Annotated in this window: 48 protein-coding genes and 2 pseudogenes (1 of these 50 only partly in view); 24 read left to right on the forward strand and 26 right to left on the reverse strand. The window is 70.6% G+C overall.

What is annotated here, in order from left to right; translation table 11 throughout:
* Positions 1–84: 84 nt before the first annotated feature.
* From LDL49_RS31715 to LDL49_RS31725, 3 genes are all read right to left on the reverse strand, one after another.
* Positions 85–1302, reverse strand: a complete 1218-nt coding sequence (locus LDL49_RS31715; protein ID WP_225296384.1) for an acetyl-CoA C-acetyltransferase — start codon at positions 1300–1302, stop codon at positions 85–87.
* Positions 1303–1458: 156 nt separating this feature from the next.
* Entirely contained in the window at positions 1459–2802 is a 1344-nt protein-coding gene (locus LDL49_RS31720) for a PQQ-binding-like beta-propeller repeat protein (RefSeq protein ID WP_225296385.1), read from the reverse strand.
* A 58-nt stretch (positions 2803–2860) separates the two neighbouring features.
* The gene (locus LDL49_RS31725) at positions 2861–3844 is read right to left on the reverse strand and encodes an SGNH/GDSL hydrolase family protein (RefSeq protein ID WP_225296387.1); all 984 of its coding nucleotides are present in this window, start codon (positions 3842–3844) and stop codon (positions 2861–2863) included.
* Between the two features lie 130 nt (positions 3845–3974).
* Here LDL49_RS31725 and LDL49_RS31730 point away from each other — a divergent pair, with 130 nt between their 5' ends.
* Complete coding sequence (locus LDL49_RS31730) at positions 3975–5345, forward strand: cystathionine beta-synthase (protein WP_225296389.1); 1371 nt, start codon at positions 3975–3977, stop codon at positions 5343–5345.
* Here LDL49_RS31730 and LDL49_RS31735 read toward each other — a convergent pair.
* Positions 5342–6199, reverse strand: a complete 858-nt coding sequence (locus LDL49_RS31735; protein WP_225296391.1) for an NAD(P)-dependent oxidoreductase — start codon at positions 6197–6199, stop codon at positions 5342–5344. The genes LDL49_RS31730 and LDL49_RS31735 overlap by 4 nt on opposite strands.
* Before the next feature lie 66 nt (positions 6200–6265).
* On the opposite strand from LDL49_RS31735, the gene LDL49_RS31740 reads away from it, so the two are divergent.
* Positions 6266–9940, forward strand: a complete 3675-nt coding sequence (locus LDL49_RS31740; protein ID WP_225296393.1) for an AfsR/SARP family transcriptional regulator — start codon at positions 6266–6268, stop codon at positions 9938–9940.
* A gap of 297 nt (positions 9941–10237) precedes the next feature.
* Here the strand turns inward: LDL49_RS31740 and LDL49_RS58555 are convergent.
* Positions 10238–11071 (reverse strand): annotated as a pseudogene (locus LDL49_RS58555) (sensor histidine kinase); the annotation flags it as partial.
* A gap of 21 nt (positions 11072–11092) precedes the next feature.
* Here LDL49_RS58555 and LDL49_RS31750 point away from each other — a divergent pair.
* Both LDL49_RS31750 and LDL49_RS31755 read left to right on the forward strand, forming a co-directional pair.
* Positions 11093–11302, forward strand: a complete 210-nt coding sequence (locus LDL49_RS31750) for a hypothetical protein (protein ID WP_225296395.1) — start codon at positions 11093–11095, stop codon at positions 11300–11302.
* Between the two features lie 118 nt (positions 11303–11420).
* Positions 11421–12560 (forward strand): cystathionine gamma-synthase, encoded by a 1140-nt coding sequence (locus tag LDL49_RS31755; protein WP_225296397.1) that lies wholly within the window; start codon positions 11421–11423, stop codon positions 12558–12560.
* A gap of 29 nt (positions 12561–12589) precedes the next feature.
* Here the strand turns inward: LDL49_RS31755 and LDL49_RS31760 are convergent, their stop codons facing one another.
* On the reverse strand, positions 12590–13024 hold the full coding sequence (locus LDL49_RS31760) for a hypothetical protein (protein WP_225296399.1): 435 nt from the start codon (positions 13022–13024) through the stop codon (positions 12590–12592).
* Positions 13025–13034: 10 nt separating this feature from the next.
* Positions 13035–13160 (reverse strand): hypothetical protein, encoded by a 126-nt coding sequence (locus LDL49_RS57300; protein WP_263655728.1) that lies wholly within the window; start codon positions 13158–13160, stop codon positions 13035–13037.
* 140 nt (positions 13161–13300) lie between these two features.
* Between LDL49_RS57300 and LDL49_RS31765 the strand changes: the two genes are divergently transcribed.
* Entirely contained in the window at positions 13301–13723 is a 423-nt protein-coding gene (locus LDL49_RS31765; RefSeq protein ID WP_225296401.1) for a DUF6292 family protein, read from the forward strand.
* A gap of 81 nt (positions 13724–13804) precedes the next feature.
* On the opposite strand, the gene LDL49_RS31770 is transcribed toward LDL49_RS31765, so the two are convergent.
* The 3 genes from LDL49_RS31770 to LDL49_RS31780 all read right to left on the reverse strand — a co-directional run bounded on the left by LDL49_RS31770 (position 13805) and on the right by LDL49_RS31780 (position 17979).
* Entirely contained in the window at positions 13805–15760 is a 1956-nt protein-coding gene (locus tag LDL49_RS31770; protein ID WP_225296560.1) for a vWA domain-containing protein, read from the reverse strand.
* Between the two features lie 30 nt (positions 15761–15790).
* On the reverse strand, positions 15791–16525 hold the full coding sequence (locus tag LDL49_RS31775) for a hypothetical protein (RefSeq protein ID WP_225296404.1): 735 nt from the start codon (positions 16523–16525) through the stop codon (positions 15791–15793).
* A 62-nt stretch (positions 16526–16587) separates the two neighbouring features.
* On the reverse strand, positions 16588–17979 hold the full coding sequence (locus LDL49_RS31780) for a sigma 54-interacting transcriptional regulator (protein ID WP_225296406.1): 1392 nt from the start codon (positions 17977–17979) through the stop codon (positions 16588–16590).
* Positions 17980–18150: 171 nt separating this feature from the next.
* Between LDL49_RS31780 and LDL49_RS31785 the strand changes: the two genes are divergently transcribed.
* Positions 18151–19335, forward strand: a complete 1185-nt coding sequence (locus tag LDL49_RS31785) for an FIST signal transduction protein (RefSeq protein WP_225296563.1) — start codon at positions 18151–18153, stop codon at positions 19333–19335.
* A gap of 24 nt (positions 19336–19359) precedes the next feature.
* Here LDL49_RS31785 and LDL49_RS31790 read toward each other — a convergent pair whose 3' ends face one another.
* Positions 19360–20772 carry a M1 family metallopeptidase gene (locus LDL49_RS31790; RefSeq protein ID WP_225296408.1) on the reverse strand — a complete coding sequence of 471 codons (1413 nt, stop codon included), beginning with the start codon at positions 20770–20772 and terminating at the stop codon, positions 19360–19362.
* Between the two features lie 196 nt (positions 20773–20968).
* Positions 20969–22078: a 4-hydroxyphenylpyruvate dioxygenase gene (hppD, locus tag LDL49_RS31795; protein WP_225296410.1), complete on the reverse strand. Its 1110-nt coding sequence runs from the start codon at positions 22076–22078 to the stop codon at positions 20969–20971.
* 103 nt (positions 22079–22181) lie between these two features.
* On the opposite strand from hppD, the gene LDL49_RS31800 reads away from it, so the two are divergent.
* Both LDL49_RS31800 and LDL49_RS31805 read left to right on the forward strand, forming a co-directional pair.
* Positions 22182–22661, forward strand: a complete 480-nt coding sequence (locus LDL49_RS31800) for an Lrp/AsnC family transcriptional regulator (RefSeq protein ID WP_225296412.1) — start codon at positions 22182–22184, stop codon at positions 22659–22661.
* Positions 22662–22786: 125 nt separating this feature from the next.
* Positions 22787–24907: a transglycosylase domain-containing protein gene (locus LDL49_RS31805; RefSeq protein WP_225296414.1), complete on the forward strand. Its 2121-nt coding sequence runs from the start codon at positions 22787–22789 to the stop codon at positions 24905–24907.
* Between the two features lie 65 nt (positions 24908–24972).
* On the opposite strand, the gene LDL49_RS31810 is transcribed toward LDL49_RS31805, so the two are convergent.
* Positions 24973–26955, reverse strand: coding sequence for a thioredoxin domain-containing protein (locus LDL49_RS31810; RefSeq protein WP_225296416.1), 1983 nt, complete (start codon positions 26953–26955; stop codon positions 24973–24975).
* A gap of 96 nt (positions 26956–27051) precedes the next feature.
* Here LDL49_RS31810 and LDL49_RS31815 point away from each other — a divergent pair, with 96 nt between their 5' ends.
* Positions 27052–28203: a hypothetical protein gene (locus tag LDL49_RS31815; RefSeq protein WP_225296418.1), complete on the forward strand. Its 1152-nt coding sequence runs from the start codon at positions 27052–27054 to the stop codon at positions 28201–28203.
* A 35-nt stretch (positions 28204–28238) separates the two neighbouring features.
* On the opposite strand, the gene LDL49_RS31820 is transcribed toward LDL49_RS31815, so the two are convergent.
* The 3 genes from LDL49_RS31820 to mca all read right to left on the reverse strand — a co-directional run bounded on the left by LDL49_RS31820 (position 28239) and on the right by mca (position 29657).
* Complete coding sequence (locus tag LDL49_RS31820; protein ID WP_225296420.1) at positions 28239–28532, reverse strand: GNAT family N-acetyltransferase; 294 nt, start codon at positions 28530–28532, stop codon at positions 28239–28241.
* Positions 28533–28697, reverse strand: coding sequence for a hypothetical protein (locus LDL49_RS31825; protein WP_225296422.1), 165 nt, complete (start codon positions 28695–28697; stop codon positions 28533–28535).
* A 75-nt stretch (positions 28698–28772) separates the two neighbouring features.
* A complete protein-coding gene (gene mca / locus LDL49_RS31830) occupies positions 28773–29657 on the reverse strand; it encodes a mycothiol conjugate amidase Mca (RefSeq protein WP_225296424.1) in 885 nt (294 codons plus the stop codon).
* A gap of 134 nt (positions 29658–29791) precedes the next feature.
* Here mca and LDL49_RS31835 point away from each other — a divergent pair, with 134 nt between their 5' ends.
* The 12 genes and pseudogenes from LDL49_RS31835 to phoH2 all read left to right on the forward strand — a co-directional run bounded on the left by LDL49_RS31835 (position 29792) and on the right by phoH2 (position 41460).
* Positions 29792–30214, forward strand: a complete 423-nt coding sequence (locus tag LDL49_RS31835; protein ID WP_225296426.1) for a DUF4307 domain-containing protein — start codon at positions 29792–29794, stop codon at positions 30212–30214.
* Positions 30215–30319: 105 nt separating this feature from the next.
* Positions 30320–30820 carry a transcription elongation factor GreA gene (gene greA / locus LDL49_RS31840; protein ID WP_225296428.1) on the forward strand — a complete coding sequence of 167 codons (501 nt, stop codon included), beginning with the start codon at positions 30320–30322 and terminating at the stop codon, positions 30818–30820.
* A gap of 137 nt (positions 30821–30957) precedes the next feature.
* Positions 30958–32103, forward strand: a complete 1146-nt coding sequence (locus LDL49_RS58560) for a C40 family peptidase (protein WP_225296430.1) — start codon at positions 30958–30960, stop codon at positions 32101–32103.
* 69 nt (positions 32104–32172) lie between these two features.
* A complete protein-coding gene (gene abmR / locus LDL49_RS31850; RefSeq protein ID WP_225296432.1) occupies positions 32173–32694 on the forward strand; it encodes an ATP-binding transcription factor AbmR in 522 nt (173 codons plus the stop codon).
* A 249-nt stretch (positions 32695–32943) separates the two neighbouring features.
* On the forward strand, positions 32944–34737 hold the full coding sequence (locus LDL49_RS31855; RefSeq protein WP_225296434.1) for a phosphoenolpyruvate carboxykinase (GTP): 1794 nt from the start codon (positions 32944–32946) through the stop codon (positions 34735–34737).
* Positions 34738–35084: 347 nt separating this feature from the next.
* A complete protein-coding gene (locus LDL49_RS31860; protein WP_225296436.1) occupies positions 35085–36038 on the forward strand; it encodes a TIGR04222 domain-containing membrane protein in 954 nt (317 codons plus the stop codon).
* Between the two features lie 102 nt (positions 36039–36140).
* Positions 36141–36932: pseudogene (locus LDL49_RS31865) on the forward strand (MbnB/TglH/ChrH family RiPP precursor modification enzyme); the annotation flags it as partial.
* A 106-nt stretch (positions 36933–37038) separates the two neighbouring features.
* Positions 37039–37503 carry an SCO6045 C-terminal-like domain-containing protein gene (locus LDL49_RS59875; protein WP_504854018.1) on the forward strand — a complete coding sequence of 155 codons (465 nt, stop codon included), beginning with the start codon at positions 37039–37041 and terminating at the stop codon, positions 37501–37503.
* Between the two features lie 217 nt (positions 37504–37720).
* A complete protein-coding gene (locus LDL49_RS31870) occupies positions 37721–38554 on the forward strand; it encodes an amidohydrolase family protein (protein WP_225296440.1) in 834 nt (277 codons plus the stop codon).
* Between the two features lie 19 nt (positions 38555–38573).
* Entirely contained in the window at positions 38574–39089 is a 516-nt protein-coding gene (locus LDL49_RS31875; protein WP_225296441.1) for a hypothetical protein, read from the forward strand.
* 82 nt (positions 39090–39171) lie between these two features.
* Positions 39172–39933, forward strand: a complete 762-nt coding sequence (locus LDL49_RS31880; RefSeq protein WP_214639665.1) for an isoprenyl transferase — start codon at positions 39172–39174, stop codon at positions 39931–39933.
* 207 nt (positions 39934–40140) lie between these two features.
* The gene (phoH2, locus tag LDL49_RS31885) at positions 40141–41460 is read left to right on the forward strand and encodes an RNA 5'-3' helicase PhoH2 (RefSeq protein ID WP_308016218.1); all 1320 of its coding nucleotides are present in this window, start codon (positions 40141–40143) and stop codon (positions 41458–41460) included.
* On the opposite strand, the gene LDL49_RS31890 is transcribed toward phoH2, so the two are convergent.
* Genes LDL49_RS31890 through LDL49_RS31900 form a run of 3 tightly spaced genes read right to left on the reverse strand, consistent with a single transcriptional unit; the run spans position 41461 to position 44049 of the window.
* Complete coding sequence (locus LDL49_RS31890; RefSeq protein ID WP_225296443.1) at positions 41461–41973, reverse strand: hypothetical protein; 513 nt, start codon at positions 41971–41973, stop codon at positions 41461–41463.
* Entirely contained in the window at positions 41966–43378 is a 1413-nt protein-coding gene (locus tag LDL49_RS31895; protein WP_225296445.1) for an ATP-binding protein, read from the reverse strand. Before LDL49_RS31895 ends, LDL49_RS31890 begins: the two co-directional genes overlap by 8 nt.
* Positions 43375–44049 carry a response regulator gene (locus LDL49_RS31900; RefSeq protein WP_225296447.1) on the reverse strand — a complete coding sequence of 225 codons (675 nt, stop codon included), beginning with the start codon at positions 44047–44049 and terminating at the stop codon, positions 43375–43377. Before LDL49_RS31900 ends, LDL49_RS31895 begins: the two co-directional genes overlap by 4 nt.
* 362 nt (positions 44050–44411) lie before the next feature.
* Here LDL49_RS31900 and LDL49_RS31905 point away from each other — a divergent pair, with 362 nt between their 5' ends.
* Both LDL49_RS31905 and LDL49_RS31910 read left to right on the forward strand, forming a co-directional pair.
* Positions 44412–45035: an aggregation-promoting factor C-terminal-like domain-containing protein gene (locus tag LDL49_RS31905; protein ID WP_225296449.1), complete on the forward strand. Its 624-nt coding sequence runs from the start codon at positions 44412–44414 to the stop codon at positions 45033–45035.
* Positions 45036–45136: 101 nt separating this feature from the next.
* Positions 45137–47134 carry a glycosyltransferase family 2 protein gene (locus tag LDL49_RS31910; RefSeq protein ID WP_225296451.1) on the forward strand — a complete coding sequence of 666 codons (1998 nt, stop codon included), beginning with the start codon at positions 45137–45139 and terminating at the stop codon, positions 47132–47134.
* Here LDL49_RS31910 and LDL49_RS31915 read toward each other — a convergent pair.
* The 5 genes from LDL49_RS31915 to LDL49_RS31935 form a co-directional block, all read right to left on the reverse strand.
* Positions 47124–48260 carry an alpha/beta hydrolase family protein gene (locus LDL49_RS31915; RefSeq protein ID WP_225296567.1) on the reverse strand — a complete coding sequence of 379 codons (1137 nt, stop codon included), beginning with the start codon at positions 48258–48260 and terminating at the stop codon, positions 47124–47126. The genes LDL49_RS31910 and LDL49_RS31915 overlap by 11 nt on opposite strands.
* A complete protein-coding gene (locus LDL49_RS31920) occupies positions 48257–49255 on the reverse strand; it encodes an alpha/beta fold hydrolase (protein WP_308016219.1) in 999 nt (332 codons plus the stop codon). Before LDL49_RS31920 ends, LDL49_RS31915 begins: the two co-directional genes overlap by 4 nt.
* Positions 49252–50523: an MFS transporter gene (locus LDL49_RS31925; protein WP_225296453.1), complete on the reverse strand. Its 1272-nt coding sequence runs from the start codon at positions 50521–50523 to the stop codon at positions 49252–49254. The genes LDL49_RS31920 and LDL49_RS31925 overlap by 4 nt, the downstream gene beginning before the upstream one ends.
* Before the next feature lie 30 nt (positions 50524–50553).
* Positions 50554–52413 (reverse strand): helix-turn-helix domain-containing protein, encoded by a 1860-nt coding sequence (locus LDL49_RS31930; protein ID WP_225296455.1) that lies wholly within the window; start codon positions 52411–52413, stop codon positions 50554–50556.
* 115 nt (positions 52414–52528) lie between these two features.
* Complete coding sequence (locus LDL49_RS31935; RefSeq protein WP_225296457.1) at positions 52529–53281, reverse strand: 3-hydroxybutyrate dehydrogenase; 753 nt, start codon at positions 53279–53281, stop codon at positions 52529–52531.
* A gap of 215 nt (positions 53282–53496) precedes the next feature.
* Between LDL49_RS31935 and trpD the strand changes: the two genes are divergently transcribed.
* Positions 53497–54579: an anthranilate phosphoribosyltransferase gene (trpD, locus tag LDL49_RS31940; protein WP_372470475.1), complete on the forward strand. Its 1083-nt coding sequence runs from the start codon at positions 53497–53499 to the stop codon at positions 54577–54579.
* Positions 54580–54631: 52 nt separating this feature from the next.
* Here the strand turns inward: trpD and LDL49_RS31945 are convergent, their stop codons facing one another.
* Both LDL49_RS31945 and LDL49_RS31950 read right to left on the reverse strand, forming a co-directional pair.
* Positions 54632–56023, reverse strand: a complete 1392-nt coding sequence (locus tag LDL49_RS31945; protein ID WP_225296461.1) for a class II fumarate hydratase — start codon at positions 56021–56023, stop codon at positions 54632–54634.
* 165 nt (positions 56024–56188) lie between these two features.
* On the reverse strand, positions 56189–57671 hold the 3' portion of the coding sequence (locus LDL49_RS31950) for a serine/threonine-protein kinase (protein WP_225296463.1). The gene runs 323 nt beyond the window's last position; the window shows 1483 of its 1806 coding nt (coding positions 324–1806); its start codon lies off the right edge, out of view; it ends in the stop codon at positions 56189–56191.

Here is a 57671-nt window from a genome sequence, read left to right on the forward strand (position 1 = left end):
CCCGGACCACCCCGGCTCACACTCGCGCCGGGGGTACCAGGCCCGGGCGGTGCACCGCCGGGCCGTGGAACGCCGGTCGTGAGACTAGGAGAGGCGTTCGAGGATCATCGCCATGCCCTGCCCGCCGCCCACGCACATGGTCTCCAAGCCGATCGACTTGTCGTGGTGGCGGAGGCTGTTGATCAGCGTGGAGGTGATGCGCGCGCCCGTCATGCCGAACGGGTGCCCGACGGCGATGGCGCCGCCGTTGACGTTGAGACGGTCGAGGTCGATGCCCAGATCCCGGTAGGACGGGATGACCTGCGCCGCGAACGCCTCGTTGATCTCCACCAGGTCCACGTCGTCGATCGCCATCCCCGCGCGCGACAGCGCCTGCTTCGACGCCTCGACCGGACCGAGGCCCATGATCTCGGGGGACAGGCCGGTGACGCCGGTGGAGACGATGCGCGCCAGCGGCGTGATGCCCAGCTCGGCCGCCCGTGTATCACTCATCACGATGACGGCGGCGGCGCCGTCGTTCAGCGGGCAGCAGTTGCCGGCCGTGACCGTGCCGTCGGGGCGGAAGACCGGCTTCAGCCCGGCCACCCCCTCGTACGTGGTCCCGGCCCGCGGGCCGTCGTCCTTGCTGACCACGGTGCCGTCGGGGAGCGTCGCCGGGGTGATGTCCTTCTGCCAGAAGCCGTCGGCCAGCGCCTTCTCGGCCAGGTTCTGGGAGCGGACGCCGAACTCGTCCTGGTCGCGCCGGGTGACGCCCTTGATCTGGGCGAGGTTCTCGGCGGTCTGGCCCATCGCGATGTAGACGTCGGGGATCGTGTCGTCCTCGCGCGGGTCGTGCCAGCTGTGCCCGCCCTCGGCGGACGCCTTGCTGCGCCCGATGGCGTCGTTGAAGACCGGGTTCTGGGTGTCGGGCAACGAGTCGGAGTTGCCCTTCACGAACCGCGACACCATCTCCACGCCCGCGGACACGAACACGTCGCCCTCACCCGCCTTGATCGCGTGGAACGCCATCCGGGTGGTCTGCAGCGACGACGAGCAGTAGCGGGTGACCGTGGTGCCCGGCACGTTGTCGAGGCCGAGCAGCACCGACACCACGCGGGCCATGTTGAAGCCCTGCTCGCCGCCGGGGAGGCCGCAGCCGAGCATGAGGTCGTCGATCGTCGTCGGGTCGAGCTGCGGCACCTTGGCGAGCGCGGCCTGGATCATCTGCACGGTGAGGTCGTCCGGACGTATGTCCTTCATCGACCCCTTGAAGGCCCGCCCTATGGGCGAGCGAGCGGTAGCGACGATCACAGCTTCAGCCATCTTCATCCTCCTGTGTCGGCCTTTAGAACTATATTCCAGTCCGGGGGGCGGAGCACGGGGGGTCCCGACCGCGGTACGCGGGCGGCGCCCGTCCAGAGGTCGGGCGCCGTGACCTGCGCGTTCTTGGCGACTTCGAGGCCGTAGGGGGATGGGCCGTCAGCCGTACATGCCGGGTGCCGTGGCCGTGCCGTCGTTGACGGCGTGGACGGCGCCCTTCTCGTCACGCCAGAGGCGCCAGCCGTCCTGGCTGCCGGTGAACCACGGGGGCGGGGCCGTCGCCGAGGCGAGCCGCTTGCCGGTCGCGAGGTCGTACTCGCAGACGGCGGCTATCGAGTAGAAGCCGGGGGACTGGCCGCGGAGCGGGAGCGGCTTGGGGTCCGTGACGCAGAAGGACCAGCCGCGCTGGTCCTCGACCGGGACCGGCCCGCCCGTCGTCAGGTCGAAGGCGGCGCCCTTGGCGTCGTGCTTGAGGAAGCCGAGCTTCTCCATGCGGTCGGGGAAGGCCAGCCACCAGCCGGAGCCGGGCACCTCGGAGACGGGGATCTGGCCGACGACCCGGCCGCTCTCGGAGTCGAGCCGGGCGAAGCCGCCATAGGTGCCCTGCCGGTCGACCGGGCGCACGACGGGGGCGTAGCCGGGGCTGCCGCTGGGGTAGACGCGGACGACCGAGGGACGCATCCAGTTGATCGTGCCGTCGCTGATCTTGACGGAGAACAGGCCGAAGGTGGAGGCCTTCTTCGTCCGCGGGTTGGTGTAGGGGGCGACGTAGCCGATCAGGTTGTCGCTGGTCGCGCCGAAGGCCCACCCGCCCGACATGTCGATGCCGGGGCCGAGCGCCTGCTGAATCGGCTGCTGCCACTGCAGCTTGCCGGTCTTGAGCTCGTACGACTCGATCATGGGGTTGGCGGCCAGGCGGAGCAGCAGCACCCGGTCGGGATCCGACCACTCGACCTCGGCGATGCCGGGCAGCTTCCACAACTGCTTGCCGCTGACCGGGTCGAGCACCACCACGCGGGCGGTGGAGAGCGCGGTGTGTTCCGACAGGCAGATGTAGGTCCCGCAGCGCTGGGGGCCGAACGTCGAATGCACCGGCCGCGTCCACTTCTGCGCGCCGGTGCGCGCGTCGCGGGCGACGATGCCGGCGTTCCAGCGGCCCTTCTTGACCGGGTCGACGGCCACGACGACGGCCTGGCCGGGAGCCGTCTCGACGATGGCGGGCGCGGAGACCCCCATGCCGGGCAGCCGGCCCGCCATGGTGGCCGGCTGGGCCCAGAGCTTGTTGCCGTGGGTGAGGTCGACGGCGACGGTCTCCAGCGTGCCGTCGGGCTTCATGGAGGTGGTCGTGACGACCCCGCCCGCGGCCGACATCCGGCTGACCGCGTCGATCTCGTCGTTGTGCCAGGTCGGGAAGTGGACCGTGGCCGCGCCGCTGTCGGAACAGCCGGCCAGGGCCAGGATCCCGGCGAGAGTGAGGGCGGCGTTCGCGAGGGGCCGAAGCACGAGCAATCCACTCCAAAGGGACGAGGAGTGACGGCTTCGGTTCGGAGGGTGACCGGGATCAGGCGTCGTTGGGCGACTCTCCCAGCCGGCGGCGGAACAACGTCGCCCACTTGCCGTGGAGACCCGTCGCCCGCCCGGCGACCGTGGTCGCGGAGACCTCGGTGCCGGGCTCCTCCGCGGCCGTAGCCGCCGCGAGGTAAATCGGTTGCAGTCCTTCGCCGCGCGCGGGTCGAGGCTCGGGCCACAATCCCAACGCAGCGCATACAGAAGGTAGCACTGCGTAAGCTGCCTGTGCGTAACCTCGGGCAGATGGGTGGAAACGATCGGGTCCGAACATCTCGCCCGGATTTGTCGCGAAATCCGGTCCCAGGACGTCGGCGAACGAGACCGTACGCCCGCCCGCGTCGACCACCGCGACCGTCTGGGCCGCGGCCAGCTGGCGGCTCCAGCGCCGCGTCACCCAGCGCAGCGGCTGCGCGATGGGCCGTACGGTGCCGAGGTCGGGACAGGTGCCCACGACCACCTCGGCGCCCGCCTCGCGCAGCCGGCGCACGGCATTGCTCAGGTGGCGTACGGCCACCGCGGGCGGGGTCTGGGTGGTGACGTCGTTCGCGCCGACGAAGATCACGGCCAATTGGGGCTCCGCCTTCAGCGCCCGGTCGACCTGGCCGGCGAGTTCGGCCGACGGGGCTCCCGACTTGCCGACCACACGGAGGCGTACGGGGCGCTCGGCGACGGAGGCCAGGCCGTGCGCGAGCAACACGCCCGGGGTCCCGGCCGGATCGGTCATCCCCAGGCCGACGGAGAGGGAATCGCCCAGCAAGACCATGGTGAGCGGGGTGCCGGGGAAGTCGCCGTAGACGCCGTCGGAGGGCGGCCCCTCCATGCCGTGGGGGCGGCCGATCACCTTCCTGGCCAACAGGCTTTCGGCCATCAGCAGGCCGTACGCGGTGGCTCCGAGAGCCGTCAGACCGCCTCCTCCGAGTGCCGCCGCCGTCGCGATCTTGCGCGCCGCTCGCGCCGTGCCCGCTGCCCAGACCATGTGCGTTGCTCCCCTCGACCGAACACGGCGGTAGCGTTTGCCTTGAAAACTAGCCGAGTGCCCGCCACCCCCACGGGAGCTCGGCCCTCGGCAAGCTGACCAAGCTTCGGCAAAGAAGGTGAACACCTCGGTGCGCGTTTACGATTCCCTGGTCGAGCTCATGGGCAACACACCGCTCGTCAGGATGCACAAGGTCTCCGCCGGCCTACCCGCCCAGGTGCTCGCCAAGGTCGAGTACTTCAACCCGGGCGGCTCGGTCAAGGACCGCATCGCGGTCCGCATGATCGACGCGGCGGAGGCGTCGGGGGAGCTCCGGCCCGGTGGCGTGATCGTCGAGCCGACGTCCGGCAACACGGGCGTGGGCCTGGCCATCGTGGCCCAGCAGCGGGGCTACAAGTGCCTGTTCGTGGTGCCCGACAAGGTGGCTCAGGACAAGATCGCCGTGCTGCGCGCCTATGGCGCCGACGTCGTGGTCTGCCCGACCGCCGTGTCGCCCGACCACCCCGACTCCTACTACTCGGTGTCCGACCGGCTGGCCCGCGAGGTGCCCAACGCCTGGAAGCCCGACCAATACTCCAACGTCAACAACCCCGACTCCCACTACCACTCGACCGGTCCCGAGGTGTGGGAGCAGACCGAGGGCCGGGTCACCCACTTCGTGGCGGGCATCGGCACCGGGGGCACGATCAGCGGCGCCGGCCGCTACCTCAAGGAGATCTCCGATGGTCGCGTGAAGATCATCGGGGCTGACCCCGAGGGCTCCGTCTACTCGGGCGGTTCGGGGCGCCCGTACCTGGTGGAGGGCGTCGGCGAGGACATCTGGCCGGCCACCTACGACACGAAGATCTGCGACGAGATCATCGCGGTGTCCGACAAGGACTCCTTCAACATGACCCGGCGGCTCGCCCGCGAGGAGGCCCTGCTGGTCGGCGGCTCGTGCGGGATGGCCGTGGTCGCGGCGCTGGAGGTGGCGGCCAAGGCGGGGCCCGAGGACGTGGTGGTCGTCCTCCTGCCCGACGGCGGGCGCGGCTACCTGTCCAAGATCTTCAACGACGACTGGATGGCCGACTACGGCTTCCTGACCACCTCGTCCGAGGAGGGCCTGGTCCGTGACGTACTGGCCCGTAAGGGGGCGGGCCTGCCGGAGTTCGTGCACGTGCACCCGCACGAGTCGGTCGGTACGGCCATCGCCATCATGCGCGAATACTCGGTGTCGCAGCTCCCGGTGATGAAGGAGGAGCCGCCGGTCATGGCGGCCGAGGTGGTCGGCTCCATCGTCGAGCGCGACCTGCTCGAAGCCCTCTACCGCGGCCGGCTCTCCTCCGAGGACACGATCGCCGAGCACATGTCGTCGCCGCTGCCGATGATCGGCAGCGGCGAGTCGGTGGCGCGCGCGGTGGAGGCGCTGGAGAAGGCGGACGCCGCCGTGGTGCTCGAAGAGGGCAAGCCGGCCGGGCTACTGACCCGCCAGGACCTGCTCGCCTTCCTCGCCAACCACTAGGGCTTTCTGATCGACTCGATCACGGTGCCGAGGCCCTCCGAGCCGCGTCCCTCGGCGTCCGCCCGTTCGAACAGCTCCTTGAGCGCGTTCGGCACCGTGGTCTCCAGCCCGGCGTCCTTCAGCGCGTGGACGACGTGGTCCATGCCGACCGCCTGCATGTGCAGGGAGTTGAGCTCGCCCGGGTACACCCCGGCCGCGGCCTCCTCGGCGAGGATCTTGGCGAACCCCATCGGCCCGTCGCCTCCGAGCTGCGTGAACGTCTCCCTGGCGAACGGCATGAAGTCCCTGGGCGGCACCCCCGCCGTGCCGAGCAGCGCGAGCGCGTGCATGTAGCTGGTCAGGCTGGACCAGAAGATCAGCAGCTGCGCCTGGTAGTACATCATCGCCAGGCCCTGGTCCTCGCCCACATAGGTGATCGTGGCCAGCGCCTTGAGGGTCTCGGCGTGCCGGTCGACGGCGTCCTTGGGGCCGCTGTAGAAGGTGTACGCCATGGGTAGCCCGATGGCGGGCGGCGGCACCATGATCCCTCCGGTGACGAGCGTGCCGCCCCGCCCGGCCACCCACTCCGCCGCCGCGCGCAGCTCCTCCGGGGTGCCCGAGCTGAGGTTGACCAGCACCTTCCCGTCCAGCCGCGCCTCGCCCAGACTGTCGTACATGGCCTGGTAGCTCACCTGGCTGATGACCAGCAGCTCGCCTTCGGCCGCCTCGTCCGCTAGCCGGGCGCCTCTGGCCACGAGCGGGTCTGTCTTACTCTTTGTACGGTTCCAGACGGTCACCTCGTGGCCCGCCGCGAGGAACGTCTCCGCCATCTTCGACCCCATCGGGCCCATGCCGATCACTGTCACTCGACTCATGAGGCCCACCATCGAACGTCCCCCTACGGAAATCCTTCCGCCTCGCTACGGGTTGTCCTTGACGTGGTGAGTTTCGGGGTGCTCGGGCCGCTGGCCGTCTGGACGGACGACGGCCGCCCGATCCAGGTGACGGAGCCCAGGATGCGGGCGTTGCTGGCCGACCTCCTGGCTCACGGGGGCGGGCCGGTCTCGATGGACCGGCTGATCCACGACCTGTGGGGGGAGCGGCCCTCGCGCAATCCCGTCGGCACCCTCCAGGCGCGCGTCTCCCAGCTCCGCCGCGCCCTCGGCGACCCCGGCTCGATCGTCCACACCCCGGCCGGCTACCGCCTGGCACACGCCGACCCCTCTCGGGCCGGAGACCGCCGAGAGGCGAGGCACTCCGGTGTCGCGCTGGACGCGGGCCGGTCTCGTGCGGCGCCGGGTGAGGGTCGCTCTCGTGTCGCGCTGGAGGAGGGCCGTTTTCGTGTCGCGCTGGACGCTGACCGGTTTCGCGAGCTCGTCGGCGAGCGTGCCGCGGATCCGCGTGAGCGGGCGGCTCAGCTCCACGAGGCGCTGAGCCTGTGGCGCGGTCCCGCGTACGCCGACCTCGCCGACGAGGAGTTCCTCCGTCCGGAGATCGCGCGTCTGGAGGAGCTGCGCCTGGCGGCCCTCGAAGAGCAGGCGGAGGTACGGCTTGCCCTGGGCGAGAACGTGGACTTGGCCGACCTGGTCTCCCGGCACCCGTTGCGCGAGCGCCTCCGTGCCCAGCACATGACGGCCCTGTACCGGGCCGGACGGCAGAGCGAGGCATTGGCCAGCTATGGCGAGCTGCGCGAGCGGCTGGCGGAGGAGCTGGGCCTGGACCCGACCCCTGAACTGGCGGCACTCCAGGAGGCGATCCTTCGGCAGGATCCTTCGCTCGTCCGGCAGGCCACTCCGCCCGCTGCCCAGCCGCCCCGCTCCAACCTGCCGTCGCCGCTCACGGAGCTGATCGGCAGGGACGCGGAGGTCGCCCAGGCCCGCGCCCTGCTGGACGCCGCCCGCCTGGTGACGCTCACTGGACCAGGCGGCGTGGGCAAGACCCGCCTTGCCCTGGAAACCGCCCGTTCCCTCCTCGACTGCAGCACCGCCGCTCCCGACGAAAGCACCGCCTTTTCTGACGGGGTGTGGCTCGTGGAGCTGGGCGGGCTCACGGACGTGGCCGAGGCGGTCGCGGGCGTGCTCGGCGTACGCGACGACGACGCCGCGCCACTTCCGCCGAGGCTGGCGACCGCCCTGGCCGCCAAGCGCGTGTTGCTCGTACTCGACAACTGCGAACACCTGGTGGAGGAAGCGGCGGAGCTGATCTCCGTACTGCTACGGGCCGCCCCAGGGCTGCGGATCCTGGCGACCAGCCGGGAACCGCTCCGGGTGACCGGCGAGCGCGTCCATGTCGTACCGCCGCTGACCGAGCCCGACGCCGTACGCCTCTTCACGGTCCGCGCCGGAATCGAGCCGAACACGGCCACCAGCGACGCGACCTCCGCGGGCGCGACCTCTTCCGGCGTGACCTCCAGGGCCGTCGCCTCCAGGGACGTGACCTCCGGGGCCGCGACCCCCAGCGACACGACCTCTACGGGCGCGACTACCTCGGGCGCCGCCACCTTGGGCGCGGCCACCACGGGCGGGACCAGCGGGCCGAGTAAATCGAACGAGGTGGGTGAGGTGGTCGCGACCATCTGCCGACGGCTCGACGGTCTCCCGCTGGCGCTGGAGCTGGCCGCGACGCGGGTGCGCGCCTTGGGTGTGCGGGAGGTGGCCGAACGGCTCGACGACCGGTTCCGGCTGCTCAGTTCCGGCATGCGTGACGCGCCCTCGCGCCAGCGCACGCTCCGGGCGGTGATCGACTGGAGCTGGGATCTGCTGTCCGATCACGAGCGGGTCGTGCTGCGGCGGCTGGCCGTCCACGCGGACGGGTGCGCGCTGGAGGCGGCCGAGGCGGTCTGCGCCGAGCCCGGGGTGGACGTAGTGGACGTGCTGGCCCGTCTGGTCGACCGCTCGCTGGTGGTGGTGTCCGCCGGGCCCAGGTACCGGCTGCTGGAGTCCGTCGCGGTCTACTGCGCCGAGCGTCTGGTGGAGGCGGGTGAGCACGGGCGGATCGCCGTACGTCACGCCCGTTACTACACGGCGCTGGCCGAACGGGCGGACCTGCGCGGCCCAGGGCAGAGGCAGTGGCTCGAACGCCTGGACACCGAGACCGCCAACCTGCGGCTCGCCCTGTCAGGCCCGGAGCCGCTCCGCCTGGTCAACGCGCTGGCCTGGTACTGGTTCCTACGCGGCCGCAGGGGTGAGGCCCGCCGCTCCCTGGCCACCGCCCTGTCCAGCGCCACCCCGGCGCCCGGAGCCGTCTCGGGGTTCGGAGCCGCCTCGGAGTCCAGTGTCGCCTGGGGACCCGGAGCCGCCTCAGGGTCCAGCGTCGCCTGGGGGTCCGGAGCCGTCTCGGGGTCCAGTGTCGCCTGGGGGGCCAGTGTTGCCTTGGGGTCCGGAGCCATCCCGAGATCCGGAGTCGCCCCGGCCGCGCCCGCCACCGATCTGACCGCGGGTCGGGCGGCTGTGGCGTCGGTGTGGTTGGCGGGGATGGCGTTGTCCGTCGGGGAGCCGGCGCCGCCGGTGCGGGTGGCCGGGCTTGATGTCGAAGGGCGGGCCCTGGCCGACTGGTTTCTGACCCACGTGCGCTGGGCGTACGGCGATCATGCGGCGCACGAGGCGGCGGCGAGCCGGGCGCTGGCCGCGTTCGAGGCGCTCGGCGACCGTTGGGGGATCGCCGCGGCGCTCAGCCTGCGCGCGAAGCTGGCCGTCGGCCGGGGGGACCTGGCCGCGATGGAGCGGGACGGGCGGCGGAGTCTGGAGCTGTTCGTCGCGCTGGGTGACGCGTGGGGGCGGTTGGAGGCCATGGACGCGCTCGACCGGCTGGCCGAGATCCGGGGTGACTACGCCGAGGCCGCCAGGTTGCGTGAGGAGCAGTTGCGGCTGGCCGAGGAGCTCGGCTTCGAGGTCGCGTTCAAACTGGCCGGGCTGGGCCGTGTGGCCCTCCTGGCGGGCCGGTTCGAGCGAGCCGACCACTATCACGAGCGGGCCAGGCTGCTGGCCGTGGAACAGTCCTACAAGGCCGCGGAGGAGCATGCCGTGCTCGGGCTGGCACTGAGCGCCAGGCGGCAGGGCGACTATGTGCGGGCGGAAGGGCTCCTGACGCCGTGGCTCGGCTGGCTGCGCGAGGTGCGGGGGACACCTGGCATCGCGTTCGTCCTGGCCGAGCTGGGGTTCGCCGCCGAGCAGCGCGGTGACGCCGGGACGGCGCTGGCCAGGCAGCGGCAGGGCTACGAGGCGGCCCGGGCCACCGGCGACCCGAGAGCGGTCGCGCTCGCCTTGGAAGGGCTGGCGGGCGCGCGATCACTGTCACTGTCACTCACGGCCGAGCAGACCGGGAACGGACGACCGGCCTACTGGGAGGCGGCCGAAATGCTTGGTGCGGCGGCCGCGCTCAGGGAGGCGGTGGGCGTACCCCTGCCCGCCCCGGAGCGGGCCGACGTGGACCGGATCACCGCCAGGCTGCGTGCGGCGATGGGTGCGGAGTTCGACGTGGCGCACGCCTCAGGACGTGGGAAACTCCGCGACCACTTCCCAGGCGCCGTCGGAACCGGGCCCGGCGTAGAGGCGGCCGCCCAGCGCCTCCACCCGCTCGGTCATCCCGACCAGCCCGAACCCGCCGCCCAGGCGTGAGAGCCGGGGATCCGCGGCTGAGCCGAAGTTGCGGATGCGCAGCAGCACGAGCTGGTCGAACCGGCGCAGCTCGGCCTCGACCCAGCTGGCCCCCGGCGCGTGCTTGCGGATGTTGGTGAGCGCCTCCCGCAGCACCCGGTGGACCGTCGTCATGACCTCCGGCGCCAGGGTGTGGTCGTCGATGCCGGATCCGATCTCGAACGCGACGCGCGGCCCGTTCTCCGAGAACCGTTCTGTCAGCAGCCGCAGATCGGCCAGCGACGTGCCGGGGGTCCTGGCGGCCTCGTCCTCGGCCCGCAGCACGGTGACCAGGCGCCGCATCGAGGTGAGCGCGTCCGTCCCGGCGCTGGCGATGGCGTCGAGGGCGGGCAGCACGGCGTCGGGCTTCATGCCGGCGACCGTGCGGGCGGCCTGCGCCTGTACGACGATGCCGGTGATGTGGTGGGCGACCAGGTCGTGCAGTTCCCTGGCCAGCTCCAGGCGCTCCGCACGCCGTACGGAATGGACGGCCTCCTTGCGGCGCTCCTGCTGGAAGCGGAGGTAGCCGCCGACGGCGGCGGTCATCGTCCACGCGGTGAAGAGGATGAACGAGAAGACCAGCTTGTTGTGGGGATCACGCGAGGCGCCCTCTGCCATGAGGACGACCAGCGCGGCGCCCCCGAACACCGCGGCCCGCTTGACCGGCTCGACGTGACGCAGCACGCCGATCGTCAGGATGATCAGCGCGCCGGTCTCCGCCGAGCCGGGCGCGCCCGCGAACTCGCTGACGGCGATCACCAGCGAGACGACGAGCGAGAGGGCCAGCATGGCGACGAACGTCTCGACCCGGAAACGGCGCCGCAGGACGGCGGCCGCGATGCCCGCGATCCCGCAGACCGGCACGAGCCACTGGACGCCGCCCCTGGTGCCGGCTATGGCGAGGTCCATGAGGAGCATCATGGCCAGCCAGCCGATCGCCGCGATGTCGCTCAGCCGGCGGATCCAATAGACGACACGCTTGCCTTCCCCCACCCCTGGGAGCCTAAGCCGCAAGTCGGATGGTGGGCATCGACCGTTCGGTTGAGGGGGCTCGCCGAGGACCAGTCCTTCAGCGGAGGCGGAGGCGGGGGGCCGTCGACGAAGCTGGTACATGTCCGGAAGGGGGACGGGAAAATGATTGTCATTGGGTTCGTACTACTGGGTGTCGGTCTGGTTGTGGGTCTGCTGCTGGCGCTGGCCGACCCGGTGCTGCTCTCCCGCATCAACGGGGAGCACGCGGAGGGTGGCAGCGGCCGCCACATCCAGGTGCCGGCACGCGACGCCGATGTCATACCGCTGGCGCCGCGGGCGGGCGGCGACAGGAAGAAGCCTCAAGCAGCCTGAGACCTGGCTCGCGCGGGGCATGACGCGAGAGCCGCGCGGGCGCGGTTGGGGACGGCGCCCGCCTCGGCCCGCGGTCCGTGGGGAACGGGCCGCGGGCCGCTTCCGTTACCGTGGGCCTATGACGAACGGTTTCGAAACCCTGGCGATCCACGCAGGTCAGGAGCCTGACCCGCTTACCGGCGCGGTCGTGCCGCCGATCTATGCGACGTCCACCTACAAGCAGGACGGCGTGGGTGGCCTGCGTTCCGGATATGAGTACAGCCGCTCGGCCAACCCGACCAGGACCGCGCTGGAAGAGGCGCTGGCCGCGGTCGAGGGGGGCGCGCGCGGGCTGGCGTTCGCGTCGGGCCTGGCGGCCGAGGACACCCTGCTGCGCGCTCTCTGTCAGCCGCAGGACCACGTCGTGATCCCCAACGACGCCTACGGCGGTACGTACCGGCTGTTCGCGAAGGTCGGTGAGCGCTGGGGCCTGCACTATGACCCGGTGCCGCTCGGCGACCTCGACGCCGTGGCCGCGGCGATGACCCAGAAGACGCGGATCGTCTGGGTGGAGACGCCGACGAACCCGCTGCTCGGCATCGCCGACATCGCCGCGCTCGCCCAGCTGGCCCATGACAACGGGGCGCTGCTGGTCGTCGACAACACCTTCGCCTCGCCCTACCTGCAGCAGCCGCTCGCGCTGGGCGCGGACGTGGTCGTGCACTCCACCACCAAGTACGTCGGCGGCCACTCCGACGTGGTCGGCGGCGCGCTGATCGCGGCCGACGAGTCGGTCGGCGCGGAGCTGGCCTTCCACCAGAACGCGATGGGCGCGGTGGCCGGGCCGTTCGACGCCTGGCTGACGCTGCGCGGGCTCAAGACCCTGGGTGTACGGATGGACCGCCACTGCGACAACGCCGAGCGGATCGTCGATCTGCTGCTCGCGCACCCGCGCGTGACGCAGGTGCTCTACCCGGGAATGGGTGACCACCCCGGGCACGAGGTGGCCGCCAAGCAGATGAAGCGGTTCGGCGGCATGGTGTCGTTCCGCGTCGCGGGCGGCGAGGCCGAGGCCGTCGAGGTGTGCAACCGGGCGAAGCTGTTCACGCTGGGCGAGTCGCTGGGCGGTGTCGAGTCGCTCATCGAGCACCCGGGCAGGATGACGCACGCCTCGGCGGCCGGCTCACCGCTGGAGGTGCCCGCCGACCTGGTGCGGCTGTCGGTCGGCATCGAGACGGTCGACGACCTGCTCGCCGACCTCACGCAGGCGCTCGGCTAGGAACCCGGTACGACCGTCAGGACGCTCGGTCAGGCACCTGGTACGACCATCAGGAACAGGATCACCAGCCAGATCAGGGACAGCAGCCCGCTGATGGCGGCGATCCTGCCGTTCTGCACCTTCGCGTCGTCTTCCGGGGTCTCGGTGCCGAGGACCCGGACGGCGGCGCGCAGGTCGCGGTCGATGATGACGAGCAGCACGGCGGCCACGATGAACAGCGTCATCGAGGCCGTCATGTACCACTTGCCGAGCACGCCGCCGCCGATCGACATGCCGACGGCCAGCCCGAAGATCAGCACACCCAGCGAACCGATGCTGTAGATCCGGGTGGTCCGCTGGATGTTCTGCAGGACGGGCACGTTCTTGCCGCGGATGGCCCGCGGCGCGGCCATGGTGGCCGCGGTGAGCGGGCCGATCGTGAAGATCGCGAAGCCGATGTGCAGCCAGAGAAGCAGGGACGACATGCGAAGGAGACTAGTCCCCGACGATCTCGCCCGTGGACTCGACACTCTGTTTACCCTCTGAGGAGCAGCGCATGATGAGCTCGGTGGCCGCGATCGCGACCACCATGAGCACGATCAGAAGAATCATGGCAATCATGGAGCCCCCCTCCTTCCCCGTGGCGGACGTGAATATCGTCCGTAATGACTAGACGCTCTGGCAACGGAATAAGTTCAGCGCGGGTATGGTTGACCACCGTCGCTTTTTCCTTACCGTCTGGGCACAAGGGGGTGCCGTCCGTGGCCATCAGGCATGTCGAGCCGTATACCGACGAGTGGCTGCAGCAGCCGACCGGCTATGTGCAGCGGGTCGTCGACCTGCTCGAAGCCGAGGTCGCCGACTGGTGGGAGGGCCCCTGCGAGCCGCGTGGCGCGACCGTCCGCCTGGTGGACGGCAGCGCGCTGGTGTGGGATGAGGAGAGCGGGTGGCGGCTCGGCTGCTTCGTCTCCGGCGGTCGCGGCGAGCACACCCAGCTCGACGGCGTCCGTTATCTGGGGGGCGGCCTGCTGCCCCGGCCCGAGCGTGTGCCGTCGGCGTTGAACGACGCCCGCACGGGCGTGGGCGCCAGCTCCGCCTGGCGCCCCTGCTACCGCTCGCACCGCAACTGCCGGGACGGCTTCGACGTCGCCCTCGACTTCTACGCGCCCCTCGTCGACGCCTGACCGCCTGAAGACGCGCCCTGGTCGTACGACTTCAAGGACGCGTTCAGGCAGCCAGGCGGCGTTCGGACAGCAAGCCCGCGGTCAGCGGGACCGGCGCACCCGCAGGAAGTCGCTCACCACGTACTCGCCCAGCCGATCCGCGCTGGGGGAGAACACGCGACCGCCGTTGCGCCGCGCCACCTCGTCCACGAACTCCTTGAGGCGGTCGTCTCCGGCCAGCATGAAGATGTTGAGCGTCGCCCGTCGCCGCGTCATCTTGTCCACCTCGGCCAGCGTGAGCTCCAGCGTCTCGGGCGACGGCGGCCACTCGAAGGCCGAATGCCCGTTGCGCATCAGGTGGGCCGTCGGCTCGCCGTCGGTGACCACGAGCACGACCGGCTCGAAGTCGGGATGGCGATCCAGGTGCCGGCCGGCGATGAGCAGGGCGTGGTGCAGGTTCGTTCCCTGGACCATGTCCCAGTCGAGCCCGGCCAGCTCGTCCGGCTGCAGCACCCGCGCGTAGTTGGAGAACCCGATGATCTGCACCGCGTCCTGCGGGAACTTGGACGCGACGAGCGCCTGAAGGGCGAGCGCGGTCTGCTTGGCCGCCGCCCAGGTACCCCGCAGGGCCATCGAGTAGGACAGGTCGACCAGCAGGCAGACGGCCGCCGCGCTGCGCCGCTCGGTCTCGGCCACCTCGAAGTCGTCGACCGAGAGGTGTACGGCGCCCGACTCGGACTGGACGCCGCCGTTGCGGACGCCGTTGACCAGCGTGCGGACCACGTCGATCGGCTGCTCGTCGCCGAACCGCCAGGGCCGCGACGAGCCGGTCAGCTCCCCGGCCGAGCCGGCGTCGCGCTGGTCGTGGTCGCCGCGCCGGCCCGCGTCGAGCGAGGCGAACACCCGGCGCAGCGCGGTCTCGCCGAGCCTCCTGACGGCCTTGGGGGTGAGCTCCAGCTTGCCCCGGCGGCGCAGGAGGTAGCCCTGCTCCTCCAGCTCGCGTTCGATCCGCTTGAGTGCCTCCAGGTCGTCGACCGCCGAGCGGCCGAGCGCGCGGCGGATCGCGGACTCGTCGACGTCGTCGAGCCTGGCGCCCGGGTAGTCCTGGCGGAGCGCGGTCTCCAGCTGTGAGAGGTCGGCCAGCTCCTCCAGGGCGGTGACGGCGTCGCCCATGCCCAGGGGCTCCTCGCCGGTCAGCCGTTCGGGGGCGTCCCAGGCCAGGTCGGGCCGGCGGGCCTGGAGGGACTCGCCGAGACGGCGCATCTCGTCGGACAGCCCCGCCTGGTCGAGCGTCTGGCTCATCAGGTTGGCCAGCTCCTCGCGCTGGGCCGGGGTCATCGAGGCGAGCATGCGCTGGGTCGCGGCGGCCCGCCGGGCCAGGACGTCGACCAGCTCGTCGAGGTCACGCGGCTTCTCCGGGAAGAGATCGCCGTATTCCTTCATGAACGCGTCGAAGTCCTGCTGGGTGTGCTGACCTCTGGCGTCCTTGTCGAGCATGTCGTTGAGGTCCGACATCATCTGCCGGACGCGCTCCATCGCGGCCGGGTCCGGCTGGGCCAGCGCGTCGCGCAGCCCTCTGAACTGGCTGTCGAGCACTTCGCGGCGCAGCAGGTCGCGCAGCTCCTCGAAGGTCTGCCTGGCGGCGGCGGAGCGCCACTCGTAGGGGGTCAGCTGCTGGATCGCGCTGGCCGTGTCGTCGGGCAGCGAGTCGAGCTCGCTCTCGCGCAGCCGCGCGTCGTCGGACGGGTCGGGGAACAGCTCGGCCCGCTCCTGGCCGATGGCCTTGTCGAGGAGCGCCCGCGCCCGCTCCAGCGTGCCGTCGAGCCGGCCGCTCTCGCGCAGGTCCCTGCGGCGCCGTCGTACCTCTCTGAGCATGTCGTCGAGACCCCGGCGGTCCTGGGCTCCGGGCAGCCCGCGCTTGAGCAGGTCGCGCAGGGCGTGCACGGGGGTGGAGCCGGACAGGATGGCGTCGCCCATCTCGTCGAGCGCGGCGCGCACGTCGTACGGCGGGGCGAGGGGGTCGGGGCCATCGTTGTACTCGCCATAGCGGTAGGCCATCACGAACACACGCTAACCCGAGAACGAGGGCTACGCGTCCCCGAAGACCTCACGCACACCGGAGAGTTCGTTGACGTCCGGCACGTAATCGACCTGTACGAGCACCGGGTGCCCGACCGACTTGAGGGCTTTGGTGAAGTCGCGGCTCCCGCACGCCTTCTTGCCGAGGCCGTGCCCGTCGGCGTTGACCGGCCTGCCGGCCAGCCAGCCGTCGCCGCAGCGCCTGGTGGTCCTGGCGAACGACATCAGGTTCGTGTAGCCGAGCTTGACCGTCCGGCCCGCCCGGGTGAACAGGACCGTCGTGTCGTCCACCCGCTTGACCGTGCCGCGGGCGGTGCGCGGCTCGGTCCACTTGGCGAGCACCTCATTGATCTTGACGGCCTCGGTGCCGCGATACTCGACGCGGACCGGCGCGGGCCCGGAGGCCAGCTTGTCGGTCAGGGCGTCGGGCTTGCAGACGGTGGTGCCCAGGCCCTTGCGGTCGATCGCCACCCGCCCCTCGGTCTCCTTGAGGTCGCAGGCGACGGTCACCCGCCGGAACGCCGCCTTGGCGTAGTCGAGCCGCAGCTCCTTGGCGCCGGGGACGGCCTTGAACGTGTGGAGCGGCTTGCGGTACGTGGCGGCCATGGGCGTGACGCGGATTTCGGTCGTGCCGGTCGCCCAGGCGTACCCGTACACGATCTTGGTGTCCGCGGCGTTGGCGGGCACGGCGAAAGCGCACAAGGCGGTGGCGCTCAGGGCGGTGGCACAGACAAGCAGACGCATGGGCGGTCTCCCCCGACGGCGTGATCAATCATCACGTTCGACGAGTGAGACCGCCCGAATGTTCACGTCCGGTAGACGGAGACCCCGTCCACGTCGTCCTTGGACAGGCGGCGCATGAGATACAGCCCCTCCAGGGCGAACTCCAGCGCGGCCGCCGCGTGCCCGGGCGACTCCTCGCCCTCGCCCATGCCCAGCCGCGACATGACCTTCGCCAGGCCGGTGACCGGGCCGATGCGGCGCAGCAGCTCGGCGGCCGGGATCAGCTCGCCGGACTCCACCTGGTTGCCCTCGGCGAACTTGTCCGTCAGCGGCGACAGGTCCATGCCGCCCAACCGGCTCCTGAACGTCTCGGCCGTGGCCCGGCGGAGCAGGTGGGCGAGGATCTCGGTCTCCCTGCCCTCCTCGCTGACCTCGAACTCCACCTTGCCGCGCAGGCTGTGGACGACGCTGGCCAGGTCGCAGACGCGGGCGACGGCCTGCTCCTCGCCGGCGATCGCCCCCCTGCGTACGGCGGAGGCCATGGCGGTCTCGGCGGCCGCGATCGAGAACCTCGCCGACACGCCGGAGCGGGCGTCGACCGCGGTGGACTCGCGGACCAGGCGGGTGAACCGGGCGATCACCTCGACCAGGTGCTCGGGGAGGTCCGCCCCGATGTCCGGCATGGACTCCTGGCGGATGAGCACCAGCTCGTCCTCGACCGTCAGCGGGTAGTGGGTGCGGATCTCGGCGCCGAAGCGGTCCTTCAGCGGGGTGATGATCCGGCCCCTGTTGGTGTAGTCCTCGGGGTTGGCGCTGGCGATGAGCAGGATGTCGAGCGGCAGGCGCAGGTTGTAGCCGCGCACCTGGATGTCGCGCTCCTCCAGCACGTTGAGCAGCGACACCTGGATGCGCTCGGCCAGGTCGGGCAGCTCGTTGACGGAGAACACGCCCCGGTTGGTGCGCGGCACCAGCCCGTAGTGGACGGTCTCCGGGTCGCCGAGCGTCCGGCCCTCAGCGATCTTGATCGGGTCGACGTCGCCGATCAGGTCGCCGACGGAGGTGTCGGGGGTCGCGAGCTTCTCGCCGTAGCGCTCGTCGCGATGCTTCCACGCCACGGGCAGCTCGTCGCCCAGCTCCCGCGCGAGCGCGAGGCAGCGCGTACAGGCCGGCGCGTACGGATGGTCGTTGATCTCGCACCCGTCGACCACCGGGGTCCACTCGTCCAGCAGCCCGGTCACGGTGCGGATGAGTCGGGTCTTGCCCTGGCCCCGCTCACCGAGCAGGACGAGGTCGTGCCCGGCGAGTAGCGCCCGCTCCAAGTGGGGCAGGACGGAGTCGTCGAAGCCCACGATGCCTGGAAAACGGGGCTCACCTGCCCGCAGCTTGGCCAGCAGGTTTTCGCGGACCTCTGCTTTCACGGTGCGATGAACGTGACCGCTCTCTCGCAGCTCGCGGATATTTAGCGGCTGATGCACGGGAACGAGACTACGTCCCCTGGGACCACTGCGGCAGACACTTTCGCATCTGGCGGAGATTTCGGATCTTGACTATTGCGTGACGGTTCGTGCGCGTGCTTGTTCCTTTAATGGGGAGAATCGGTTCCTAGGGAACTTCGACCCGCTGAGGAGGCGAGATCCGTGGCTGTGATGACGAGCCGCTTCGCCGACGGCCTCGCCGTGGGTTCCGACCTGGTGGAGGCCGCGGAGCGTGCTGTCGGTCAAGCCCTGTCGAGACTCAGCGGCGAGGCGGACCTGGTGTGCTTCTTCATCTGCGGCGCCGATCCTGACGAGGTCGCCAGGGCGGGGGAGTCCGCGATGAGGCTGGCCCCCGAGGCCCACGTGATCGGCTGCAGCGCCACCGGCGTGATCGCCGACGGGCAGGGGGTCGAGCTGACGTCCGCCGTGAGCGCGTGGGCGGCCACGCTGGACGGGGCCGAGCTGACCACGTTCGCGCTGGAGACGCTGACCGCCGAGGACCGCTTCGTGGTGGTGGGGCTGCCGGAGCGGACCGCGGCGGATCACGTGGCGATCCTGCTGGCCGACCCGTACACCTTCCCCACGGACGCGTTCGTGGAGCGTTCTGTGGACGTGCTGGGTGATCTGCCGCTGATCGGCGGGCTGGCCAACGGGATGGGAGGCCGGGGGTCCGTACGGCTCTTCGCCGACGGCGAGGTCTACACCGAGGGCGCCATCGGCGTACTGCTCAGCGGCTCCGTACGGGTCAGCACAGTGGTCAGCCAGGGCTGCCGGCCGATCGGCCCGACCATGGTCGTCACCCGAGCCGAGGAGAACCTGCTGCTGGAGCTGGCCGGCCAGCCGGCCCTGGCCCGGCTGGAGGACATCGTCAGCGAACTCGACGAGGACGACCGCGAACTGGTCGCCGCCGGCCTGCAGATCGGCGTGGCCATGGACGAGTACGCCGAACGGCACGAACGCGGCGACTTCCTCATCAGAGGCGTGATCGGCATCGACCCGGAACGCGAGGCCGTGGCCATCGGCGACGTCGTGGACGTCGGCAGGACCGTACGCTTCCACGTGCGCGACGCGGCCACGGCGGACGAGGACCTCTACGACCTGCTCGACGCGCACCGGGAGGAGCTCGGCCGGATCGACGGCGCGCTGCTGTTCTCCTGCAACGGCCGGGGGTCGGCGATGTTCGGCACCGCCGACCACGATCCGGTGGCGCTGCGCGACACGCTCGGGCCGATCGGGATCGCGGGCTTCTTCGCCGCCGGTGAGGTCGGCCCGGTGGGCGGCCAGAACCACGTGCACGGCTTCACGGCGTCCGTGCTGGTCTTCTCGGCCCCCACGGATACGCCCGGCGCCCCGTAGCCCCGCGATCAGGCGGTCAGACGGTCAGGCGGCGGGTTTGGTCGGCTGGAAGAGCCAGGCGTCGAACAGCGGCTTGAGGTCCTTGCCCGAGAGCTTCTCGGCCAGCGCGATGAACTCGTCCGTCGTGACGTTGCCGTATTTGTGGTCGGTCGTCCACGTCTTGAGCAGCGTGAAGAAGGTCTCGTCGCCGATGGCCTTGCGCAGGGCGTGGAGGGTCATCCCGCCCCGGGTGTAGACGGAGTCGTTGAACAGGTCCTTGGGCTGGGCGCGGCCAGGCGGATATTTCCAGATCGGGTCGCTCGCGGCGCGGTTGTAGAAGGTCTGGAAGAGCCGGTCGGCGGTGTTGGTGCCCTTGTGCTCGGCCCAGAGCCACTCGGCATAGGTGGCGAAGCCCTCGTTGAGCCAGAGGTCGCGCCAGCGCTTGATGCTCACGCTGTCGCCGAACCACTGGTGGGCCAGCTCGTGCGCGATGATGCTCTGGTCGGGCTCGAAGCCGCCGTAGAGCGGCTTGGTCTGGTTTTCCAGGGCGTAGCCGGCCGAGAAGTCGTCGATCATGCCGCCCGTGGAGGAGAACGGGTAGGGCCCGAAGATCTTGCTCCAGTAGTCGGTGACCTCGCCCGACACGTTGTAGAGATCGTCGAGTGAGCCGCGGTGCTTGGGATCGACCGCCGCGAAGTTGGGGATGCCGCCCGGCGTGCGGCCCTTGCGCAGCTCGAACTTGCCGATCGTGGCCGTCGCGAGATAGCTCACCATCGGATGCCGCTCGCGCCACCGGAACGTGGTCTTGCCGTCGGTGGTCGTGGGCTCGCCGACCTGCTCGCCGTTGGCCAGCGCGGTCACGCCGTCGGGCACGGTGATCGCGAAGTCGTAGGCCGCCTTGTCGGCGGGGTGGTCGTTGACCGGATACCAGGTCTTGGCGCCGTCGGGCTCACAGGCCACGAACGCGCCGTCGGGCGTCGGGACGAACCCGAACGTGCCGAGGTTGGTGGAGTCCTTGATCGGCTTGGGCACCCCGGAGTAGGCCACCCTGACGGTGAAGTCGGCCTTGTCGCCGAGCGGCGTGGTGGGCAGCACAGCGAGCTCGGGGCCGTTGCGCGAGAAGATGGCCTTCACCCCGTCGACCGTGACCTCGCTCACGTCGAGGCCGGACAGGTCGAGGTCGAAGCGCGAGAGCGGCTGCGTGGTCGTGGCCTTGATCGTCGCCACACCGTCGAGGTGCTTGCTGCTCGGCGTGTAGCCGAGCTCGAGGTTGTAGTGGGAGACGTCGTAGCCGCCGTTGCCGTCGAGGGGGAAGTCGGGGTCACCGATGCCGGGCGCGCCCGTGTCGCCGCTCACCGGCCGGGCCGCTGTGGGCGCCATGGCGCCGTTGGACGGCGCGCAGGCGAGGATGCTCAGAAGCGCCACGAGCGAAGCGGCCCTGCGCTGGTCAAACCCCATAGGCTGCGCTCTTCCCTTCGCTAAGTGACAGGAATTCTACGCGGAGTCAGGCATCGACCACGACCGTCTTCGCGGCTTTGACATGCGGAGCCTGCTTGCGCGGGTCGAACAGGATCCAGCCTAGGTCCAGGAGACTTCCGGCGCGGCAAGCACCACAACTCTCGCCCCCGCGCCGTCAGAACAACCGCGGCGCGGTCTAAAGATTGCCCCTTCGCTCCTGCTCCCGCTCGATGGCCTCGAACAACGCCTTGAAGTTGCCCTTGCCGAACCCGAGCGAGCCGTGCCGCTCGATGAGCTCGAAGAAGACCGTGGGCCGGTCCTGCACCGGCTTGGTGAAGATCTGCAGCAGGTAGCCGTCCTCGTCGCGGTCGACCAGGATCTTGCGCTTCTTCAGCTCCTCGATCGGCGCCCGGACCCGCCCGATGCGCGCGCGCAACTCGGGGTCGTCGTAGTAGGAGTCGGGGGTGTCCAGGAAGCTCACCCCGGCCGCGCGCATGTGGTCGACCGTGGTCAGGATGTCGTTGGTGGCCAGCGCGACGTGCTGCACGCCCGGCCCGCGGTAGAACTCCAGATACTCGTCGATCTGCGACTTCTTGCGGCTCACGGCCGGCTCGTTCAGCGGGAACTTGACCTTGCGGCTCCCGTCGGCCACGACCTTGGACATCAACGCCGAGTACTCGGTGGCGATGTCGTCGCCGACGAACTCCGCCATGTTGGTGAAGCCCATCACGTTCTTGTAGAACTCCACCCACTCGTCCATCCGGCCCAGCTCGACGTTGCCCACACAGTGGTCGACGGCCTGGAACAGCCGGCCGGTCCTGGTCGCCGGCGGGGCGACGAGCGGCTCGGCGGGCACGTAACCGGGCAGGTAGGCGCCGCTGTAGTTGGACCTGTCGACGAGCGTGTGCCGCGTCTCGCCGTAGGTGGCGATCGCCGCGAGCACCACCTTGCCCCGCTCGTCCTCCAGCGTGTACGGCTCCGCCAGCCCGCGAGCCCCCTGCTCCACGGCGTGCCGGTAGGCGGCCTCCACGTCCGGAACCTCGATGGCCAGGTCGATCACCCCGTCACCGTGCTCGGCGACATGTCTGGCCAGGTCGGTCCCCGGCCGGATCGAGGCCCTGAACTCGAACCTGGCGCTCCCCGAGGTCAGGACATAGGCCGCCGCGTCGCGGCTGCCGTTCTCCGGCCCGCGATAGGCCACCAGCCGCATGCCGAACGCGGTCGAGTAATAGTGAGCCGCCTGCCTGGCGTTGCCGACGGCGAACACCACGGCGTGCATCCCGTTAACCGGAAAGACATCAGTCATAGCATCAATACTCGGATTTGCTGGACGGGTTGAGCAACAGTCGCTTTCTTGCCTGGACAATATGTACAACCCATTCCCCAGAAGAGCGGGAGATCTGTACACCATGACGATCGACCAACTGGACGCCCGCCTGATCGCCCTCCTGGCCGCCGAGCCGCGCCTGGGCGTGCTGGAGTGCTCGCGCCGGCTGGGCGTGGCCCGCGGCACCGTGCAGGCCCGGCTCGACCGGCTGATCGCCAGGGGAGTGATCACCGGGTTCGGGCCCGACATCTCGCCGGTGGCGCTCGGGTACGACGTCACCGCGTTCGTGACGATGGAGATCAGGCAGGTCGCCGGGCACGACCCGGTGGCGCACCGGCTGGCCCACATCCCCGAGGTGCTGGAGGTCCACACGATCACGGGCGGCAGCGACCTGCTCTGCCGGGTGGTGGCGCGGACGAACGCCGATCTGCAACGGGTGATCGACCGGATGGTCGAGGTTCAAGGTGTTCTCAGGACCTCGTCGATCATCGCCCTCGACACACCTGTTCCCTACCGCGTATTGCCATTGGTGGCGAATGTTCCCCAACGCGAAACGCGCTAGCCGTACTATCGCGGGAGAGGACGAGGCACCGTTATCGATCGCTTAACCTTGACATTCGCCCAGCTGACGGGGGTTGGCGAGGCGCGATCGGGGGGTTGTTGGTGCGGATCGGTGGTGAAAAGGGCATGCGGAAACGGCGGATCCTTACACGGCTGTTGATCGTCTTCGGCGCCGGGATCCTCTTGGCCATAGGGCTTTTCGCCGTCGCGTGGGCGATGACCCCGATTCCCGACAGCACCCAGAAGGACGCCACGGCCCAGGGGTCGGTGATCTACTACCGCGACGGCAAGAGCGTGCTCGCCAAGAAGGGCATCGACCGCAGGAACGTTCCGCTGGACAAGGTGCCCCAGCACGTACGTGACGCGGTGATTGCAGCCGAGAACCGCTCCTTCTACCAAGACGGCGGCGTCTCGGTCAAAGGCACCGCGCGAGCCGTGTGGTCCACCATCTCCGGGCAGCAGCTCCAGGGCGGCTCGACGATCACCCAGCAGCTGGTCCGCAACTACTACAGCGGCCTCAGCCAGGAACGGTCCATCACCCGCAAGTTCAAGGAGATCATGATCTCCATCAAGGTCGACCAGTCCAAGTCCAAGGACTGGGTCCTTGAGCAGTACCTCAACACGATCTACTTCGGCCGCGGCGCCAACGGCGCCCAGGCGGCCGCGCAGGCGTACTTCGGCAAGGACGTCGGCAAGCTGAACGTGGCCGAGGGCGCCTACCTGGCCGCGGTGATCCAGCAGCCCAGCCGCTTCGCCGACCCCAAGGGCGCCGACCTCGACGCCGCCGAGGCCCGCTGGCAGGCGGTGATCGACGCCATGCGCCAGACGGGCACGCTCAGTGCCGAGCAGGCCGCCGCCCAGACGTTCCCGGTGCTCAAGGCGCCGAAGAAGCCGTTCGAGCTCAAGGGTCAGGCCCAGTACATGCTCGACCAGGTCACCGCCGAGCTCAACCGGCGCGGCTACACCGACGAGGACATCAACGGCGGCGGGCTGCGGGTCGTCACGACGTTCGACAAGAAGCTCATGCAGGCGGCCGAGAACGCGGTCAAGACCGTGCTGCCCGACGCGACGCCCAAGAAGGTGCGCACCGGGCTGGCGGCCGTCGATCCGGCCACCGGCGAGGTCGTCGCCTTCTACGGCGGCCGCCCCGACCGCTCCGAGTACGACAACGCCTTCTCGGCCAAGGTGATGGCCGGCTCCACGTTCAAGCCCTACACGCTGGCCGCCGCGCTCGACAACGGCTTCGACCTGTCCACCAGGGTCAACGGCAACTCGCCGATGCGCGTGGCCTCGGCCACCAAGCCCATCCCCAACGACAGCGACCGCTCGTACGGCGAGATCAACCTGATCAGCGCCACCCAGAACTCCGTCAACACCGCGTTCGTCGACCTCGGCCAGAAGGTCGGCCTCGACAAGGTGGCCGCCACCGCGGTGGCGGCGGGCATCCCGGAGACGCAGCTCAAGCAGCACGAGGCGGCCGCCACGTTCCCGCTCGGCGTCGCCTCGCTGAGCGCCGTGCAGAACGCCTCCGGCTTCTCCTCCTTCGCCAACGGCGGCGTCCACCGGGAGGCGCATGTCGTGAAGTCGGTGACCGCCCCCGGCAGCAAGAAGAACGTGATCAAGGCCGGGTCGACCCAGGTGGTCAGCGAGCAGGCCGCCGCCGACACCACGTACGCGATGCAGCAGGTCGTCAAGTACGGCACCGGCACCGCGGCCAGGCTGTACGACCGCCCGGTCGCCGGCAAGACGGGCACCACGGACAACTCCCAGGCGGTCTGGTTCAACGGCTTCACGCCGCAGCTGGCCGTCGCCGTCGACATGTTCCGCGACGACAACAAGCCGGTGGACATCCCCGGCTACGGGGTGCAGTTCGGTGGCCAGCTGCCCGCCCAGATCTGGCGGGCGTTCATGACCGAGGCCATGGCGGGCAAGCCGGTCATCGAATTCCCCGAGCCGTCCGACTACGGTTACGGCTCCGGCTGGGGCCGTCCCGACGAGCGGCAGGACATGCCGCAGGAACCGCAGCACACCCGGGCACCAGACCCGTGGTCCTCGCCCACCCCTGAGATCACCGAGCAGCCGAGCACGGAGCAGCCGACCACGGAGGGCCCCGATACGCAGCAGGATCCGCCGCGGCAGAACGACACCGGCGGCCCGCCCACGGGCGAGCCGGACGTCCCCACGACCGGACCTGACGGGAACGACACCGGCCGGTGGAGCGACACCGGCCGATCACCGGTCGGTTAGGCTCGGCACCGGCCGATCGCCGGTCGGCTAGGCCCCGACAAGGCCCCGGCCAGGCGGATCGCCGGTCATCGGCCCGGTGGCCGGTCGGCCAGCTCGGCCCGCAGCTCCTCGGGGGTGGTGACGGGCATCCGGCAGGTGAAGCCCCGGCACACGTACGCGGCGGGCGCGCCGCCGACCGGGCCGCGGCCTTCCAGCAGCTCGGGCCCGCCGGGCGGCACGCCTTGGCCGTCGCCCAGCGCCACGACCAGTCCGGGAACGTCGGCCAGCAGCGCCTCGCGGTGCAGCGCCCGCGTACGCGGGTCGTCCATCGGCCCGACGACCGCCACCTCGACGGGCCCGCTGAGCGCCGCCCGCGCCACGGCCAGCCCCCAGCCGGCGAACCGCGCGTGCCCGGTGGCCAGCACGGACACCGTGCCCAGCGCCGCGTAGGCGGCCTCACGGTGCCGCGCGGACCCTGTCAGCGCCGAGTAGGACAGCAGCGCCCCGGCCGCGGCGTACTGTCCCGACGGTGTCGCGTTGTCGGTGGGATCCTGCGGCCGCTGGAACAGCCGTTCGGCGTCGTCGGCCGTGTCGTAGAACCCGCCCTCGCCGTCCCCGAACCGGTCGAGCACGGTGTCGAGCAGCGAGCCCGCCAGCCGGTGCCAGCGGGTCTCCCCGGTCACGCCGTAGAGGGCGATCAGCCCCTCGGCCAGGTTCGCGTAGTCCTCCAGCACCCCGGCGTTGCGGCCCGCCCGCCCGTCGCGCGAGGTCCGCAGCAGCCTGCCGCCGTCCATGTGCACGTCTTCGAGCAGCTCCGCCGCCTGCCGGGCGGCCGCCACCAGGTCCGGCCGGTCGAACACCGTGCCGGTCTCCGCCAGGGCGGCGATGGCCAGGCCGTTCCAGGAGGCCACGACCTTGTCGTCACGGCCGGGCCGGACCCGCCGCTCCCTGGCGGCGAGCAGCCGCGCCCGGACGTCGTCGAACCGCGCCGCGTCGTCGGAGCCGGGGTCGGTGAGCAGCTGCAGCACCGACGTGCCGTGCTCGAACGTGCCCCGCACCTCGAAGAGCCGCGTGGCCCAGTCCCCGTCCTCGTCGCCGAGCACCTCGCGCAGCTGCTCCGGCGTCCAGACGTAGAACCGGCCCTCCTCGCCCTCGCTGTCGGCGTCGAGCGCCGAGGCGAAGCCGCCCTCGGCGGTGCGCAGCTCGCGCAGCAGCCACTCGGCAGTCTCCAGCGCCACCCGCCGGGCGAGTGGCGTCCGGCTCGCCTTCCACCAGTGCGTGTAGACCCGCAGCAGCAGCGCGTTGTCGTACAGCATCTTCTCGAAGTGCGGCACCACCCAGCCCGCGTCGACGCTGTAGCGCGCGAACCCGCCGCCGAGCTGGTCGTACATCCCGCCGCGCGCCATCGACTCCAGCGTGCGGCCGCTCATCTCGCTCTCGCCGGAGCGCAGCAGGAACTCCAGCACCATCGACGGCGGGAACTTGGGCGCCCCGCCGAACCCGCCGCGCTCCTCGTCGAACGACTCCCGCAGATTCCGTACGGCCAGCGCCAGCGTCTCCTCGCCGGGCAGCGGCCCGGTGGGCAGCGTCGTGTGCGCGTTGAGCGCCTCGACCACCTTCGACCCCTGCTCGGTCACGGTCGCCCGGTCGCCGGCCCACGCGTCGCGCACACCGCGCAGCAGCCGCTGGAACTGGGGCCGCGGGAAGTAGGTGCCGCAGTAGAACGGGTGACCCTCGGGCGTGGCGAACACCGTCATCGGCCAGCCGCCCTGATGGATCATGGCCTGGGTGGCGCTCATGTAGACGGCGTCGACGTCGGGCCGCTCCTCGCGGTCCACCTTGACGTTGACGAAGTGCTCGTTCATCAGCCGCGCGGTGTCGGGGTCCTCGAAACTCTCGTGCGCCATCACGTGACACCAGTGGCACGCCGAATAGCCCACGCTGATCAGCAGGGGCACGTCGCGTTGTCGCGCCTCGGCGAAAGCCTCCTCGCCCCAGGGGTGCCAGTCGACGGGGTTGCCCGCGTGCTGCAGCAGATAAGGGCTCGTCGCGTCCTGCAAGCGGTTCATCAGGTCCTCCTCTGATCACTCTACGACCACGCCGGGTGCGCGTCGGGTCGGTGGCAACGCGTGTGGTGGGGACGGCGGGGGCGTAGGTTACGGAGCGTGGATCTGGATTACGTGTGCACGCATGCGGGCCGCCCCGCCGCCGCCCTCACCCGCAGGGACGTGGCACGCGCCCTGCTCGCCGTGCCCTCCGGGGTGGCGCTGGTGGCGCTGCCCGACCTGCGGCGCGCGTTGATGGCCGCGGGCAACCCGCTGTCGCTGGCGTTCTGGGACTCGGCCAGGTCGACGCTCGGCGCGATCGAGTCGGGCGTCGCCACGGTCGGCGACGTGCAGCGCTGGGTCGAGTCGACCGGGACCGAGCCCATGCTGATGACGCCCGGCTACTTCGTGTGGCCGGAGGAGGACGAGCGCGGGCCGGTGGCCGAGGAGATGTTCTCGCTGCTCGTGAGGTATCTGGAGGAACGCGTCAGCGCGGGTGAGATCGACCCCGACGCGCTGGTCGCCGGTGACCCGGAGGCCCGCAGGACGTACGAGGAGCTTCAGGAGCGCTGGCTGAGCGAGCCGCAGCCCGACGGCCGGGTGCCCGGGTTCGCGGTCAGTGATGAGCAGGACGAGGAGTTGTTCGCCGCCTGGGACGAGGAGGAGGCGTTCGCGCTGGCCGAGCTGCGGCGGATCGTCGGCGAGCTGCCCAAGCCGCCCGAGCTGCCCGCCGACGAGCTGCGGCGGGCCGGGGCACTGCTGCGCGAGCTGCTCGGCCTGCCCGGCTACCCGGCGAACGTGCTGCGGGCCTGCGCCGGGCTCGACGACCGGCCGATGCCCGACGACGACGGCGAGCTGTGGCTGTCGGTGGCGGCCGGCATCGCCGGTCCCATCTCCGACCTGTCGGAGGCCGGCGACAGCCTGGAGGAGTTCGCGGACCTCGACGGCGACCTCAGCCACGAGGACACCGTGCTGGCCAACCTGTGCGCCATCCAGCACGCCGACTGGCTGGCCGCGGTGGCGGCCCTGACCAGGCTGGGTCCCGGCGTGCTCGCCTCGCCCGAGCGGCTGGCCCGGCTCATCGCCGAGTCGGAGGACATCGACATCGACGACCAGGACGCCGACGACCTCGACGCGACCGAGCGCCTGTTCGTGCCGGTGGTGACCTTGTGGGGATATCTGGGCATCGTCGACACCGAGGACGTGCTCACCCCGCTGGGCTGGTGGGGCCTGCCCAAGGCGCTCGAACGCGCGTGGTCACCCGGCGACTGACGCCGTGTGGTCACCTGGCGAGCTGACGAGCCTGGTCACTCGGCGGCTGAGGCGTCGACCAGATCCTTGTATTGGGGATGGCGCTCGATGTACTTGCCGACGTAGGGGCAGAGGGGCACGACCCGCAGGCCGGTGTCCCTGCTCGCGTCGAGCGCGTGCCCGACCAGCTTGCCCGCCAGGCCCTGCCCCTCAAGTTCGGGCAGCACCTCGGTGTGCGTGAAAACGATCTTCGTGGGCAGCAGGCGGTAGTCGGCGAACCCGGCGACCTTGCCGTCCATGAGAATCTCGAATCGGCTCTGCTCCGTGTTGTCGACTATTTCGACCGGCATCTATTCGGCCTTCTTGTCGTCGATGTCGGCCGCCCGGGGCACCTGGATCTTCGACATCTGCTTGTTCATCGATTTGATCAGCATGTACAGGGCGACCCCGATGAGGGCGACGACGACGAAGCCGAGCAGGCCCGGACTCACATCACCCGCTGCGAGAGTTATCACTCCTCCAGTCTGCCACCGAGGGGTCATGCTCCGGTCGGTGGCAGACGGCAGGGCCCTCATCGGCGTGGAGCCGGGTCAGTGGCAGGCGGCGGAGACCTCGTCGGCGTGGATTCCGGCGAACAGATCGTCTTCCGGCAGCTCGGTGTCGACCAGGGAGCGGGCCAGGTGGTAGTCCTCGGTCGGCCAGATCTCCTGCTGGAGCTCGCGCGGGCAGACGAACCAGAAGCCGTCGGGGTCCACCTGGGTGGCGTGCGCGAGCAGCGCCTCGTCGCGCAGCTCGAAGTAGTCGGCGCAGGGCACCCGGGTCGTCACCGGCCACTTGGCGGGCCGGTCCTCCCAGCGGGAGATCCAGTCAGAGTAAGGGGAGCCCATGCCACGCGAGGTCATCGCCTCGTGCAGCGCCTCGAACCGCTCCTTGGTGAAGCCCATTTGGTAGTAAAGCTTCAGCGGCTGCCACGGGTCGCCGGTGCCCGGGTAGCGGTCGGGGTCGCCGGCCGCCTCGAACGCCTCCACGGAGACCCGGTTCGTCATGATGTGGTCGGGGTGCGGGTAGCCGCCGTCGTCGTCGTAGGTGACGATGACGTGCGGCTTGAACGCGCGCACGGCGGCCACAAGGGGCGCGGAGGCGTCTTCGAGCTTCTGCACGGCGAAGCAGCCCTCGGGCAGCTCCTCCTCCTCGCTCTCCGGCAGGCCGGAGTCGACGAAGCCCATGAACTCCTGCTGAACTCCAAGAATCTCCCGCGCGCGGGCCATTTCTGCCTTACGGACCTCGCCGATGTTGTCGACGATCTCCGGCCGGTCCATCTTGGGGTTGAGCACCGAGCCTCGCTCACCGCCTGTGAGCGTACAGACCAGCACGTCGACGCCTTCGCGGACGTAGCGCGCCATCGTGGCGGCGCCCTTGCTCGACTCGTCGTCGGGGTGGGCGTGGACGGCCATCAGCCTCAACGGTGCACTCACGGGCTCGATGTCTCCTCAGTTGGACCGATCACCTGCCCAGAGAGGTTAGGTTCAGCTGGGCGGTCGCGAGGGCGTGACCCCCGCAGGGAACAATTGTCTCGGATAACGCTGAGGGAGTGCAGGGAGATTCCGCCATGGCCACCGAAGATGTCGAGAGCCGTCCAGTTCTCGGCACACCCGACGACTTCCCCGATCGTCCTGAGCGCCGGGGCCGCTTCGTCGTGCACGTCGTGATCGGCGTGCTGGTGGCCATCATCGCAGGTGGTTGGGGCTACGTGATGTGGTCGATGACCGGCGGCAACACCGGGGCCATCCCCCAGGTGGTGTCGTTCCAGGCCAATCGCCCCAACGAGGCCGAAATCACCTTCGAGGTGAGCAAGCCGGCCGACCGGGCCGCCGTATGCCGTATCAGGGCCACAGATGTCAACCACGCAGAAGTGGGCAGCAGGGAAGTAAGAATTCCCGCTGGTGGGGGTAGTAAGCAGCTCAAAGAGCGCCTGGACACGAGTGCCCAGGCCACGTCCGTCCACATCCAGTACTGCAATCTCGTAGAATGAGACGTTTGAGGAAGCGTACGAGCTGTTGGGTTGTTAGCCTTTCGCAATTCAACCGCATGCAACCTCTAGTGATCTCAGGGCCCCCTAGGCAAGCAAGGAGAACCCGTGGCCGACTCTCGCGATGAGAACGTCACATGGCTGACGCAGGAGGCGTACGACCGTCTCAAGGCGGAGTACGAATACCTCTCGGGCCCAGGGCGCGTCGACATCGCCAAGAAGATCGAGGCCGCCCGTGAGGAAGGTGACCTGAAGGAGAACGGCGGCTATCACGCGGCCAAGGATGAGCAGGGCAAGATGGAGGCCCGCATCTTCCACCTCCGGCAGATCATCGACAACGCCCAGGTGGGAGAGGCACCGAAGACCGAAGGGGTCGTCGGGCCCGGCATGACCGTGACGATCCGGTTCGTCCGTGACGACGATGAGGTGACCTTCCTGCTGGCGTCCCGTGAGGAGAGCGGAGCCCCGATCGACGTGTATTCGCCGAAATCGCCCCTTGGCGCGGCGATCAATGGTAAGAAGATCGGCGAAAAGGCGACCTACTCCATGCCCAACGGTCGCCAGAACACCGTCGAGATCCTCGAGGCCGTTCCGTACATCGGCAACTGACTTCCGAAGAGACGACCCGCCGGGCCCACGATGGCCCGGCGGATTTTTCGCGTTCCTCCGGTATCCGGCAGGATCTCAGCTTCCTGGTCCGCTCCAGGAGGCGGCGGGACCACCACAAACTGGTCCCGTTCATCGTGGTGTCGCTCGTCGCGGTGCTGACCGCCGACCTGCTGCTGCTCGCGCAGGTGGGCCAGCGGCAGGCGGTCGGCCAGCTGCCCGCCGCCGCCGTGCGGCAGCAGCAGCATCGCCCCACGCCCCAGCAGACCCTGGCGGCTGACGCCGGCACGACCGCGCAACCGGCGAAGCAGCCGGTGAAGCCGCTGGGCCAATTACACAAGCCCAACCTCTTCGTGGTCACCCGCAAGCCGCTGACCAACGAGCTGCTGCGCAAGGTGGCGCGGTTGCAAGGGGTGGCCGCGCTCGAACTGGCCGACGCGGCCTCGATCATGCTCGACGACAAGCGGGTGCAGACGCTCGCGGTCGACCCCTCGACCTTCCGGGCCTACACGCCCAAGGTCACGGCGGCCTCCGACGCGCTGTGGAACAACGTGGCGGCCGGCGACGTCGCGGTCTCGTTCGTGCTCGGCAGCGACGGCGGCCTCAGCCTGCACAGCCGGGTGCGCGGGCCCGCTGGTCCGCTGCGCATCGGGGCCTACGCCACGACCGGCTTCGGGGCGGTCGACGCCGTCGTCTCCCGTGAGGTCGGACGCACGCTCGGCCTGCCGCGCGACAACGCGCTGATCGTGAGCGCGCCCAAGGCCAACTCCGACAAACTGCGTAGGGCCCTGCTCAAGGTGCTGCCCAAGGGCACGCAGACGGCCATGGTCAACCCGGTGCTGCCCCCCGCGCAGGCCAAGGCCCGCACCTGGGCGGCCGGCTCGTTCATGAGCGGCGAGCAGATCACCGTCGCGCTCAGGGCCGCCGCCACCAAGCTGGGCAGGCCGTACGTGTGGGGAGCGGAAGGCCCTGACACGTTCGACTGCTCGGGCCTGGTCCAGTGGGCCTTCGCGCAGGCAGGGGTACGCATGCCGCGGGTGACGCACCAGCAGTGGCTGGCGGGCCCCCAGGTGCCGCTCGCCCAGATCCAGCCGGGTGACCTGATTTTCTGGCGCCTCGACCCGACCAATCCCGGCTATATCTCGCATGTGGCGATCTACTGGGGCGACGGCAAGATGGTGGTGGCCCCGCGCACCGGCGACGTGGTCAAGATCGCCCCGGTCAGCACCCGGAACCTCGCGGGCATCGTCAGGGTCAGCCCGGCGGCGGCGGCCCGCGTTCGCTGACGGCTTCATTCAGGAAGAGGAAGTCCTTCAGCGCGTGCTTTTTCTTCGCAACCGTGTAATTCTAATTACATGGCAAGTGATGAAGCAGCGGCCCAGATCAAGGGCTGGTTCACCGGGCGGTTGCCCGAGGGATGGTTCACCGAGGCGCCGGAGATCGTCCGGGACCGCGAGGAGATCGCGGTGCTCGGCACACTGCCGGAGCCCAGTTCCGAGGGATCGGACGCCGAGAAGGCGGCCCTGATCGAGGGGCTCATCGGACGGTTCAGGGAAGAGACCCGCGAGCGCCGCGTCGAGATCGCCAAGGAGGCCGAGCGGCGGTTCCGGCAGAAGGTGTCCTGGGGTGTCGTCTGCGGCGACACCACTGTGATGTTCACCACTCTCTCGGTGCCCGTCATGACACGCCTGCGACAGCAGGAACGCCAGGTGCTCGACACGCTCGTCGCCGCGGGCGTGGCCCGCAGCCGCAGCGACGCGCTGGCCTGGTGCGTACGACTCGTCGGAAAGAACACCGACACCTGGCTGTCCGAACTGCGAGACGCGTTGCAACACGTCGACCGAGTTCGCTCCGCCGGGCCGGACGTCAATTCCTGAGAGTACGCAGGAGAAACTCTCCGGCGAATGGACTAAACCTCTTGCGAAATTGGTTTAGACCAACTTCATTGGCCGGACAGTGGGCGGGTCGCTTTCTTTTGAAACCGCTTCTTCGGGGTAGGCTCCCCCAATCATCGAGGCCGCAGCCTGCGGCGACGGCCGATCCAGGCATAGGTCTATGCCAATTGGCTTTTCGGCGCCGTCGTCGTGAATGATGTTTGGGCCCTGAAGAGTGGAGGAGCCGCCGCCGTGTCCGTTTCCGTGGAAGTACCCGCCCCGACGAGCAATGCCGAATTGGTCGCCTGGGTGAACCAGATCGCCGCATTGACCCAGCCCGACCGGATCGAGTGGTGCGATGGCTCGGAGGAGGAGTGGACGCGCCTGACCAACCTGCTCGTCGAGCAGGGCACGTTCACGCGCCTGGCCAAGCGGCCCAACAGTTTCTACGCCAAGTCCGACCCGACCGACGTGGCCCGGGTCGAGGACCGTACGTTCATCTGCTCCGAGCGCGAGGAGGACGCCGGGCCGACGAACAACTGGGTCGCGCCCGCCGAGATGCGCCGGACGTTCGGCAAGCTGTTCGCCGGCAGCATGCGCGGCCGGACCATGTACGTCGTGCCGTTCTGCATGGGCCCGCTGGGCGGGGAGATCTCCCAGCTCGGCGTCGAGATCACCGACTCGCCGTACGTGGCCGTCTCCATGCGGGTCATGACCCGCATGGGGGAGCGGGCCCTGCGCCTGATCGAGGAGCGCGGCGAGTTCGTCAAGTGCGTCCACTCCGTCGGCGCGCCGCTGGCGCCCGGCCAGGAGGACGTGCCGTGGCCGTGCAGCTCGACCAAGTACATCAGCCACTTCCCGGAGAGCCGCGAGATCTGGTCCTACGGCTCCGGCTACGGCGGCAACGCGCTGCTCGGCAAGAAGTGCTACGCCCTGCGCATCGCCAGCGTCATGGCCCGCGACGAGGGCTGGCTGGCCGAGCACATGCTCATCCTCAAGCTGACCCCGCCCTCGGGCGAGACCCGCTACATCGCGGCCGCGTTCCCGAGCGCCTGCGGCAAGACCAACCTCGCCATGCTCCAGCCGACGATCCCCGGCTGGAAGGTCGAGACGGTCGGTGACGACATCGCCTGGATGCGGTTCGGCGACGACGGCCGCCTCCACGCCATCAACCCCGAGGCCGGCTTCTTCGGCGTCGCGCCCGGCACCGGCGAGGTCACCAACGCCAACGCGGTCAAGACGCTCTGGGGCAACAGCATCTTCACCAACGTCGCGCTGACCGACGACGGGGACGTGTGGTGGGAGGGACTCACCCCTGAGCCGCCCGCGCACCTGACCGACTGGAAGGGCCGCTCGTGGACGCCGAAGTCCGACGAGCCCGCCGCCCATCCGAACGCGCGCTTCACCACCCCGGCCGCGCAGTGCCCGACCATCGCCCCCGAATGGCAGGACCCCCAGGGCGTGCCCATCTCGGCGATCCTGTTCGGCGGCCGCCGCGCCACCGCGGTGCCGCTGGTCACCGAGTCGCTGAGCTGGGAGCACGGCGTCTTCCTCGGAGCCAACGTCGCCTCCGAGAAGACCGCCGCCGCCGAGGGCAAGGTCGGTGAGCTGCGCCACGACCCGTTCGCGATGCTGCCGTTCTGCGGCTACAACATGGGCGACTACTTCGCCCACTGGCTCGAGATCGGCCGCCGCAAGAACGCCAGGCTGCCGCGCATCTACTACGTGAACTGGTTCCGCAAGAACGCCGACGGCAAGTTCATCTGGCCCGGCTTCGGCGAGAACAGCCGCGTGCTCAAGTGGATCGTGGACCGGCTCAACGGCACGGCAGAGGCCGTGTCCACCCCGATCGGCCTGCTGCCGGACGCGCTCGACGTCGAGGGCCTGGACCTGGCGGAAGAGGACCTGCGTACGCTGCTCACGGTCGACCGCGAGGTGTGGCGGGAGGAGGCGGCGCTGATCCCGGACCACTTCGACAAGTTCGGCTCGCACCTGCCCAAGGAGCTGTGGGAGGAGTACAACGCCCTCCTCGACCGGCTGAGCTGATTCACCGGCTGAGCTCCACTGGGTGAGGCTGACCCGCCCGCTGGGGTGAGGCTGACCCGCTGGGGTGAGGCTGACCCGCTGGGGTGAGGCTGACCCACTGGGCGAGCTGACCCACCGGGCGAGCTGACCCACCGGCATCGACCCGAACCAACCCGCACCGACCGCGCCGGCCGTCTTCGTGACGGTCGGCGCGGTCGCGTGTCCGGGCGGTATGGGCAGGGCTCAGGCAGGCGTCCGGTAGGCCACAGAAAGGTGTCCTGTAGGGGGGAACCTTTATGTCGGACTTAGGCGTCAATCGGATACCCGGCATCGTCCGTCTCCTGGTCCCACCGGAGAGGAGGCCGCAAGTGGATCTGATCCCGCTGGGCCTGTCCGTGGTCTTGGCGCTGGTCATCGCGACCACCGCGGCCACGATCAAGCGCGAGCACGCCAGGGTGCGTGCCGTGAACTTCCGTGCTCATGATCTCGGCCATTACGAGATCGCCTATCTCGCCGGTGGCCCGCGCCGGGTCGCGAACACCGTCATCGCGTTGCTGGCCAAGTCCGGCGAACTGCGCGTCTCGCGCGGCGGCAACGTGCACGCGGTCTCGGGCGCCCGTGCGAGCCACCCGGTCGAGGAGGCGGCGCTGGCCGCCGTCGCCGCCCACTCCAGGGGCGTCCCCGTGGCCGTGATCAGGCGCGAGATCGGCGGCGCCGCCGCGATGGACGAGATCCGGCATCACCTGACCGGGCTCGGCCTGCTCGTTCCCGACGAGACGCTGGCGCCGGTACAGACGCTGCTCCGCCGCCTGCGCCTGCTGTCGTGGTCGGCCATCGCCGGAGCGGCGCTCTCGGTGGTGGCGGTGATCTTCTTGCCGATGGGGCCGTTCACCTTCGTCGGTGCCCTCGTCTTCGCGTGCGCCGGCGCCGCCGGACTGATCGCGGCGGGCAGGTACCAGCGGGCCATGCGCGACGCGCTGAGCTCGGCGGGGCACGACGAGCTGCGCAGGGCCAGGCAGGCGTGGGTGCCCGGCCGTTCCGAGCCCCCCGAGCTCGACTCGTTGCCCATGCCCGTCGCCCTGTACGGGACGAGGGAGCTGCGCGACCCGCGCCTGGAGGCCCCACTCAACGCCCCCTGGGGCGGTGAGGGCTCCAGCTGCGCCGCCGGGGTCTGCGGTGGCGGCGATCCGGGATCGAGCGGCGGGTTCGGCTCGGGCGGCGACTTCGGCTCGCCGGGCTGCGGAGGCTCCTTTGGTTGCGGGGGCTCCTCTGGTTGCGGCGGCGGCGGTGGCTGTGGTGGCGGGTGCGGCGGGGGAATCTGACGTGGGCAGGTCGACCAGAGGGAGGTTGACGAGAGGGAGCGTGACATGAGGGGGCGTGACACTGGGAGGTTGACGTAGGGAGGTTGACGTGGGGAGGTTGACATGAGGGAGGCTGACGTGGGGGTCGCACTTGGCGTGGGCATCGGCTGGCGGCGGGAGCTGGACCTGACCATCGAGCGGATGCCGGACGTCGACTTCGTGGAGGTCGTCGCCGAGAACATCTCCCCGGCCCGGCTGCCCGAGTCCCTGCGCGTCCTGCGGGCCAAGGGTGTGCCGGTGATCCCGCACGGCGTGTCCCTGGGCGTCGGCGGCGCGGAGTCGCCGGACCCTGCCCGGCTCGCGCACCTGGCGGCCTGCGCGGAGGCTCTGGACTCGCCGCTGGTGAGCGAGCACCTGGCGTTCGTCAGGGGCGGCGGGCACGAGGTCGGTCACCTGCTGCCGATCCCCCGCACCCGCGAGTCGCTGGACGTGGTGACGGAGAACATCCGCCAGGCCCAGGCCGCCCTCCCGGTGCCCCTGGCCCTGGAGAACGTGGCCGCCATCTTCGGCTGGCCGGGTGACGAGCTGACGGAGGCGCGGTTCCTGGCCGAGCTGGTGGCGCGCACCGGCGTACAACTGCTCGTGGACGTGGCCAACCTCTACACCAACCAGCGCAACCTCGGCCTGTCGGCGCTGGACGCACTCGACGCGTTGCCGCTGGATCACCTCGCGTACGTCCACGTGGCCGGCGGGTACGAGCACCAGGGGATCTGGCACGACACCCACACCACCGTGGCGCCCGAGCCCGTCCTGGACCTGCTGACGGAGCTGTGCGCCCGCGCCACACCACCGGGCGTGCTGCTGGAGTGGGACGACGAGTACCCCAGCGACGCGGTGCTGTCGGCGGAACTGGCCAGAATCAGGATCGCCATGGCCCGAGGCGGCGCGGCCATGGCCTGGGACGGCGCCGTCATGGCCTCGAAACGACCGTCCTGGCCCAGGACGGCGCGGGCCGTCCGCGATGAGCACGGAAGCCGCCAGGCAGCGCCTGGCCGCCGCGCAGGGGAGGCTTGTCGCGGCCCTGATCGCCGGGGGAGACGTGCCGGACGGCTTCGACCCCGCACGGCTCGGCGTCCAGGCGGGGAGCCTGATCGCCAAGCGGCGGAGCATCGTGGCCAGGCTCCGCCCCGACGCCGCGCGGGCCGCCGGAGGCGACCTGATCGCGGAGTTCGCCGCGTACGCCAGGACACGCACCGCGCCGCCCCCGGGTTACCGTGCGGACGCCGACGACTTCGCCGCCTGGCTGCGTGATCGCGGCCGGATGCCCGACAGGCCGGCTGAGGCCGGGCGCGGGTTACCGTCCGAGACGTTCGCCGAGACGGGGCGCGGCTGGTGGTCTCGCTTCCGAGGAACCCGCTGGTCCCGCCGCCGCGGCGTGGGGCTCACCGGCCGCCGGGCTCGCGCCCGCGCGGCTGACGCCCCCTGAGTGGGTCCCCAGCCACGTGGTCGGTACGCGCGCGGTGGGGGCCCGTGTGGTCGGTACCCACCCGGTGGGGGGCCCGTGTGGTCGGTACGCGCACGGTGGGGCCCGCGTGGACGGCATGCGCACGGTGGGCGCCCGCACAGTCGGTACCCGCACCGAGGGCGCCCCCGGGGTCGGTGGCTCTTGATCTGGGCTGTCCAGACATCCTAGGTTTTGTCAGGTGATAGTGGATGCGCACCAGCATTTCTGGAATGTCGACACCGGCTGGTACACCTGGCTGACCCCCGACCTGGGCCCCCTGTACCGCACCTACACCCCCGAGGACCTACGCCTGGAGCTCGCCGCCACCGGCATAGAGGCCACGGTCCTGGTGCAGGCGGCCGACTGCTACGAGGACACCGACGCCATGCTGGCCCAGGCGGAGGCGTACGACTTCATCGCCGCGGTCGTCGGCTGGGTGCCGCTGGAGCGTCCGGAGGAGGCCGCGGCGGCCATCGACCGCTATGGGAGACATCCGAAGTTTGCCGGCGTTCGCCACCTCATCCACGACGAGCCCGACCCCGACTGGGTGGTCCAAGAGCGCGTGCTGGAGTCGCTCGGGCTGCTGGCCGAGGCCGGTCTGACCCTTGATGTGCCGTCGCTGCTGCCGCGCCACCTCGACCACGTCGTCACGCTCGCCGAGCGTCATCCGAGCCTGAAGATCGTCATCGACCACCTGTCCAAGCCGCGGATCAAGGATCACGAGTGGGAGCCGTGGGCCGCCCAGCTCACCCGGGCCGCCGCGTGCCCCAACGTGTACGCCAAGGTCTCGGGGCTGGTCACCGAGGCGGACCACCAGGAGTGGACCGTGGAGGACCTCAGGCCGTACGTGGAGCACGCGGTGGAGGCGTTCGGGCCCGAACGGCTGATGTACGGCAGCGACTGGCCGGTGGCCCTGCTGGCGGCCGACTACCGGACGGTCTGGGAGGTGGCGACGGCCCTGCTCGGCGGCACCGATCGCGACCAGGTATTCGGCGGTACGGCTGGGTATTTCTACGGGTTTGGCGGAGTTTGACGAGGGATACCCTCTTGACATGGGAGGACTCCGCTGTGTCGACGGCTCATACCTGACCGTCACCCCCGTCGCGTGCACGGACAGCGTCGGCACGCCGTACGAGATCACCCTCGAACTCCGCCGCGATGGCGCGCCGTGCGGGATCGTCGGCGAGCGGTGCGGCTGGCTGCTGGCGCGGCTGGCGCGCGGCGTCAGCCGGGCACGCGAGGAGCAGGAACAGGGCGAAGCGGGTAAATGGCCGGATCCTGATGACAGGTTCCCCGGCGACGACGGCGGGAGTGAGCTGTTCTCGTTCCGATATCGCGCGAGGTCCGGCGCGGTGAACGGCGGGGAGCTACGCTGCCAGCTCAGGACCATCCCCATCTGGCTACCCGCCCAGGGCGAGTGGCGGGTGACTCGCAGGGCCTACGTGGAAGCCTGGGGCTCCAGCGGTGTGGGGATGCGGGCGGTCCTGACATCGTCCGAGCTGGCCGCGTTCGTGCACGGTCTGGTCGACGAGGTGGAGGACTGCCTGGGCGGCCGGGATTCCGGTTGAGGGGGCAGGCTGGGGTGAAACGCGGTGATAATTGCCTGTTGGGTCATTCGACCATAGGCACGGCACCGATGGGGAGGACTCCGTGGGCCTGCGCGATCTGGTCTACCGGCTGTACGAGCACAGGCTGGAGACCAAGCTGTCGAAGGACAGCGTCCCCCGGCACGTCGGGGTCATCATCGACGGCAACCGGCGCTGGGCGCGGGCCATGGGCATGCGTGATGTCGCGAGCGGTCACCGCAAGGGTGCCGACAAGATAGCCGAGCTGGTCACCTGGTGCCGCGAGACGGGCGTCGAGGTGGTCACCATCTGGATGCTGTCCAACGACAACCTCAACCGGCCGAGCGAGGAGCTGGAGCCGCTCCTGCGCATCATCGAGGACGTGACGCGGGAGCTGGTGGAGGCGGGCTGGCGGATCAGCCCGGTCGGCGCGCTGGATCTGCTCCCCGACCGGACGGCGAATGTCCTCAAAAACGCAAAAGAAGTCACATCACACCGTCCCGGCCTGATTGTGAACGTTGCAGTTGGGTATGGAGGAAGGCGTGAGATTGCCGATGCGGTGCGCTCACTCCTCCAGGAGCACGCCAGCAAGGGTGCCAGCATCGAGGACCTCGTCGAGGTACTCGATGTCGAGCACATCGCGGAGCATCTCTACACTCGCGGCCAACCCGACCCGGATCTTCTCATCCGGACCTCAGGCGAGCAACGCCTGTCGGGCTTCATGCTGTGGCAGAGCGCTCACTCCGAGTTCTACTTCCACGAGGCATACTGGCCCGACTTCCGCAGGGTGGACTTCCTGCGGGCGCTGCGCGACTACGCCGCGAGACACCGACGTTACGGTTCCTGACGGGACATCTGGGTATCCAGGACGTAACGTGAAAAGTGTCCGGCCACAGGCCGGACACTCCGGAGAGGGCCCGCCTTTGCACCAACACCTGCCGCGGGGGGCCGGAATCCGGCGCCGCCGGCAGATCGTGGTCGGGGACGCGGGTCCGGTCCGGTTCCCACCTCGTCTGCAGGGTGCCCGTTCCCATGGGCGCCCGGGGGAGAACGTGTGGCAGTGTCCTCGAGCAACCCTTCGACCAACCCGGCCAAGCGCACGTACGTGCTGGACACCTCAGTACTGCTAGCCGACCCGGCCGCCATGACCCGGTTCGCGGAGCACGACGTGGTCCTCCCGATCGTGGTCATCACCGAACTGGAGGGCAAGCGACACCACCCCGAACTCGGCTATTTCGCGAGGAAGGCTTTGCGCTACCTCGACGATCTCCGGGTTCAGTACGGCCGGCTGGACGAGCCGATGCCCACGGGAGATGGCACGATCAGGGTTGAGCTCAACCACAGTGATCCATCCATCCTGCCCGTGGGGTTCCGCCTTGGCGACAATGACACCCGCATCCTGACCGTGGCGCGCTCGCTCGCCGCCGAGGGCTGCGATGTCGTGCTGGTCTCCAAGGACCTGCCCATGAGGGTCAAGGCCGCCTCGATCGGCTTGTCCGCGGAGGAATACCGCGCCGAGCTGGTGGTCGAGTCGGGCTGGACCGGGATGGCTGAGGTCCAGGTGACCACGGAGGACGTGGGAACGCTCTTCGAGCACGGCACGGCGGATCTGGAGGAGGCCAGAGACCTGCCGACGCACACGGGCCTGCGGATGCTGTCGGCCAAGGGCTCGGCCCTCGGCCGCGTGCTGCCGGACAAGTCGGTGCGTCTGGTGCGCGGCGACCGGGAGGTGTTCGGCCTGCACGGCCGCTCCGCGGAGCAGCGCATCGCGCTCGACCTGCTGATGGACCCGGAGATCGGGATCGTCTCGCTGGGCGGGCGCGCGGGCACCGGCAAGTCGGCGCTGGCACTCTGCGCGGGCCTGGAGGCCGTGCTGGAGCGCCGCCAGCACCGCAAGGTGGTCGTCTTCCGCCCCCTGTACGCCGTGGGCGGCCAGGAGCTCGGCTACCTGCCCGGCTCCGAGGGCGAGAAGATGGGCCCGTGGGCCCAGGCGGTCTTCGACACCCTGGGCGCGGTCAGCTCTCCCGAGGTGATCGAGGAGGTGCTCGACCGCGGCATGCTGGAGGTGCTGCCGCTCACGCACATCCGCGGCCGGTCGCTGCACGACGCGTTCGTGATCGTGGACGAGGCGCAGTCGCTGGAGCGCGGGGTGCTGCTGACCGTGCTGAGCAGGATCGGCGCCAACTCCCGGGTGGTGCTCACCCACGACATCGCGCAGCGTGACAACCTGCGGGTCGGCCGGCACGACGGCGTGGTGGCGGTGGTGGAGAAGCTGAAGGGCCACCCGCTGTTCGCGCACGTCACGCTGACCAGGTCGGAGCGCTCGCCGATCGCCGCACTGGTGACCGAGATGCTGGAGGACATCACGCTGTAGTCACTTCAGGTCGCCGCAGATGAACCGTCCCTCCGTCTTGGAGGGGCGGTCGTCCGGGTACTGGTGGACGATCTTGACCTGCTCGAACGCGGCGTCCTGCTGGGCCGTACAGACGATCTGGGCCTTGGCCAGCCTGCTGAGCGTGCCCTCACCCCTGACGAAGACGGTCAGCGTCGAGGTGCGCGGCAGCTGGATCTCGTCGCGCTGGATGGGGTTCAGCGAGTCCTCGATGCGCTCGAAGGTGAAGCCGCGCAGGGCGGTGTCGCGGTCGCCGAGCGGCATCCCGGAGGCGTCGAACAGGGCGGTGAGCAGGCTGCTGACCGTCTCGGAGTCGACGTCGGCGGGCTCCAGCGTCAGCTTGCCGTTCTTGATCAGGTAGATGGTCTTCGAAGGCGGCGGCACCTCGATGACCGGCGGCGCGGCTCGTTCCTCGACGTCCGTGGGGGAGATGCCGCAGGCGGCCACCGCCAGGAGGGCGAGGAGCGCGGCAGCGAAGGCGCGACGCTCAGCCATGGGGCAGCCAGACCGTGAAGAGCGTGCCCGGCTCCTGCCGGCGCACCGAGATGGTGCCGCCGTGCAGGTGTACGTTGGCCCGCGCGATGGCCAGGCCGAGACCGCTGCCCTGGCTGCGCGCCCGGCCCGCGCCGGCCTTGAAGAAGCGGTCGAACACATGCGGCATCGCCTCGGCCGGGATGCCCTTGCCGTGGTCGCGTACCTTGACCTCCAGCCCGTTCTTCGTGGCCCTGGCGTTGACCACCACGGGGGGCAGTCCGTGCTTGAGCGCGTTGCCGACAAGGTTGGCCACGATGACGTCGAACCTCCTCGGGTCGAGGTTGACCGTCAGGATGCGGGAGGTGTGCACCTCCACCTGCTCGCTCCAGCCGCGTACCTCCAGGCAGTCGTGAACGGCGTCGGACACGTTGACCGGCTCCAGGTTGAGCGTCGCCGTGCCCGCGTCGAAGCGGCTGATCTCGATGAGGTGCTCGACCAGGCCGCGTAGCCGCTCGATCTCCCGCAGCACCAGCCGTACCGCCTCAGCGGGCGCGCTGGGCAGCCGCTCGGCCTCCTCGGAGAGCATGTCGGCCACGGCGGTCATCGCGGTGAGCGGGGTGCGCAGCTCGTGCGAGACGTCGGCGACGAAGCGGCGCGACAGCGCCTCCAGCGAGCGCAGCTCCGACACGCTGAGCTCCAGCGCCGCCGCCGCGTCGTTGAACCTGGAGGTGAGCTCGGCCAGCTCGTCCTGACCGTGCACGGGCAGGCGCGTGTCCAGGCGGCCCTGACCGAGCGCCTGCGCGGCGGCGCTGAGCCGCCTGACGGGCAGCAGCACCTGCCTGGCCGACAGCAGGGCCACGACCAGGGCGATCAGCAGGATGACCGCGCCGCCCTGGGTGAGCGTGCCCCTGAGCGTGGCCAGCTGGCGCTCGTCGTCGCGCAGCGGGAAGAACACGAAGGCCCGCAGGCCGGTGGCCTCGGGGCCGGCGTCGGTGCTGCGGTAGACCTCGGCGCCGACGATGAGCCAGAGCTCGTCGTGGATGAGGGTGCGCTGGGTGACGACGTTCCGCTTGGCGCGGCCGTACAGCTCGTTGGGCACGTCGTTCATGTTCAGCGGGCCCTCGGCGTAGGCCAGGTTCTTGTACTCGACGACGACGCTGCGGCCGGGGCCGTTGAGGGACTGGGCGACGTTCTCCAGGTTCTTGGTGGTGGGCGGGGCCTCGCCCTGCCGGAGCGTGCCGACCGGGAAGGTGATGCGGCCCAGCTCCCTGGTCACCAGGTCGATCGAGGTGTCCTCGGCCCGTTTGATGAGCGCCGACTTGGCCAGCTCGAAGCCGATGGTGGCGACGAGGAAGGAGGCGGTGACGGCGACCAGGGTGAACGTGATGACCAGGCGCGCGCGTAGCCCGGTGGGCAGTGGGATCACGGAGGGCTGAACCGGTAACCGAACCCGCGCACGGTGTGGATGAACACCGGCTCGGCCGGTCTCGGCTCGATCTTCGCGCGTACGCGCTGCACGCAGGCGTCGACCAGGCGCGAGTCGGCCACGTGCGTGTGGTCCCAGACGGCCCGCAGCAGGTAGCGCCGGTTGAGCACCTGGCCGGGATGCCGGACGAGCTCCAGCAGCAGCCGCAGCTCGGTCGGCGTCAGGTGGATCTCCTTGCTGGCCAGCGTGACCTTCAGCGCGCCCCGGTCGATCATGAGGTCGCCGAAGGAGATCCGGTCGGAGGCGGCGGACTCGGCCCGGCGCAGGATGGCGCGGATGCGGGCGTCCAGGACCCGGGGTTCGACCGGTTTGACCACGTAGTCGTCGGCGCCGGCCTCCAGCCCGACCACCACGTCCAGGTCGTCGCCGCGCGCGGTGAGCAGGATGACCGGGAGCTGGTCGAGCCGGCGGATGCGCCGGCACACCTCGACCCCGTCCATGCCGGGCAGCATGACGTCGAGGATCGCGATCTCGGGCCGGCGGGACCTGACATGGTCGAGGGCTTCCTCGCCGGTGCCGTACGACGTGACGGAGTGCCCCTGCCGGGTCAGCGCCAGCTCTAGAGCCGTGCGGACGGAGGGGTCGTCTTCGACGAGGAGGATGCCAGCCACGCGGACATTATTCTTCCCAGCTGCGACTATCTGCGTTCTGTCATGAAACTGTGACATGGCGCGCACAAGACCCAAAACAACTCCAGGCACGCTAGAAACGGCCCTCCCTTCGGTGACGGGCGCCCGAAGGGCGGGCCGGATGATGTGATGAAAATCACACCGCTGGTAAATCTGCGCGCCAACCAGCCGGTTAGGCAATGTGACACCAATCGGATATCCCGTTTCGGTTGCGAACCACCCCCCATGACAGGGCAAGCTCATGGGTCGTGAGCCCTGGTCCGCAGTTGAGTGAGCGCCCCGCGCCGGAAACCCCCCGCTCGGCACGTCGACCGGCCCGTTCGTCCTCGCGGACAGCAAAGCGCGTGGTGGTCATCGGGTTGTCCGTCGTGGTCGTCTGTGGCGGCGGTGCCTTCGTCGCCTACCGAGCGATCCAGAACGCCAACACGCCGCCGACGCCGATCTCCGCGGAGGACTTCGGCCGGATCGCCAGCGGCGACCTCTACGCGCCCGACCCCAACAGCGACGCGCTCAAGGAGGCGGGGGTCAAGGCCTACCAGGCGCGCAAGCTCAGGGAGAGCCGCCAGGGCGGCAAGTCCGACCTCGACTGGGTCGAGGTCAAGAAGAAGGGGCCGGGCGGCGACGGGTTCCCGCCCGCCAACTTCCCGCCGGGCAGCAACCCCTCGCCGGGCAGCAACAAGGCCGTCGCCAAGCAGATGCTGGCCGGGGCCGGCTTCGGCGCCGACCAGTGGGGCTGCCTGGAGCGGCTCTGGCAGAAGGAGAGCGGCTGGAACGAGCGGGCCATGAACCGCTACTCCGGCGCCTACGGCATCCCGCAGTCCCTGCCCGGCAGCAAGATGGCCAGCGCGGGCGGCGACTGGCAGACCAACGCGGCCACGCAGATCAAGTGGGGTCTCGGCTATATCAAGGGCCGCTACGGCACGCCCTGCGGCGCCTGGGGGCACTCGCAGGCGAGCGGGTGGTACTAGCCAACACCCACAGACCAGCGGATGGTATTAACGCGCCATCTTTTCATCTGCAATCGGCAAGCCACCGCGCCCCTTGAGATAGGTCGGCGCACGCTGACCACATGGGTGTGAAGGTCAGTGTGATCGTTAATGTCCACAACCCGGGAAGCCGCGCCGACGCGTGCATCCGCTCCGTCCTGGAGCAGAGCATGCCCGCGGACGACTATGAAGTGATCTTCGTGGACGACGGTTCCATGGACGGGATCGCGGAGCGGCTCGACACGGTCGCCGCGGTCCGCAGGAACGTCCGGGTGCTGCACCTGCCACACACCGGCTCGCCGATGCGGGGACGCAACGTCGGCATGGCCGCCGCCAAGGGCGACTACATCTACCTGATGGACCAGGGCGACCGGCTGGAGCGCGGCGCCCTGCTCAGCATGTACGACCGGGCCGTGGAGACCGACGCCGACGTGCTGGTCGGCCGCCTGGTGCGGGACGTGGGGCCGCCGGTGACCGCGTTCGTGCGCAGCCGGGGGCGCGCCGACATCCTGCGCGACCGGCTGCTCAGCCTGCTCACCCCGCACAAGCTCTACCGCCGCGCCTTCCTGGAGGAGCACGAGCTGGGCTTCGCCGTGCCCGGCGGGCAGGTGGCCGAGCAGGCGTTCGCCGTACGGGCCTACCTGCAGGCCAAGGTCGTCGCCGTGCTGGCCGATCAGATCTGCTGCCACATCGGCGAGCGCGAGGAGGTCGTGGAGGACCCGCGCACCACCGTGGCCGAGCTGCGGATCCTGCTCGCCGACATCGACGCCTACGTGAGCGACGTGCGTCAGCGCGACCGCATGTACGGCCACTGGTTCCGCACCACCGTGCTCAAGCCGTTGCTGAGCAGCCGGTTCTTCGCCTCGTCCGTGGACCGGGGCATGCACTTCAGGTTGATCAGGCAGCTTGTGCTCGACAGCTTCCCCGAGCGCCTCGACCGCTATCTCCCGGTCCAGCTGCGGGCCGTGGCCACCTTCATCCGTACGGGACGGCTGGACCAGCTCGTCGTCCTGGCCAACTCCTCCGGCCGGGCCGGGCTGCGGGCGGACCTGAGCGAAGTCCGCTGGGACGCGCAGGTGCTGGTGCTCGGCCTGTCCGTGGAGGTCCTGGGCGGTGACGGGTGGCCCACCAGATTCCGTACGGACGGCGAGCGGCTGCTCTGGCAGCCGCCCCGGTCGGTCGACGCCAGGCTGCTGCCCGACAGCCTCCTGGACGTCACCGCCGCCATCGAACGGGCCCGCATCGAGGTGTACGTACGCCACAGCGAGACGAGCGTCATCCACTACCTGCCGGTCGCCTACCGGGTCGAACGCGTCCAGGACGGGCGCCGCCACGTCCGGGTGCGGATCGTCGGCGAGGCCAGGGTCGACGTGACGGCGGCGGCGCACGGCGAGCCGCTCAAGGCAGGCCAGTGGGAGGTCCACGTCCGCATGTTCGGCGGCGCGCACCAGGCCAGGAGCCGGGTCCGACGGCCGGACGGCCCGCTGAACTGCCTCGGCGTGCTCGCCCAGCGGCCCAGGATGCGCTTGGTGGTGCCCTGCTGGAGCGACGCCGGCGAGCTCGGGCTGGCCGTCGAGCCGCGCTCGTTCTCTGAGTCGATCGCGCTGGTGTCGCCCGGCGTGATCATCAGGCGGCAGGAGGGGCACCTGTACGTCGTGCTGCCCGTGCCCTACGTGCCGCCGAGCGGCGGTCCCGCGCTGGAGCTGGTGCTGCGCAACACCGCGCGGCGGCCACGCGAGGTGAGCGCGCCCGCGCTGGTCGAGCCGGGAGTGCCGGGCAAGATCGCCGGCCAGCTGGTGGCCAAGGTGCCGGTCAAGCGGATGATGCCGGGAAAGGACAGCCTCGGCCCCGGGGCCTGGCTCTCCTCGCTACGTACCGCCGACGACGAGATCGGCCTGCGGTTCGGGCTGGAGGTGCGCAGGGGCAGGATCGAGGTGCGGCCGTCGGCCGCCGTGGACCCCGAGCGGCGCTCGGCGATGGGCACGGACACGCTGCTGCACCGGATCGGCCGCCGCCTGCCCGGCGCGCGGCACATCGTCCGGCTGGCGCGCGCGGGCAGGCATCGCTACCTCAGGGACTGACCCAGCCCTCCAGCTCGGTGAAGGAGTCCCTGAAGACCAGCAGCATCGGCTTCAGCTTGTCGGGATAGACGTCCACCAGGCTGTCGAGGTGATTGCCGCCCTCGACCCGGTGATAGCGGAACGGCCGGTGCGGGCCGACCATCTTGGCGTAGACGTCGGAATCACGCGAGATCGGCAGCAGCGAGTCGAGCGTGCCGTGGATGGTGATGAGCGGCTTGGTGATCCGGCCGGTCAGCGCGATCCTGGCGACGGCCGCGTACGGCTTGCGCGCGTCGTAGTCGTAGTCAGCCGGGGCGCCCTCGTAGGAGGGGTCGAGCTCCTTCTGGTAGAGCCGCTGGGTGAGCTCCCAGTAGTACTGCCGGTGGAAGGGCCACAGGAACTCCGAGCCCGGGGCGAAGCCGGCCTGCTCCGGGGACCCCTTCAGCGCCTGGGGCAGGAAGTCGAGCAGGTTGTCGCCCTTGACCCGCCAGAGCGTGCCCTCCCAGTCGACGCCGCCGTCGTAGAGCCGGCCGCGGTTCTCCAGCTGCCAGCGGACGAGGTAGCCGCCGTTGGAGATGCCGGCCATGAACGTGCGCCGGGGCGGGCGGCCGTACCGCTGCCTGACGACGGCCTTGGCGGCGACCGTGAGCTGGGTGACGCGCTCGTTCCACTCGGCGATCGCGTCTCCCGGGCGGCGGCCGTCGGCGTAGAACTCCAGGCCGGTGTTGCCCTTGTCCGTGGCGGCGAAGGCGTAGCCCTTCGACAGGACCCAGTCGGAGATCGTGAAGTCGTTGGCGTACTGCTCCCTGTTGCCCGGGGTGCCGGTGACGACCAGGCCGCCGTTCCAGCTCTCGGGGAGCCTGATGACGAACTGGGAGTCGTGGTTCCAGCCGTGGTTGGTGTTGGTGGCCGAGGTGTCGGGGAAGTAGCCGTCGATCTGGACGCCGGGGACGCCGGTGGGGTTGACGGTGGCCGCCGAGTGCAGCCCGGCCCAGTCGGCCGGGTCGGTGTGGCCCGTCTCGACGGTGCCCGCCGTGGTCAGGTCATCGAGCCGGGCGCTGATCGTGTGCTCGGCGCCCGGCACCGTGATGCCGCTTTGGGCGGGTGTCAGCAGGGCGGCCACCAGGGTCAACGCGACGAACATCATGCCTCCGCGAGATGGTCGGCCAGCAGGCGCTGGAAGTCGGCGGGACGCTCCAGGTGGGGGCTGTGGCCGCACTCCGCCAGCACGGCCTCCCGGTAACGGCCGTAGCGGTCGAGCACGGCCCTGGTCTGGGTCACCATGGGCTGCGCGGTGGTGCCGGGCGAGCCGGGCACCACGCCCAGCCGGCCGAGGTGGGCCAGGTCGAACAGCGAGGTGTCGGAGACGATCACGTCGTCGGCGCCCCTGATCCACAGGATGGGCGGCTTGGGGTCGATCTCGTGCAGGTCGTCGAGCCGGAAATGGGTGGGGGCCAGGGCGTTGAGCACGCCGCGCTTGCCCGGCGCGACGCCCGGCCACTGCGCCGAGCCGGCGGGGTCGCCCGGGTAATTGGCCTCGCCGACGTGGGTGGTGAGCATGGCGCGGACGTAGAAGTCCTCGTCGGGGACCGGGTTCTTCACGTACGTGCTCCGGAACACCGAGCGAGGGGACGTGGGGGATTCGTCCGACATGTCGCCCGCCTTGAGGCGGGACACGAAGTCGGGGTTGGCGGCCCCGGCCCCCGCTCCGGTGCCGTCCGCGTGGGTGAGCCGGCCGTCCGCGCCCTCCGTGCCGCCGTAACCGTACGGCGAGACGGGGTTGACCAGCGTCACGCTCCTGACCATGCCGGGGCGGTCGCGCAGCAGCCGCAGGACGATGCCGCCGCCCATGCTCCAGCCGACCAGGTGGACCCGCTCCAGGCCCAGCCGCTCGATCAGCTCGATCAGGTCGTCGGAGTAGTCGCGCAGGCCCCGCGTGGCGTCCACCGGCTCGGCGTCGGTCTCGCCGAACCCGCGCAGGTCCACCGCGAGCGGCCGGTACGCCTCGGGCACCGCGGCCATGGTGTCCCGCCAGAACGCGCTGGAGGAGACGTTGCCGTGCACGAACAGCACGGGCTCGCCGCTCTCCCTGCCCGCCACGGTCAGGACGTGCTGGGTGAGCCGCGGGGTGGTGACCTTCACGCGTTCACCTTCTCCGCCAGGTCGCGGCCCTGGGTCTCCCTGGCGGCGTAGACCGCGGCCAGGGTGAGGACGGCCGCCAGGCCGAGGTAGACGGAGATCGGCAGGCTGCTTCCGTAGCCCTTCAGCAGAGCGACCGCGATGATCGGGGCCAGCGCCCCGGCCACGATGGCCGACAGCTGGGCGCCGATCGACACCCCGGTGTAGCGCATCCTGGTGCCGAACAGCTCGGCGAAGAAGGCCGCCTGCGGGCCGTACATCATGCCGTGGAAGAGCAGGCCCACGGTGATGGCCAGCGTGATGGCCAGGAAGTTGCCGGTGTCGATCAGCGGGAAGAACGCGAAGATCCACAGCCCGATCCCGGCGGCCCCGGCCAGGTACATCGGGCGGCGGCCGATCCGGTCCGACAGCGCGCCCCACATCGGGATCGTGACGAAGTGAATGGCCGAGGCGATCAGCACGGCGTTGAGCACGGTGGTGTTCTCGATCTTGTTCGTCTTCGCGTAGGTGATGACGAAGACCGTGAGCAGGTAGAACGAGATGTTCTCGGCCAGCCGCGCGCCGATCGCCACGACGACGTCGCGCCAGTGGTGGCGCAGCACCCCGATGATCGGCGCGGTCTCCTCCGGCTCGGCCTGCTGGAACACCGGCGACTCGGTGATCGACAGCCGGATCCACAGGCCGATCAGCACCAGCACGCCCGACAGCAGGAACGGCACCCGCCAGCCCCAGGCCAGGAACGCCTCGTCCGACTGCGTGGCGGCCAGCACCGCCAGCACGCCGGTGGCCAGCAGGTTGCCGCCCGGCGCGCCGGCCTGCGGCCAGGAGGCCCAGAAGCCGCGCCGCGCCGCGTCGCCGTGCTCGGAGACGATCAGCACCGCGCCGCCCCACTCGCCGCCCAGCGCGAAGCCCTGCACCAGCCGGAGCAGGGTCAGCAGCAGCGGTGCGGCGGCGCCCACGGCCGCGTAGGTCGGCAGGCAGCCGATCAGGAACGTGGCGGCGCCCATCAGCAGCAGGCTGACCACCAGCAGCTTCTTGCGGCCGAGCCGGTCGCCGAAGTGGCCGAAGATCAGGCCGCCGAGCGGGCGGGCGATGAACCCGACGGCGTAGGTGAGGAACGCCAGGAGCGTTCCGGTCAGGGGGTCGGCGTCGGGGAAGAAGAGCTTGTTGAAGACGAGGGCGGCTGCCGAGCCGTACAGGAAGAAGTCGTACCACTCGATGGTGGTGCCGATCAGGCTCGCGGCGACGATCTTCTTGATGGAAGTGGCCATGCCGTCACGCTAGGGAGTGACCGGCGTCACTCATATGGGGTCGGGACCCACAGTCTGTGGTGCGGATGTGTGGCCGAGCCGGTGCAGGCGGAGGGCGAGCTGGATCTCCAGCGCTCGCTCCGGCTCCAGCCAGCCGTCGCCCAGGAGCTTGCCGACGCGGTCGAGCCGCTGGGTGACGGTGTTGACGTGGATGTGCATGGCCTCGGCCGTACGGGAGGGCGAGCCGCCCGAGCCGAAGTAGGCGGCGAGCGTGTCGGCCAGGACGGTGCCGCGGCGGGCGTCGTACTCGATCACCGGGCCGAGTACCGAGCCGACGAAGCCGCGCACGTCGCGGCCGTCGCCGACCAGCAGGCCGACGAAGCCCAGCTCGCTCGCGCTCGCGCCGTCACCCGCCCGGCCCAGCGCGATGAGCGCCTCCGCGCAGCGCCGGGCCTCCTGGTAGGCCGCGGCCACGTCGCTCTTGCGTGATGCCCCGGCCGTGGCGGGCGTGTGCAGCGACGTGCTCAGCTCGGCCGCGACGCGCTGCGCGATGGCGCCCGCGTCGCCGCCGGGAAGCAGCAGCACGACCTCATCGGCCCGCCCCGCCGCCAGCCCGTGACGCATGGCCGCCTGCGACGACGCCCAGAACGCGGCCCGCTCGCGCTGCCCGTCATGCCGCACCACGACCACCACGTGCGGTGCGGCCAGGTCCACGCCCAACCGGCGCGCCCGGTCGGCCAGCCCGGGGGAGCCGGGCCTGGAGATCAGGTCGTCGAGCAGCTCGCCCCGCACCCGGCCCTCCGCCTCGGCCACGCTCCTGCGGAACAGCAGCAGCAACGCGCAGACCAGCGCCGCCCGCTCCAGGATGCGCTCGTCGGCGTCGTCGCTGCGCAGGATCAGCGTGCAGAGCGGCTCACCGCCGACGTCCACCGACGCGATCAGCAGATCCGCCCGGCGCACGGTACGGCCCAGCGCCCTGGACGCCTGCGCGGCCTCGAACACGCCCGCGTCCAGCTCGCCCACGTCTCCGGTGATCGGCCGGCCCAGGTCGTCGAGCACGGCCAGCGAGCCGCCGAGCACATCGGTCACCACGGCGGCCACATCCTCGATGCCGCCACCGCGCAGCACCAGCGAGGTCATCCGGTCGTGGGCCAGCGCGGCCCGCTCGACGGCCTGGCCGTGCTCCCTGACGGTGCGGTGCGCGGTGGACAGCTCTTCCAGGGCGTTCCTGGTCTCCTGCAGCAGCCTGGCGTTGTCGATCGCGACGGCCGCGTGCGCCGCCAGGCTCGCCAGCAGCGACACCTCTTCCTGCAGGAACGGCCGGCGGCTGCGGTTGGCCGCGAACAGCACGCCGATCACCCGCTGCCCCAGCCGCAGCGGCACGCCGAGGATCGCGACCAGGCCCTCCTCGGTGACGGCCTCGTCGATGTGGTTCTTGTGGTGGAAGCGGGCGTCGTCGAAATAGTCGGCGGTCGCGTACGGCGTGGCGCTCTGCGCCACCAGCCCGCCGAGCCCCGCCCCCATCGCCAGCCGGAGCGCCCGGAACTTGGCCGAGATCGAGCCGTCGGTCACCTGCATGTACGTGTCGCCGCGGGCCGGATCGTGCAGCGTGAGGTAGGCGGTGTCGGTCGCGAGCAGCTGCCTGGCCCGGTGCACGATCGCCTCCAGCACCGCGTCGAGGTCGCGCAGCGCGGCCAGGTCGTTGGCGGTGTCGTAGAGGGCCGACAGCTCGGCTTCGCGCCTGGCCCGGCGTTTGAGCAGGGCGCGCACCTTGAGGGCGTCGACCTTGGCCAGCTCCAGCTCCTCGACGGTCGCCGCGTCGGCACCTTCGGCCCTGGCCTGGATGATCGGCCCTTCGAACTCGACGGCCGACGCCTCTCTGGCCAGTAGCTCCAGAAAGCGTCGACTCATTGCCTCACTCCGTGAGGCGGGCTCGGTCGCCAAATGCCGCCGTCTTCCCCCGTCGCTCTGGTCGCTACGCTCCCGCCGCTCCTCCTCCAGACGACGGCACTCCCTCGCCGGGTCACTAGCGAGCCGTCCAGCCGCCGTCGAGGGGCAGGGAGACGCCGGTGATGAACGAACCGGCGGGGCCGCACAGGTAGGCGACCAGTTCGGCCACCTCGTCGGGCTCGATCAGCCGCTTGATCGCCGCGGGCTGCAGCATGATGTCCTCGACGACCTCGCCCGGGTCGATGCCGTGCATCTTCGCCTGGTCGGCGATCTGGCCCTCGACCAGGCCGGTGCGTACGTAGGCCGGGCACACGCAGGTGGAGGTCACCCCATGGGGCGCCCCTTCGAGCGCGACGACCTTGGAGAACCCCTCCAGCCCATGCTTGGCCGTCGTGTACGCCGACTTGTACGGCGAAGCCCGCAGCCCGTGCACCGACGAGATGTTGACGAACCGCCCCCACCCCCGCGCGTACATGCCCGGCAGCACATGCCGCGCGATCCGGAACGGCGCCTCGACCATGACCCGCAGCATCGTGGCGAACACCTCGGGCGGGAACTCCTCGATCGGCGCCACATGCTGGAACCCCGCGTTGTTGACCACGATGTCGACGGGCCCGTCCGGCAGCGCGCCGACGAACTCCGGATCGCTCAGGTCGGCCACCACCGGCACCCCGCCGACCTCGGCGGCCACCTTCTCCGCCGACTCCGCGCTCCGGTCGACGACCAGCACCTTCGCCCCGCCGGCGGCCAGCCGTCTCGCGCAGGCGGCCCCGATGCCGGCTCCGCCCCCCGTGACCAGCGCCGTCCGCCCCGTCAGCTCGTTCGCCATGTATCCGAGCCTAAGCGCTCGCGTGCCGAGGGCGGCATGGGTGTCCGCGACATAGATCGGTAGTCCTTTATGTGGTGTGTCCCGGCGGCCCTGGCCTCCGCGTGCCTGGTACGGTTTCTCCCATGCACGCGTATTCGTACTCCTGGTGGCCCGCCTTCTAGGCGGTCCTCCTAGCGCATACGCACCCCGGCCGCCTCGACGAGGCGGCCGTCGTCATGTCAGGACCCCCTTGTCGAGCACCTCAGACGAAAGGGCGTCCAGTGACAACCTGGCCAGCACTGCTCAGCACCCTCCTCGACGGCACCTCGCTCACCTCGGGCCAGGCCGCCTGGGCCATGGACCAGATCATGTCGGGTGCCGCCACGGACGCCCAGATCGCCGCGTTCGCGATCGCCATGCGTGCCAAGGGCGAGACCGTGGCGGAGGTGTCCGGCCTGGCCGACGGCATGCTCGCCAGATCGGCGGCCATCAGGATCGCCGGCGACCCGGTCGACCTGGTCGGCACCGGCGGCGACCGGGCCAACACGGTCAACATCTCGACCATGGCGGCCATCGTGGCGGCGGCGGCCGGGGCCAAGGTCGTCAAGCACGGCGGCCGGGCCGCCTCCTCGACCACCGGAGCCGCGGACCTGCTGGAGGAGCTCGGCGTGGTCATCGACCTGCCGCCGGCCGGTGTCGCCCGGGTGGTGGAGGAGGTCGGCATCACGTTCTGCTTCGCGCCCATCTTCCACCCGGCGCTGAGACGCACCTCGGGGGCGCGGCGGGAGCTGGGGGTGCCCACGGTCTTCAACTTCCTCGGCCCCCTCACCAACCCCGCCCTGCCAGCCGCCCAGGCGGTCGGCGTCTTCCACCCGGACCTGGCGCCGGTCATCGCGGGCGTCCTCGCGGAGCGCGGCGGCTCCTCGCTCGTCTTCCGCGGCGACGACGGCCTCGACGAGCTGACCACCTCCGGCCCCTCGGCCATCTGGCTCGTCCGCAAGGGCACGGTCACCCCGACCCGTTTCGACCCGGCGGACCTGTCGATCCCCCGAGCCCGCCCATCGGACCTGGCCGGCGGGGACGCGGCGCACAACGCGGCGGTGGCACGGGCGGTCCTCGCGGGCGAGCGGGGGCCGGTCCGCGACATCGTCCTGCTGAACGCGGCCGCCGCCCTGGTCGCGGCCGACGGCACACCGCCCGCCGCCGACCTCACCGGGGCCCTGGCCCACGCCTACAAGCGAGCAGGGGACGCCGTCGACTCAGGGGCCGCCGAGACCCTGCTCACCCGCTGGGCCCAGGCCACCCAGAGAGCGGCCTGAGGCCGTCGTGCGTTGGCCGTCGGTTTGAGGGCCCTCGGTTTGAGGGCCGTCGTCATTCGGCGGGCCGGGTCATGGAGAGTACGTCCAGGAGGGCGTCGAGTTGCTCCTCCGTGAGCCGGCCGGCCGACACGTGGCCGCGTTCGATGACCACCTCGCGGATCGTCTTGCGCTCGGCCAGCGCCTGCTTGGCGATCTTCGCCGCCTCCTCATAGCCCACATACCGGTTCAGCGGCGTGACGATCGACGGCGACGACTCCGCGTACTCCCGCAGCCGTGGCACGTTCGCCGTGATCCCCGACACGCAGCGGTCGGCCAGCAGCCGCGAGACGTTGGCCAGCAGCCGGATCGACTCCAGGATGTTGCGTGCGATGACCGGCAGCTGCACGTTCAGCTCGAAGCTGCCCGACGCGCCCGCGAACGTGATCGCGGCGTCGTTGCCGATGACCTGCGCCGCCACCATGGCCGTCGCCTCGGGGATCACCGGGTTGACCTTGCCGGGCATGATGGACGAGCCCGGCTGCAGGTCCGGCAGGTTGATCTCGCCCAGCCCGGCGCGCGGCCCGGAGCCCATCCACCGGAGATCGTTGGCGATCTTGTTGAGCGAGACCGCGACCACCTTCAGCTGCCCCGACAGCTCGACGATGGAGTCCTGCGCGCCCTGTGCCTCGAAGTGGTCCATCGCCTCCCTGAACGGGATCCCGGTCGCCTCGCGCAGCTTCTCGATCGCCAGCTTCGCGAAGCCCGGCGGGGTGTTGATGCCGGTACCCACCGCCGTACCGCCCAGCGGCAGCTCCAGCACGTGGCCGAGCGCCGTCTTCACCCGTACGGAGCCGTGCTCGATCTGCGTGGCGTAGCCGCCGAACTCCTGCCCCAGCGTCACAGGCGTGGCGTCCATGAGGTGCGTCCGCCCCGACTTCACCACCTGGTCGAACTGGATCGCCTTGGCCCGCAGCGCCGCCGCCAGGTGTTCCAGGGAGGGCAGCAGGTGGTAGGTGACCTCCGTCGCCGCCGCCACGTGGATCGAGGTCGGGAACACGTCATTGGACGACTGCGAGGCGTTGACGTGGTCGTTCGGGTGTACGGGACGGCCCAGCCGCTCCTCGGCCAGCGCCGCGACGACCTCGTTGGCGTTCATGTTGGACGAGGTGCCGGAACCGGTCTGGAAGACGTCGATCGGGAAGTGGTCGTCGTGCTCGTTCTCCGCGACGTCGGCCGCGGCCTGGGCGATGGCCTCGGACAGGTCCTTTTCCAGCACGCCGAGCTCACCGTTGACCTCGGCGGCGACCGCCTTGATCAGGCCGAGCGCGGCGATGTGCGACGGCTCCAGCGGCCGTCCGGACACCGGGAAGTTCTCCACCGCCCGCTGCGTCTGCGCGCGCCATCTGGCTCCGACCGGAACGCGCACCTCACCCATGGAGTCATGTTCAATGCGGAACTCGCTCATGCCTCCCAGTCTGGCTCACGCATCCCGGAACAGCCCGAAAGGGGCGCCACGACGAGAATGTGCCGGCTCAGCGCGCCAGAGGCGGCGAGATTGTGCCGACTCAGCTCGACAGGGCGTGGCTGTGCCGCGCTTGGCTCGCCAGGGCGCCGGCCTGCCTGTGTCGGGTCAGCTCGACAGAAGCGCCACGATGAGGACGGCGATCACCACGGCGGCGGCCGCGGCCACTGCCATCAGGACCAGCATCCCGTTGCGGTTGCCGGTGGGGCCCTGCTCGGGCTCCTTCGCGATGGCGAACAGGTCCGTGCCCAGCCCCTGCCCGGCCTGGCGCTCCTGCCCCGCAGGGCGTGGCGGACCGGGGTGCGGGCCGGTCGGCGGTCCCTGCTGCGGCCCCAGCGGTCCTCCCCTGGGGGGTCCGGCCTGCGGCCCCATGTAGGGCCCTGCCTGCGGGCCGCCCGGCGGCGGTCCGGGCTGTGGGCCTCGCGGGTTCTGCTGCTGCGGCGGGGGCACCGGGTAGACCTGCTGTCCCGGAGCGTGGTGGATGCGGGTGGTGACGGTGCTCTCCTCGTCGGAGCCACGCCGTGACGGGTCCTGGGGCATGGGGGTCTTCGGCCGCGCCACGCTGATGGTCCGCTCGGGGTCGTACGCACCGCTCGGGTGAGGCCCGGTCGGGACGCCGGGTCCTCCGGCACCACGCTGAGCGCCACCGGGCCCGGACGGGGCGCCTGGGGAGCCGGGTGGGGCACCCACAGGGCCGGACGGGGCGCCCGTGGAGCCGGGAGAGCCGGGAGATCCTTGAGGGGCACCTGCGGGCCTCTGCGGCCGCGCTCCGGTCGCCGGGCCGGCGGCCTGCGCCCCTGCCCGCGCGGCCTGTGCTCCTGCCGGGGGGCCCTGCGGGGGCGTGCTGAACGCGTTCGGACCCGACCCGGCCCCGGGCCCCTGTGGCCCGCCCCTCGGGCCCTGCCCGCCGGCTTGCCCGCCGGGGCCACCCGCTCCGCCCGGAGCCTGCGCTCCACGGGGGGCGGCGGGTGGGGGACCCCACGGGCCGGCCGCCTTGGGGGGCTGTACGGCGGGCGCCGTGTCGTTCGAGTCGGGCACGCCGGCCTCCTGGGCGATCAGGGCCTCCGCCGTGATCGCCGGCATCTCGCTCGTGGGGGTGTCGGCGATCATCCTGAGCAAGGTCTCCGCCTTGGCCGCCGACAGTCGCCGCTTGTGGTCCTTGTCCAGCAGCCCGGTCAGCACCGGCCGCAGCTGCCCGGCCTGGGTCGGCGGGTCGGCGTTCTCGCTCAGCAGCGCGGCGAGCGTCTCGGCGATCGTGGCCCGCTCGTACGCGGGCCGGCCCTCGACCGCGAAGTACAGCGTCGCGCCCAGCGACCAGACGTCGGACTCGGGCCCGGTGTATTCGCCCCTGGCCCGCTCCGGCGCCGTGTATCCGGGGGAGCCGATGACCATGCCGGTCTTGGTGAGCCGGGAGTCGCCCTCGGCCTTGGCGATGCCGAAGTCGGTCAGCACCACGCGGCCGCTCTCGGTGATGAGCACGTTGCCCGGCTTGACGTCGCGGTGCGTGATGCCCTGGGAGTGCGCCGCGCGCAACGCGCCGAGCAGGTCGACGCCGATCTCCGCCACCAGCCGGGGCGGCAGCGGGCCCTCA

It is taken from the genome of Nonomuraea aurantiaca (assembly GCF_020215705.1).
Lineage (GTDB): Bacteria > Actinomycetota > Actinomycetes > Streptosporangiales > Streptosporangiaceae > Nonomuraea > Nonomuraea aurantiaca.

Coding starts and splice junctions, on each gene's coding strand:
- LDL49_RS31715 (WP_225296384.1), bottom strand. CDS start 1,302: ATGGCTGAAGCTGTGATCGTCGCTACCGCTCGCTCGCCCATAGGGCGG.
- LDL49_RS31725 (WP_225296387.1), bottom strand. CDS start 3,844: ATGGTCTGGGCAGCGGGCACGGCGCGAGCGGCGCGCAAGATCGCGACG.
- LDL49_RS31735 (WP_225296391.1), bottom strand. CDS start 6,199: ATGAGTCGAGTGACAGTGATCGGCATGGGCCCGATGGGGTCGAAGATG.
- LDL49_RS31750 (WP_225296395.1), top strand. CDS start 11,093: ATGATTGTCATTGGGTTCGTACTACTGGGTGTCGGTCTGGTTGTGGGT.
- LDL49_RS31755 (WP_225296397.1), top strand. CDS start 11,421: ATGACGAACGGTTTCGAAACCCTGGCGATCCACGCAGGTCAGGAGCCT.
- LDL49_RS31760 (WP_225296399.1), bottom strand. CDS start 13,024: ATGTCGTCCCTGCTTCTCTGGCTGCACATCGGCTTCGCGATCTTCACG.
- LDL49_RS57300 (WP_263655728.1), bottom strand. CDS start 13,160: ATGATTGCCATGATTCTTCTGATCGTGCTCATGGTGGTCGCGATCGCG.
- LDL49_RS31770 (WP_225296560.1), bottom strand. CDS start 15,760: ATGGCCTACCGCTATGGCGAGTACAACGATGGCCCCGACCCCCTCGCC.
- LDL49_RS31775 (WP_225296404.1), bottom strand. CDS start 16,525: ATGCGTCTGCTTGTCTGTGCCACCGCCCTGAGCGCCACCGCCTTGTGC.
- LDL49_RS31785 (WP_225296563.1), top strand. CDS start 18,151: ATGACGAGCCGCTTCGCCGACGGCCTCGCCGTGGGTTCCGACCTGGTG.
- LDL49_RS31790 (WP_225296408.1), bottom strand. CDS start 20,772: ATGGGGTTTGACCAGCGCAGGGCCGCTTCGCTCGTGGCGCTTCTGAGC.
- hppD (WP_225296410.1), bottom strand. CDS start 22,078: ATGACTGATGTCTTTCCGGTTAACGGGATGCACGCCGTGGTGTTCGCC.
- LDL49_RS31800 (WP_225296412.1), top strand. CDS start 22,182: ATGACGATCGACCAACTGGACGCCCGCCTGATCGCCCTCCTGGCCGCC.
- LDL49_RS31805 (WP_225296414.1), top strand. CDS start 22,787: ATGCGGAAACGGCGGATCCTTACACGGCTGTTGATCGTCTTCGGCGCC.
- LDL49_RS31810 (WP_225296416.1), bottom strand. CDS start 26,955: ATGAACCGCTTGCAGGACGCGACGAGCCCTTATCTGCTGCAGCACGCG.
- LDL49_RS31820 (WP_225296420.1), bottom strand. CDS start 28,532: ATGCCGGTCGAAATAGTCGACAACACGGAGCAGAGCCGATTCGAGATT.
- LDL49_RS31835 (WP_225296426.1), top strand. CDS start 29,792: ATGGCCACCGAAGATGTCGAGAGCCGTCCAGTTCTCGGCACACCCGAC.
- abmR (WP_225296432.1), top strand. CDS start 32,173: ATGGCAAGTGATGAAGCAGCGGCCCAGATCAAGGGCTGGTTCACCGGG.
- LDL49_RS59875 (WP_504854018.1), top strand. CDS start 37,039: ATGAGCACGGAAGCCGCCAGGCAGCGCCTGGCCGCCGCGCAGGGGAGG.
- LDL49_RS31875 (WP_225296441.1), top strand. CDS start 38,574: ATGGGAGGACTCCGCTGTGTCGACGGCTCATACCTGACCGTCACCCCC.
- LDL49_RS31890 (WP_225296443.1), bottom strand. CDS start 41,973: ATGGCTGAGCGTCGCGCCTTCGCTGCCGCGCTCCTCGCCCTCCTGGCG.
- LDL49_RS31910 (WP_225296451.1), top strand. CDS start 45,137: ATGGGTGTGAAGGTCAGTGTGATCGTTAATGTCCACAACCCGGGAAGC.
- LDL49_RS31915 (WP_225296567.1), bottom strand. CDS start 48,260: ATGATGTTCGTCGCGTTGACCCTGGTGGCCGCCCTGCTGACACCCGCC.
- LDL49_RS31925 (WP_225296453.1), bottom strand. CDS start 50,523: ATGGCCACTTCCATCAAGAAGATCGTCGCCGCGAGCCTGATCGGCACC.
- LDL49_RS31930 (WP_225296455.1), bottom strand. CDS start 52,413: ATGAGTCGACGCTTTCTGGAGCTACTGGCCAGAGAGGCGTCGGCCGTC.
- LDL49_RS31935 (WP_225296457.1), bottom strand. CDS start 53,281: ATGGCGAACGAGCTGACGGGGCGGACGGCGCTGGTCACGGGGGGCGGA.
- trpD (WP_372470475.1), top strand. CDS start 53,497: ATGTCAGGACCCCCTTGTCGAGCACCTCAGACGAAAGGGCGTCCAGTG.
- LDL49_RS31945 (WP_225296461.1), bottom strand. CDS start 56,023: ATGAGCGAGTTCCGCATTGAACATGACTCCATGGGTGAGGTGCGCGTT.